The following is a 52,673-nucleotide window of genomic DNA, read 5'->3' as shown; positions in this document are numbered from 1 at the left end:
ACGCGCCCTGCGCGCACAATCTCTCAAAAGCGCCGAAGTTCCGGACGGGACGCTTTTGGGCCCGAAACACCGGGATCCGCGTTGAGCCGTCATGACCGACATCGAAACAGTCGACGATCATGTGCTGCTCCGGACGAGATGGGATGATCGCGATCGCCTTCTGTTCACGAGTCATCGCGTCCTGAACAAGATGGCGGGCAGAAAGATGGATCGCCTGACCGCCCGCCAGTTCGTCGATCAGCATCGCGAGGAAATCATCGCGATGGGGAAGCGGCGACTCGCCAGCGGCCCGGCCGACGCGAACCGGATCATTTTCGTGGAAGAACTTACCGAGTGACCGAGTTGCGGGGCTCGCCTCCTGCCAACGCCCTGCCACATCATGGCAGGCGGAAGGCCACGTTGCCCGAATAGGGATCCATCCCGGGTCGTGCTATCGCGCATGCCGAGCATCCCGCTCCCAGGCTACCGGCATCGCTCGCACCGCATCCATCGGCATTGACCAAGCCCATCGCACCCTGCGCAACGCGGCAGCATTCCTGGCCGCCGAGCCAATAGCCCCCTCCCATGCGCGCCGCACCCGCTACCCTTCGAAGGTGCTTGGGAACGGATTGCGCGAACTCGACCGCTTTCTCAACATATTGCTGGACGAGATAGCCGCTGCAGATGGCTGGACCGTGGAGGATCTCGTATCGCTTGGGCGGATCAGGAACACACCGAACAAGCTCGAAGCCATTTGCCACCACATGAACATCGAGGCAAAGCACGGCGCCCGGTTGCGGGCGCTGGGCCGGTGCCGGGACGCTCTGTTCCACTGCAGCGGAGTCGTCCGGCGGGGCGATCGAAGGCACACGACGACGCTCACGCTTGGCTGGCCGAGCGATACCGCCGAAGGAGTCCCCCCGGTGCTCGACCTTGGTGAGCGGCTTTCGGTCAGTCAGGCCGACCTCGCCTGGATCTGCGCCTTCTACCTCAGTATTGGTGAAAACCTTCTACGCCCGGTCTGAAATCCGGGCATTAAAAGAGCGAGATTGCAATTCCGCTCAATCCGGTCCATATGAGTAGACGCTAACGTCGCCTGCGACGGAATTTGGCGCTTCGGCGCCGCTTTCCCTTACATGCTTCCGGCTGCGCGAGTTACCGCTCGCAGCAAGACTTGTTCGTGGAAAGTATATCTTCCGATGAAATCAGCCGTATTGGGCCTTTTTCCTGGTTCGTGGCTTTGTCGTGCGGGTGCGCGGTGGAACTTCGCGACGCCCGTTTCGGATCGGACAGCCTGATCGATGGCCAAGGAGGAGCTTCTCTCCATCGAAGGCCTCATCGACGAAATCCTGCCCGATGGCCGTTTCCGGGTCCGCCTGGAAAATGGGTTCAGCATCATCGCCTATACGGCCGGCCGGATGCGGCGCGGTCGGATTCGCTCGGTGGTCGGGGATCAGGTGCGGGTCGAGATGACGCCCTACGACCTCGAAAAGGGACGGATCGTCTATCGCGAACGCGGCTCGGGTCCGACCCCGGCGTTCCAGCGCAAGAGACGATAGCATCGTACAATCACTATCGCGCGACGAGATCGCGCCGAAGGACATATGAACACCTTGAAATCCATTGCCGGCGCTCTGTCGGCGACCACTTTTAATCGCCGCGGGAGCAGGATTGCTCCGCGACGGTCCATGACTCTGTCTAAAACCGAGCTGCGGCAGATCGTCGCCGAAGCCTTGGGCTGATCTTCTCACCGGGAGCCTGCCATGTCCGTCACCAGCGAATTCTACCTGGCACGCGCAGCGGAATGCGCTCGCGAAGCCGAGGCCACCGTCTTGACGAACGTGCGCGAACGTTGCCTGCGATCGCAGGAAGCCTGGCTCGCCATGGCGAACCGGCTGCGCAAGGGAGAGCGGCTGCGCGACGAGGCGGCTGCCGAAAAGGCTCTCAAGGTCGAAGCGAACTGAATTTTTCCATCATGAAGACGCGCCATCCGGCGCACCCAAAAAGGAGTTACCCATGATCACCGGAACCGTGAAATTCTTCAATGCCGACAAGGGCTATGGCTTCATCGCTCCCGAGGACGGCAGCGGCGATGCCTTCGTCCACATCTCGGCCGTCGAACGCGCCGGAATGCGCACTCTCGATAAGGAACAGCGCATCTCCTACGAACTGGAAACCGATCGCCGGGGAAAGACCTCGGCGGTGAACCTCCAGCCGGCATGACGGAAAGGGCGCCTCAGGGCGCCCTTTTTTTGGATGGTGCGTTCGCGCCGCCTTTTCTCTGTTTTGGAAATAGCCATGTCACGCGCATTCTGCGTAACGCTCCACATCGACGACGTGATGGCCGCCTGCGCCAAGAACAAGGCGACGATCAGCACTGTCGAACCCCTTCACACCGGCGGCACGCGTGTCGTCCTGATCAACTCCCACGATGCCGCCATCATGAGCCGCGTCTTCGCCGGCAAGCTGATCACCGGAGACGTGATCCGCACGCCCTTGCGGGTGCGTTGACGGCGACAGCGCCAACCATTCGGGAGGAAGGTCATATGCAGATTCAGGAATGGTTCGATCGCAGGCGACGGATGCGCGCCGAAGCCCAGGATGAGGCGATCTACATGCTGCGCGATCACGGCGAAGCCGCCGAGCTGGCGATCGAGCATGAGCTGTCCAAGGTCCCGAAACCGTGCCGGCGCCGCACGATGCTCAAGATGGCTAAGGCCAGAGTCACCCGGCTGCGCCGCCAGCGCCAGCTGAAGACGCGCCGAGCCGTCTGACCGCTTCATGGCGGACGAATGCATCCCCTGGGATTTCGAAGCGAAGCTCTCGTGGCCGGGGCGCGTCGCCACGGAGGTCGGCACGCTCCGGGGCTGCGTTCGCGCATGGTCTGCCCTCAGCGAAATCGATCAATCTGCATGCGCCATCCATTGCATCGCCAAGATCTGGATCGCAGACTGGCACGAAGAGCGCACGGTGATATCGTCGATCGGTATCCAGCAGCTTGTCAGCCGGCTGGAAACCGGATGGCGCCAAAGAGGCCATTGAACGCCTCGGTCTAGAGCAATTCCAAGCGTTGCCGCGAAAGTCGGCACATACGGGATTTCTTTGTGAATGCCCGGAACGCTGCGGTGCACCCGCCGGTTGTCAAGCCTTGGTATCCGAGGCTGAGTTCGCAGCTCCCCTCGCAGGCGCAGGCCAATGAGGATGCACGCGATGCTGGTCTCGGACGAACACGTTGAGTAAGCCGACCATATTGGTCGTCGAGGACGAAAGCCTCATCCGCCTCGATACCGTGGACAGGCTGGAAGAGGAGGGCTTCGAGGTCATCGAGGCCGGCGACGCCGACGAGGCGATCCGCATCCTCGAAACCGGCACCCAGATCCGTATTCTGTTCACGGACGTCGAGATGCCGGGCAGCATGGACGGCTTCGCTCTGGCGCGGATCGCGCGTGACCGCTGGCCGCCGGTGGAGATCGTCGTCGCATCGGGCCGGCGACAGCCGGATGAGGCGTCGCTTCCGGATCGGGGGCAATTTTTCGGAAAGCCCTACGATTGGCCGGCGTTGATGAGTACCCTGCACAAGATTGCGAAATGATCGGGATTGAGAGACCACGCCGATGCGCCTGTCGATAGACGCCTTCCTCGATTACACGCTGGCCGGCCCGGCTGATCTGCTGTTCGCGCTGGAGGTCGCGCAGATGCATGATCAGATCCTGATCACGGACAGGCTGATCGTGGGCGGCGTCGAGCCGCTTCGCCCCATCATCGGCGACGAGAGCCTCGGTCGCCGGACCTGGGCCTATGGCGAGGGCCGCATTACCGCGCATTACACGGCGACGGTCGACATCGAGCGTGCGCCGACCGTCTTGCACGGTCTCCATGCCGACAAGCTCAAGGACCTGCCGCCGCTCGTCGTGCCTTATCTCTTCCCGAGCCGCTATTGCGAGGCCGATCGTTTCGAGACCGCCGTCCGCCGCGAGTTCGGCGATGAGGAAGGCGGCGACAAGGTCCAGGCCATGGCCGACTGGATCCGGGGGCATCTCGATTACGTCCCCGGCTCCAGCGACGTGAACACCACGGCGGCGGACACCTATGTGTCGCATAGCGGCGTGTGCCGCGACTTCGCGCACCTGCTAATCGCGATGGCACGCGCGGCCGGCATTCCGGCCAGGATGGTGGGCGCCTATGCCTGGCAGCTCGATCCGCCCGATTTCCATGCCGTCGTCGAGGTCTGGCTCGAGGGCGGATGGCATCTGGTCGATCCGACGGGGCTCGCCCCCACCGAGGGCATCGCGCGGATCGGCGTGGGGCGCGATGCCACCGACATCAGCTTCCTGACGGTGTTCGGCCAGGCCCAGTTCAACCATCAGCAGGTCAGGGTCGAGCTCGTCGACACGGATCGGTCGCTCGGAGTTCCGCGCTGACCATGCGCCTCCCATGGCGCGACGGGCAGAGGGTGCGCCCTGCCGATATCGCGCGGCTGACGATCGCCCCCGTGTTCGTCGCCGCAGGGCTGGTTCACCTGCTGCGCCCGGCCGCCTTCGAGCCTGTGATGCCGGCCGGCGTGCCCCATCCCCACCTCGTGATCATGCTGACGGGCGCGGCAGAGCTGGCAGGAGCCGCGGCTTTGTTCATACCGAAGCTCCGCTGGCTGGCGGGCACGATGCTCGCTCTCTATGCGGTCTGCGTCTATCCAGCGAACATCCTCCACGCTGTCCGCGATCTTTCGACCGGAACAGGGCTGGGCTGGGCCTATCACTATCCCCGCCTGTTCGCGCAGCCCTTCATTTGCTGGTGGGCCCTGGCCGCGGGCGGCGTAACCAGCGGACGCCGGCTCTAGCGACGTCCCGTTCCGCCCTTCTTGCGCGGATATCGATAGGTCATTCAAGCAAGGCGTGATATTCCGACGCCGTCGGCTCTGGGTTGCCTTACCGACGGGAGCCGATGATGAAAATCCCTGTCCCATGGAACGAGCAGGCCGTGCTCGTTCATCACGTCGCGGCCGCGAGCCGCCGCATTTCCGGCGAAGGAACACTGCGCCAGATGGTGGAGCGGGCCGCCGGCATTCCCATCACGGAATGGACGCAATATACGATCTTCCTCCCCGATCGCCGCGTGGCGCCGTTCGACTACGGCGCCGAGGAGTTTACCGGCCTCATAACCGCCCGGAGCGCATGAGCCCGATCCCATCCTTCCCTGCGGGCGCGGCCCCGATCTTGGCCGCAGGGATCCAAGAAACGATATACAGCGAAAGCGAGTGACCATTGGCGTCAGTGCCTGTTGAAGTGCGCGTCGAGCGAATTGCCGGCGAGAATCCCTATCCAGAGGCGGGCATGCCGGGAGATAGCGCGTCCGCCGGGTGCCGGGCCGATGCCGCCTCCCCAGCCACGGACGCGATCGGGCGGATGCTGTCCCGGCGCTTCAAGGCCTATGGCGCCGATTGGAAGCGCAGCGCGTTCCAGCTGGCGACGACCGCGATACCGTTCGTCGGCCTGCTCGTTGCCATCGCCGCGGTCTGGCGGTCGAGCTATGCGCTGGTGCTCTTGCTCGCGATCCCGGCCGCAGGGCTGCTCGTCCGGCTTTTCATCATCCAGCACGATTGCGGGCACGGCTCGTTCTTCCGATCGCGCGCCGCCAACGATGCCCTCGGTCGCATTCTCTCCGTACTGACGCTCACCCCCTACGGCCATTGGCGAAAGGGCCACGCCATCCACCACGCGTCCAGCGGCAACCTCGATCGCCGGGGACGCGGCGATGTCGAGATACTGACGGTGGCGGAATATGAGGCGCTCTCGCCACTGCGTCAGCTCGGTTACCGTCTTTACCGTAACCCGTTCGTCATGGTCCTGCTCGGCGCACCGATCAATTTCATCGTTCTCCAGAGGATACCGAGGGGAATGTCGTTCCGCGATCGCGATGCCCGCGCCAGCATGCTCTCGCTCGACCTCGCCCTGATCGCCGTGTTCGGCCTGGCTATGGCGACGGTCGGCGTCGCCACGGTCCTTGCCACCTATCTGCCCGTGATGATCATCGCGTCGTGGGTCGGAAACTGGCTGTTCTATGTGCAGCACCAGTTCGACGACACCTATTGGCAACGGGACGGCGATTGGGATTTCCACACCGCCGCGCTCCACGGCAGTTCCTATTTCGAGCTGCCGCCGGTCCTGCAATGGTTCAGCGGGAATATCGGCCTGCATCACGTGCATCACCTCTGCAGCCGCGTGCCGAACTATCGCCTGCAGGCGTGCGTCGACAGCGCCCCCGAATTGCGACGCATCGCCAAGCGCATCTCGCTCCGCGACAGCCTGGCCTGCTGGAAATTGTCGCTATGGGACGAGGAGCGGCGGACGATGGTGCGCTTCGGCGATCTGAGGCCCCGAGCAGCCTAGATCGGGCGGATCCGCACCGAAACCTCCATCGACAGGAAGGCATCGGGGCCGCCGAGATAGTCGCCGGTCACCGGCATGATCTGCCGGTTGAACCGGGCGAACGCGACGGGCACCAGATGCCCGCTGCCGACGCGCCGGTGGGTTGGATCGAAGGTGATCCAGCCTGCTCCCGGAAGATAGACCTGCGCCCACGCATGGGTGGAGCCGGCATCGTCGACAGGCAAATCGGGGTCGACCAGATATCCGGAAACCGCGCGCGCACCCATGCCGAGATGGCGCACCACCTCGATAAAGAGGGCAGCAATGTCCCGGCAGGAACCGCTGCCCAGCTTCAGCGTCTCCGCCGGCGACTGCGTCCCCTCCTCGTCACGCACCCGGTAAGCGACGCTATCCAGCATGCCGCCATTCATATCCTTGAGCAGCGACAGCGTATCGGTCCGCGGGCCGAGGACGAAGCCCCGAGCCCATGCGCCGACCGCATCCGCGCCGGATGTCAGCCAGTCTGGCTGCGCCAGCGCACCCAGATCGACGATGTCGTCGAGCGTATAGGCGAACGGATAGCCATGCGCGCCGGGGTCGATCGCGAAGACCGGCCACTCGGGCGCCCGGTGCTCGATCTCGACCTCGTTGACGATCGTCAGCGTATCGGTCTCATCGGCGAAGGTGGCGGTCGCGATCGGGTTACCGAAGACATCGGCGGTCCAGCGGATATCCGCGTCCGGCTCGCATCGCAGGGATCGGGACAGGGTGGCAAGCTCGGCATCGTCGCGCGGTGTGAGCACCAGGCGATGCGCCTGAAGCGTCACCGGGCTGGCATAGCGATAGGTCGTCCTGTGCTCGATCTTCAACCGCATGGGCGGCCGATGCGCCGGCCGTCGCGATGCACGGCCGAAATCGACAGCAGCCTGACGGAGATGCCTGCCGGATAGGGACGATGCGGGAAACCCGCTGCATTCAATCTTGCGCCATACCCCCGGGCCAGCCCTTCATGGGCACGGCGTGACGGCGCGCACGTGGCGCTGGCGGCATTCGCGAGCGAAATCTGCTCACGATGGAGCAGTTCATTGATATCCATGTCGGACCTCGTCGTTGAGCGCGGGCACCTTGTCCCGTTGTCACGAGGATGCTGGAGAGGGCTCCGTGATGGCCTCGGTATAGCACGGATCGCGTGAAACGCCTTCCTGAATCGCAATGTTCGATCGCGGCCGAAGAGCTGACTCGCTTGACGCCTATTTGATGGAAGAGGCACTTAAGGCCCCCGATTCATCTGGTTCGTATCCTTGCTGTTCGAAACGGATGTCCCGGCTACGGAACAAACCCTTGGGGGACGAGCCTGCATTCGCGACTGCCGAATGCCGTTGACGACAGCGCTTGGAGTAGAAGCTTTCCGAGCTGCTGGAAATGCGGATTTTCGTCAAAAATGCTGTAAATGGCTCGAAAAACGCTCAAGCGTCTTCAATGGGTTAGTTAAGGCACTGTAAACCAAATCGCGACTTATCGGGTGACCCGCGCAGCGAATGCGGTCATATCTGCCAGCACCGTAGCGCGGCCACGCAATGGCCTGGCGATCGCCGTGATCAGCCCGGCATGGCCAACGTCGGAATAGCGATGTCGCTCGACCTGCACACCAGCGGCGCGGAGCTTCGACGCCAGCGAATCGCTGTTCGCTGGCCGCACCGTTTGGTCCTTATCTCCGGTCGCCAGGAAAGCGGGCGGGTCGTTGGGATTGACATAGTGAACGGGCTGCGTCCCGATCGGGTCGCCGATGCCGCCGAAGGTTTGTTGGACGACCGGACCATCGAAGGGCAGGAAATCATAGGGCCCAGCGAGGCCGACAAGGCCACGCACCGCCTTTCGGTCCGGTCCGAGAAATTGGGGATCGAGCGCCAGCATCGCCGCATTGTAGGCGCCTGCCGAGTGGCCAGCGAGCACCAGCCGGTCGGCATCGCCTCCGAACTCCCGCGCATGACCGCGCACCCAGCGCACGGCGGCCGCATTGTCTTCAAGGAAGGTCGGGTAGCGGACCTGCGGGACGAGCCGGTAATCGGGAATGGCGACGACGAAGCCTCGCGAGGCCAGCGCGCGGCCGACGAAGGAATAGCCACTTTTCGTCCCCGAATTCCAGGATCCACCGTAAAAGAAGATGATGATCGGGCGCGGGCTGTCCGACGCGGCCTTCGGCGCATAGATGTCGAGGCGTTGGCGCGGATCGGAGCCAAAGGCGGCGTCGCGCACGGCCAGCCGCACGCCGCCATCCTTCGGCACGGCGGCGTTGAAGACCTTGAGCGGCGAACAGGCCGACGCCAGCAGCCCCAGCAACGCGCCGACGACGCGCCCCCTACCGAGCTTCACGAAACATCCTGTTGGGTTTGTTCGTCAAAGTCCTGCATTCCCTTGCCAGCCGCTGAGGCTGCTCTAGTCTGCCTCTTGTCGAGCTACGAAGCTCGTCTCGCTATGGATGCGCATGAGCTCGACAAGTTCCGACAGCGACGCCGCGAATCTTGCCGCAACGCTCCGCCGGGTCGCTGCCGGGGACCGGGCGGCTTTCGAGGATGTCTATCGCCGCACCTCGGTGAAGCTATTCGGCGTCTGCCTGCGTATCTTGCCCGTGAGACAGGAAGCGGAAGAGGCGTTGCAGGAAGCCTATCTCTCGGTGTGGCGACGGGCCGGCACGTTCGACGTGGCGAAGGGAAGCGCGATGACCTGGCTTATCACGCTGACGCGCAATCGTGCGGTCGATCGTCTGCGAAGCGGTGGCAAGGTAGCTACGGCACCGATCGAACTGGCCGATGATGTCCCAGATCCCACGCCGCCCGCCTCGACCCTGCTGGAGATCGGAGAGGACCAGCAGCGGCTCGCCTATTGCCTGGGCACGCTGGACGGTGGTGACGCGGGCCTGATCCGCACCGCCTTCTTCGAAGGCTCGACCTATGCCGAACTCGCCAGCCGCGCAGCGACGCCGCTCGGCACGATCAAGAGTCGGATCCGGCGCGCGTTGCTCAAGCTCAAGGACTGTCTGTCATGAGCGTAGCGCTACCCGAGGACGATGAACTGCTCGCCGCGGAGCTGGCTTTCGGATTGCTCGATCCGCCGGAGCGCCAAGCAGTCGAGGCTCGGCTGGGGTCGGATGACGCGTTCGCAGACGCCCATAAACGCTGGCAAGGCTATGCAGCGGCGCTATTCGATCATCCCGGCGAAGCGCCCAGTGCGTCGGTGTGGCGCGCGATCGAAGCGCGCCTGCCGGCGAATGATATCGCGCCAACCACTCCCGCGTCGCTGCGATGGTGGAAGGCCGGGACGCTGGTTGCCAGCGCCGCCGCCGTCGTGCTGGGTGTAGTAGCGGTCCAGAAGCCGCAGACGGTCATCGAGCGCGTTCCCGTCGCGCAGCAGGCCTCCGCGCCGATGGTAGCGGTGCTGACCGGCAAGAAGGGCTTCGTGACGGTCAGCTTTGATCCCGCCAGCAACCGCATGACATCTGCAGTCACCGGGCTCGATCTGGGCGCGCATTCGCCCGAGTTGTGGGTCATCCCGGCCGACGGCAAGCCGCGTTCGATGGGCGTGATGAACGCCTCCGCGCCAGGCTGGGCCAAGGTGCCGGCCCTGGCCTCCTCCGTGATGGCGGCAGGCGTCACGATCGCCGTCTCGGTCGAGCCCGTAGGCGGCTCGCCGACTGGCCAGCCGACCGGCCCCGTAATCCTGACCGGCAAGCTGACGACGGCCTGACCGGCGATGCATCCCGTTCGGGCGCCTGAGCGTATCTCGATGAAGAACGGCAGGAGATACGATATGATCAGGATCATCGCGGCGGCCATCGGCACCCTCGCATTATCGGCCTGCTCACCAGGAAAAGCGGCGCTTCCCGTCGGTGCCACCGCGCCGGACTTCACTACGCAGGCCAGCCTCGCCGGCAAGCCCTTCCCCTTTCACCTTGCCGATGCGCTGAGGAAGGGACCGGTCGTCCTCTATTTCTACCCGGCCGCCTTCACCAGCGGCTGCACCGTCGAGGCGCACGATTTCGCCGAGGCGACCGATGCTTTCAAGGCGCTGGGCGCGACCGTGATCGGCGTGTCAGGCGACGATATCGACAAGCTCAACCGTTTCTCGGTCAGCGAATGCCGCAACAAGTTCGCCGTCGCCTCCGCGGACGGCAAGCTCATATCGGAATACAAGGTGAAGCTGCCGGTGCTCGCCCGCTCCAACCGTACCAGCTATGTGATCGCGCCGGACGGCAAGGTAATCTTCGCCTATTCCGCGATGGACCCGGCCGGCCATGTCGAGAAGACGATGGCAGTGGTGAAGGCATGGCGAGCTGCGCACCCCGCGGGGTGATCAGGTCGGTTCGAGAACGTAGAGGCCGACATCGATCGTGCCGGTGCGGAAGCCCGCCTCGCAATAGCTGAGATAATAGTCCCAGAGACGCCGGAAATCGGCATCGAAGCCAAGGGCCGCGACCTTCGGCCAAGCCGCATCGAAGCGGCCGCGCCATTCGGCAAGTGTATCGGCATAACCTTCACCGAACGTCTCGGACGTCGCGACGGCGAAGCCGGCACGTTCTGCTTGATCCGCCAGGATAGCCTGCGTCGGCAGCATCCCGCCGGGGAAGATGTAGCGCTGGATGAAATCGGGGCTGCGTTTGTAGGAGTTGAAGCGATCCTCGCGAATGGTGATGGCCTGCAGCACAACCCTGCCGCCGGGCCTGAGACAATCGCGGAGTTTCCCGAAATAGGCCGGCCAATAGGACTCGCCGACAGCTTCCAGCATCTCGATCGAGACGATGCGATCGTAGCGTGCCTGCTCCTCGCGATAGTCCTGAAGCCGCAGATCGACGCGGTCGGAGAGACTTGTGGAGGCGAACTGCTCTCGCGCATAGGCAAGCTGCTCGACCGACAGCGTGAGTCCCGTGACGCTGCGGGATTGCTCCGCCAGCCTCGCCGCCAGTGCTCCCCATCCACAGCCGATCTCCAGAACGTCTTCATCGCCGCCAAGCGACAGCAATTCGGCGATGCGATCGAGCTTTTCGCCTTGCGCTGCTTCCAGTGACTGGCCGGGCGCGATCCGGCACGCCGAGGAATAGGTCATACTCTCGTCGAGCCAGAGCCGGTAGAAATCGTTGCCGAGATCATAGTGGAAGGCGATGTTGCGGCGGCTGCCGTTCGCGGAATTGCGCTTGAGCGCGTGACCGAGCTGGCGCCAAAGCCGGACCGGCCAGAAACCGTCCGTCGTCCGGTCGAGGCGTGAGACATTCTCCGCCGCCATCGCGATCAGCGCGGTCAGGTCAGGGCTGGACCAGTCGCCGGCGATAAACCCCTCCGCAAAACCGACATCGCCGCGCGTAAGGAGGCGCCGAAGGGCGCGAAGGTTGCGTAGCTCCATCACCCCGTGCGGTCCCGCCCAGCGGCCGACATGCGCGATTCGCTCGCCCGAGGGCAGGATTACCGTCAGTCGCCCGCATTCGAGATGACGCAGCAACCGCCGGACCAGCCAGGGGCCGGCCTCGGGCGTCGCTTGCGGAAAGGAGACGGCATCGGCCTGCGTCTCGTGACTCAGATGCATGCGGCCTCCTGCGGCGTTTTCACGATGGTGACGGGTTGAATGGGCAGCGCCGGCCGATCTTGCACCGGCACTCCCTTGATCCAGAGCCTGAGCGCTTCCCACAGGATGCCGCCGACAACCTTGAAGGTCAGCAGCGGGTGGGTGGCGAAGGCCCTGAGCAACTGGGCATTAGTCAACGGTCTGCGCGCGGCGCTGTGGACCGCCGTGATGATCGGCCCCTCCCCGTCGGAACCGGTGATGGCAAGGGACAGGCGCTGATCCGGCGGCGTCAGTCGGAAAGCGTAGCGCATGTCCATGCCCATGAAGGGCGAGACGTGGAAATCCTTGGCGCAGCCCTGCCGGACGGTGCCGGCTACCTGCTCGACCGGCAGGAGATAGCTGTGCCGCTGCCCGAAGGTGTTGTTCACCTCATAGAGCACGGCCCGAAGCGCCCCGCCGCTGTCATGGCAGAAATAGACGTTCAGCGGGTTGAACGCGAAGCCGAGGATACGGGGCATGGTGAGAAGCCGGATGGCCCCTCCGCCAAGATCCATGCCCGCGGAGGCGAGATGTCGCTCGACCTGCGCCCGCAGCGGCTCTCGCGTACCGGCAGCATAATCACGATCGTGGAATGAGAAGAGGTTGAACCGACTGCGCGAGAAGACCATCAGCCTCGCCGCCAGCATGTCGATCTCGTCGAGATCGAGCAGCAGCGAGAAGATGCGGTAGCGCAGCCGATGAGATCTTGGCCGCGTCCGGCGGTGCATGACGTGGCCGACGTAGAGGGCGGAGTTGCCCGTCATGCGGCGACCGCCAAGTCGGCCGGTCGCGTGATCTGGATGCGATCGGATTCTCCGTCGACGCTCCACGGCCGCCGCACGCCGCCAAGCTGCTCGGCCACCGCCAGCCCCGCCTGCAACCCGTCCTCGTGGAAGCCCGCACCGAAATAGGCGCCGCAGAACCATGTATTGCGAACGCCCTGTAGCGACCAGAGCTTGGCCTGTGCAGCGCCGGCCGCCGTATCGAAGACCGGATGATCGTAGATATCGCGGCGGTGGACAAGCGACGGATCGGGGGGACGGATCGGATTGAGCGTCACGAACAGGGGATGCGCGTCGGGCAGGCGTTGAAGACGGTTCATCCAGTAGGTGACCGAAAGCGCCGGTGCGCCCGCACCAGCTTCCGACGCATAGTTCCAGCTCGACCAGACACGGCGGCGCCTGGGCATCAGCGACGGGTCGGAGTGCAGCACCGCCTCGTTGCGGCGATAGCCGAAAGCGCCGAGAATGCGATGCTCGCGGGCATCGGCATCGCCCAGCATCGCCAGCGCCTGATCGGCATGGGTGGCGATCACGACATGATCGAAACGCTCCGCGCCACCGCCGACGTCGATCTCCACGCCACCCGGCAGACGCCGGATACGCCGAACGCGCTTCGCCATTGAAATCCGATCCGCGAAGGACCGGGTAAGCCGCGCAACATACTCCCGGCTGCCGCCATCGACCGTCCTCCAGACGGGACGGCGGCCGAGCTTGAGGAGCCCGTGATTTTCGCAGAAGCGGACGAAGGCGGCGGCCGGGTAATCCGGAATGTCGCCGACCGGCGTCGACCAGATCGCCGCCGCCATCGGATAGAGGTGATCGTCGCGGAACGCCGCGCCGCACCCCAGGCCATCCAGGTAATCGCCGAGCCCGACCGACCCCATGCTCGACAGATCGCGCGGTGCGCGCCGGTAGAAGCGCTCGAGATCGCGCAGCATCGACCAGAAGCGAGGGCTCGCGAGGTTGCGGCGCTGGGCGAACAGGCCACCGAGATCCGTGCCGGAGTATTCGAGGCGCCCACGATCGAGCGAAACCGCGAAGGTCATCTCGGTCGGCTTGGTCGGCACGTCGAGGTGGCGAAACAGCGCCGTCAGGTTCGGGTAGGTCTGCTCGTTATAGACGATGAAGCCGGTGTCGACAGGTGTGCCCCCCGCCATCACCGTATGGCTATGGCCGCCGATCCGATCGTCCGCCTCGAACAGCGTGACGCGATGGCGCTGCGACAGCAGCCACGCCGCCGACAGGCCGGCAATGCCGCTGCCGACCACCGCAATATCGAGCGTCCCGTCGGCCTGCATGATGTTCCGCACCCTCTCTCGATCGGTTCCTGAAAGAGCTACGGAGCGACGCCGGATTTGGATGAGCGTAAAATCGGCGGCATCCTAAATTCATGACCGCCCGTATCTCTGGCATGGGCCCCGTCATCCTGTCCGCGCTGATCGCCGTCGCGCTCTCGATCGCGATGGCCGGCGCATGGGCGATCGCCCGCAAACCCGGCCGATCGGGCTGGACCGACGTGATCTGGTCCTACGCGATAGGGGTGGCCGGCGTCGTCGTAGCTCTGGCGCCGATCGACGGGCCGCCGGGCAAGCGGCAATGGCTGGTGGCGGTGCTGGTAGGCGGTTGGTCGTTGCGGCTGGGTACGCACATCGCGCTCAGGACGAAGGGCGCCCACGACGACCCACGCTACGCCGAGTTGCGCCATGAATGGGGGGATCGGTTCGACCGGCGCCTCTTCGGCTTCCTCCAGATCCAGGCGATCGCGGCGTGGCTGCTTTCGGCATCGATCCTCGTTGCGGCCCGCAATCCGGCGCCCGCATTCGGTTTGAGCGACGGCGCTGGTGCCGCCATCCTGCTTGCGGCGGTCATCGGCGAGGCCGTAGCAGACGCGCAACTCAGCAGCTTCCGCACCAATCCCGCCAACCGGCGCCGTGTCTGCGATCAAGGGCTATGGGGTCTGTCGCGCCATCCCAACTATTTCTTCGAATGGCTCGGCTGGGTGGCCTACGCGGTGATCGCCGTCGGGCCCGACGGGCGCTTCGGCTGGGGCTGGCTCGCGCTGAGCGGCCCGGCCTTCATGTACTGGCTGCTCGTGCATGTATCCGGCATCCCGCCGCTCGAAGCGCACATGCTGCGCTCGCGGGGGGAAGCCTTCCGCGCGACGCAGCGGCGCATCCGCGCTTTCTGGCCCATCCCCAAATCCCGCACCGAAGAGGATCGCCCATGAACCCGATCGCAGCCGCCATCCGTGCCGTCGAGGCGACACCGTTGCCCGATGCCGTGACGCGCGCCGGTGTCGAATTCCTGGTCGGCACGCGCCGGCGCAGCCTCGCTTCGGCCCAAGACAACGACGCCGCCTTCGCGCGCGCCATGGCCGATCATCCGATCGCCGAGCACGCCGACACCGCCAACGAGCAGCATTACGAGCTGCCGCCGCGCTTCTTCGAGCTGACGCTTGGGCCACGTCGCAAATATAGCTGCTGCCTCTATCCGACCGGCCACGAGACGCTGGCCGAGGCCGAGATCCTCGCGCTCGAGGAGACGATCGCCCATGCCGGGCTCGCCGATGGCCAGACGATCCTCGAACTCGGCTGCGGCTGGGGCTCGCTGACCCTGTTCATGGCGGCGCGCTTCCCGCGCTCACGGATCGTCGCTGTGTCGAACTCCGCCCCACAGCGGCGCCATATCGAGGCGCTAGCGGAGGCGGCCGGCCTCACCAATCTCCTCGTCGTCACCGCCGACATGAACGACTTCCAGTCGACCGGCACCTTCGACCGGATCGTCTCGGTCGAGATGTTCGAGCATATGTCCAACTGGAAGGCGCTGCTCGACCGTGCGCGGGGCTGGCTCAATCCGGTGGGCCGGATGTTCCTCCATGTGTTCAGCCACCGGAGCCAGCCCTATCGCTTCGACAAGGCGGACCAGACCGACTGGATCGCGCAGCATTTCTTCACCGGCGGCATCATGCCCAGCCACGGCCTGATCGGGCATTTCCCGGAATGCTTCGAGATCGAGGAGCAATGGCGCTGGAACGGCGGGCACTACCAGCGCACCGCCGAGCAATGGCTCGCCCGCTTCGATGCCAATCGCACGGAGGTCGATGCCGTCCTGCGCGAGGTCTATGGTGATCAGGCGAAGCTGTGGCGCCGTCGCTGGCGCCTCTTCTATCTCGCGACCGCCGGCCTGTTCGGCCATGCGGGCGGCGAGGAATGGGGCGTGAGCCATTATCGCCTGCGACCGGTCGCCGATCCCGCGTGAACCCGCTCCGTTACCTCGGCGACTATGCCGCGCATCCCGATCCCCTGACGGCGGCGTGCAACCGAATCGCGCTGTTGGTGGCATCGAACCAGCCTTTCTACCCGCTCTATCTGTGGTGGATCGTCGGCGGAGACTGGCGGGTGGCCTGCTGGACCTTCCTCTCGACGCCCTTCTTCGCCGCCGTGCCCGCTATGGCCCGCCGAAACGCGCTCGCCGGCCGGGCGATGCTGCCGCTCACCGGCATCGCCAACGGTATCCTGAGCGCCAAGGCGTTCGGCGAGGCGTCGGATGTGGAGCTGTTTCTGATCCCGTGCGGCCTTATCGCGTGCCTTGCGTTTCGACGCCACGAATGGCGGATTGGCGCCGTGTTGTTGGCCGTGACCGTCCTTGTCGGCCTGCTGCACGGCCATTACGGCACACCGCTCGGGCGCTTCGACGCATCCGAATACGCTCACTTCCTGCGGCTGAACGCGACGAGCGTGGTCGCGTTGTCCGCGGTGATCCTCTGGACCCTCAGCCGCGCGCGAGCACCCAGCGCGCCACGGTGAAGCCGATCATCGCGGCCGTTGCGGTCACGAAACTCCCCCAGCAGAGATCCGCGATCGTAACGGTGGCCGACCAGCCGCGCAGCGTGGCCTGATTGGTGAGGTCGTAGGTCGAATAAGCTACCAACCCGAGCATCGCGCCACGCAGGAGCGCGGTCGTCCATCGTCCTGTCACAAGCGCCGGTGCGACTGCAAAGGTGAGGATACCCGCGAGGTAGATCAGGTAGAAGGCAGCCGCCGGCGCCACGTTGAACCGTTCGAGCAGCAGCGATCCGAGCCTCGGACGATAGAGCCGGCTCGCTGCGAAGCTCAGCCAGATCGAGTCCAGCGCGAGGAAGCTGATCGCGGTCGCAAGGGCCGCCGATATCCATGTCCCGATCATGGGCCGCTCAGGACTTGGCGCAGGCATCGGCGACATGCTTGCCGGTGCCCGTCGTCAGGATACGGACGGGCTTGCCGTTCCGCATGCCGGTGCTGGTCGTCGATATGGTGTAGGATGTCGGCGTGTAGGATCCGCGCGACGCGACGAGCAGCCCGTCAGGAAAGCGCTTGTTGGTGCAGAAGGTATCGAACACCAGCTTTCCGTTCGCCGCCGAGAACGTTCGTAGCTTGCACACGGCCTCATCGTCCGCCGTCAGCAGCGTTTCGGGATGGCTGTTGAGCTGCACGGCGCTGTTGCAGCTCTTTCGGCTGCCGTGGCCCGCGAACATCCGGATCACCCATTCGGGAATACCCGGGACATCCGCCTGGACGAGCCGGGTTTCATGGTTCCATTGCCCGGGCGCGAAGGTCGCTGCGGCAAGGGCCGGGGATGCCGCCAGAATGAGGAAAAAGGGCAGAAGATACCGTTTCCGGATGGGCATCGCTCTCGTCTCCTCGTAACCACGCGCCCTTCACGCGCAGGGAAGATACGGAGAGAGAATCGCGCCGGATGCACACGGACGGTGTCAGCCCGGGTTCGAAGTCCGACGACGCGGCAGGCCACCCGCTGCCAGTGCCCACCAACAGATCAGCGGCTGGACGAACAATCTGGGATAATGATACGCCCAGCCGAGACCCGTGCCGGTTGACAGATCATGGACCGCATGGAGGATGTTCACCGGATAGACGCAGAGCGCGTAGAGCGCGAGCATGACACCGGCCAGCGCGCGAACGCGCGGCACGAACAGGCCGATCACCCCGACGATCTCGGCGATCCCCGTCAGCATGATGACCGCATGAGGATAAGGCACCGGCGATGGCATCATCGGCGCGAAGAAGCCCGGCCGCGAGAGATGGATCAGTCCTGCCAACACGAAAAGCGGCGCGATCGTCAGCCGCGCGATATCGGCACCGGAATAGGCCATTCGCAACCGCTTCATTCCGGCATGCCCTGCTGCAACCGCATGGTAGCGTTGTTGCCTGAAACCTTGGCAGCCACGACCGTTAAGCCCAGCCTGCGCAGCGCACCGGCAACTGCGGCCGCACGGCGCTGCCCAAGATTTGGCCTCTCCGGATGCGGCTCGGTCAGGCCCGGCACCGCGAGCGCCGGCCAATTCCAGCGTTGTGCGGCCCAAGTATCGATCCTTAGCGCCGCTTGTGCTCCATCATCGAGGGCATCGACATTCTGGGCGAAGCCGATATCGGAGAGAGCAAGCCCCGACGGAGGGACGACGAATATCGTCCAACCCGGCGCCTGCGCGCCGACCCGCGCCTCCAGCGCCTGATAGGCTGCAAGAGAGGCTCCAGGCAGCGGATGCGCCGCCGCGATCGCCCGCCGGGCGTCCCGATCGATCGTGATCGTCCCCGGATCGACGCCGGCGGCGACGGCAAGCAGGTGCGAGATCTCGGTCCCTTCCTCGCGGATCCGTTGCTGCTCCTGCGCTTGCGCGAATGCGGCCTTCTCCTGATCGAGCGCGGCCGAGGCCGGATCGACGAGCACCTGGTCGGCGCGCAGCGTAACCGGTTGCTTCAGCTTCGCCTGCAATCTCTCGGCTAGCACCACCGTCCGCAGAGCCTTCGATTTGGGCACGATGATGACCGCCCGCACCGCGATCGGATCGGCCTCGTAATCGATATCGAGCTGCGTCACGCGCGCTTCGCGGGCGAAGCTGGAGGCGAGCACGCCGCGCACCTGCGTCGCGATCACCGCCTCGCGCGCGATGCGGTCGAGTGAGATGGCGAGCGGGATCGCCATCAGCACGAAGACGGTTAGCAGCAACGCAGTCTGGAGCCAGCTCTGCTGGCTGGAGAGCCGGTGTCCGAAGCCATAGAGCCGTGCCATGATCGTTGCCGAGAGCGCGATCGTCACGAAGTTAGTGCCGAACAAGGCGAAGGCGCCTCCCGCAATCGACAGGTTGGCCGTGGCGAGGCCATAGCCGACCGTCGCGAGCGGCGGCATCAGTGCGGTTGCGATGGCCACGCCGACGATCGTCTCGCCGCGCCCACGGATCAGCGCGAAAGCACCCGCAAGTGCGGAGAAGAGCGCGACCAGCAGGTCGAACAGGTTCGGCCGCGTGCGGGCCAGAATCTCGGCCGTCGCGGCCTTGAGCGGCGAGCAGAGCACAACGAGCCCAGTGAACATCACCGCCAACGCTGCTGAAACGACTAGCGCCGTCACCGATCGGCGCATCTCTTTGAAGTCGAACAAGGCGAGGCTGAAGCCCAGCCCCATGATCGGTCCCATCAGCGGCGAGATCAGCATCGCTCCGATCACCACCGCCGGGGAAGACAGCAGCAGGCCCAGCACGGCGATGCCGGCCGACATGATCGTCATGAAGGCGAAGCGCGGCGACCAGCCGCTCTCTTCGCAAACCCGTTCGATGACTGCCGCGTGATCGACCGAACCCGAGCCATTGATCCGCCACCAGCGCGCTGTGACGCGAAGCGGCGCCGGAAGGCGGTCGGTCAGTCGGAGGTCGCCATCCTGGGCGGGCGTAGCATCAGTCTCGCGCATGATCTTTTCGTGATGGTCCAGGATTTGGCTTGCAACCCGTTATCGTGCAACGATGAGGAAGACCGTGAGAAACCACCTTCAAGGTCTCTCGGACGCGGAAATCGCGGGCATGATGGGGTGGGGCCCCGAGTGCGTACGAACAATCCGACGAGTCTGCGTTGACGAGGCCAAGGTTGCTGTGGCACTCGGCGAGCGGATTGCGGGCGCGTTTGTAAAGCACGCTGTAAAACGTCTTGGCGATCCGAGCTGGAAATGTATATTTTTCAGTCTCTTGCGGGTGTAGCTCAATGGTAGAGCAGAAGCTTCCCAAGCTTACGACGAGGGTTCGATTCCCTTCACCCGCTCCAGCGGCAATTCACTGAACCTGATGCGTTTCATCGAAGATGGTCGGCCCGATCCGCGCTAGAAGGCGAGTATGACCCGCCCCGGAGAGCCCCCGATCGCGATACCTGCAACCGCCCGGCCCGATCCCGCCCGTGCCGCGCGATTCGTGGCGGCGACGATCTTCATCGATGCGATCGGCTTCGGCATCGTGCTGCCGGTAATGCCCGCACTGGTGATGAAGCTCGATCACGGCACGCTGTCCGATGCGACACGGATCGGCGGGTGGCTGTGGCAGGTGTATGCCGCGATGCAGTTTCTGTGCGGGCCGCTGGTGGGCGGACTGGGCGATCGCTTCGGGCGGCGACCGGTGCTGCTCGGCGCGCTCGGCGGACTGGCGATCGACTATGCCATCGTCGGCTTTTCGCCCACCATCGGCTGGCTGTTCCTCGGCCGCTTCCTGGCCGGCATCTTCGGCGCTTCTTACGGCCCGGCGATGGCGGCGCTCGCCGACATATCGGGCGAGGAAGACCGCGCGAAGGTGTTCGGGTGGATCGGCGCCGCCTTCGGCATCGGCTTCGTCGTCGGCCCGGCAATCGGCGGCCTGCTCGGCGCGCTGGGGCCGCGCGCGCCCTTCTACGCTGCGGCCGCGCTCGCCGCCTGCAATTTCGTCTATGGCCTCACCGTCTTCCCCGAGACGCTGTCGCCCGATCAGCGGCGCTCGCTCGACATCGGGCGGCTGAACCCGCTCGGCGCGCTGCGTGCGCTCGGCCGTGCCGGGGCCGTGCTGCCCTTGCTCGTCGCCTATTTCTTCTGGCAGCTGGCCGGGATGGTCTACCCGGTCACATGGTCCTATTACGCGATCGCCAGCTTCGGCTGGTCGAGCACGCTGGTCGGCGTGTCGCTGGCGATCGCCGGCATAGGGATGGCGATGGGCCAATTGCTGCTGGTCGGACGGATCGTGAAGCGGCTGGGCGAACGGCGAGCGGTGATGTTCGGCGTCACCTGCGCCACCCTGCTCTTCGCGGGCTATGCGGTGATCCGCAACGAATGGGTGGCGTTCTGCCTGCTGCTCTGCACCGCGCTGCAGAGCGTGGTTCAGCCGTCGCTGATGGCGATGATGTCTAAACGCGTCGCGGGGAACCAGCAGGGCGAGCTGCAGGGCATGAACGCCAGCGTAGCGGCGATGGCGGCGATCCTCGGGCCTTTCCTGCTGGCCCAGCCGTTGGCCTATTTTACCGGGCCGCACACGCCCTTCTATTTTCCCGGCGCGGCCTTCGCGGTGTCGACGGTGATGGGTTTCGTGACGATGGCGATCATCGCGATGACGCCGAAGGCGGAGCCGCAGCCAGCCTAGATCCCTCCCGGCACCGTCTCGAAGCCGACATCCGCAAGTTCGGCGGCGAGATCGGCCGCGCATCGTTCCAGCCCGTCCGCCTCGGTGGAGCGGATCACGAAGTTCGCGCCGACCTTGCCCTCGCGGAAGAAGGGGTAGCTGCCGATCTGACAGCCCTCGTGGGTCCTCTCGGCGTGGCGCAGGATGTCGGCCACCTCGCTCTCGGGAACCCAGCAGCCGAGCGTCGTGGAGAGCAATGGCTTGCCGCCCGGAAGCGTGCCGGTCAGCGCGTCGATCATCTGGCCGGCGATATGCGGTACACCGGCGAGGATGAAGATATTGTCGAGCCGGATGCCGGGCGCGCCTGAGATGCGGTTCTCGATCAGGCTGGCGCCCGCCGGCACGCGGGCCATGCGCAGCCGCGCCTCGGTGAGACCGCCGCGCGATCCGTAATAATTCTCCAGCACCTGCCGCGCGCGGGGATGCACCTCGACGCCGAGGCCGTAGGCGGCGGCGATCGCGTCCACCGTGATGTCGTCGTGAGTGGGACCGATGCCGCCGGTGGTGAAGCAGTAGTCGTTGCGACCCGCCAGCGTCGTCACGGCCTCGGCGATCGCGGCCATGTCGTCGGCGACGACGCGCACCTCCCTCAGGCGGATGCCCTGGAGGTTCAGCCACAGGCCGATCTGGGCGACGTTCCTGTCCTGCGTCCGGCCCGAGAGGATTTCGTCGCCGATCACCACGATGCCGGCGGTCCAGATGCGCGTGTCGTCCATCGCGGGCCGCCATAGCGCGGACGCCCGACAAGCGCTATATGGCGCGGATGACCCAGTATATCACCGTGACCGCCGACGACCCGATCGAGCGCGATGGCGCGATCAAGCTCTATGACGAGACCGCCTTCGAGGGCATGCACGCCGCCGGCCAGCTCGCCGCTTCGATCCTCGATGCGCTGGTGCCGCATGTCGTGCCCGGCGTCACCACCGAGGCGCTCGACGACATCGTGCGGCGCATGACGCTGGATGCGGGCGCGGTGCCCGGCACGCTCGGCTATCGTGGCTTCACCAAGAGCTGCTGCACCTCGATCAACCACGTCGTGTGCCACGGCATCCCCGGCGACAAGACGCTGAAGGACGGCGACATCGTCAATATCGACGTGACTCCGGTGCTGGACGGCTGGCACGGCGACACCAGTCGCATGTTCCTGGTCGGCAACGTGCCGATCAAGGCGAAGCGGCTGGTCGACGTGACCTACGAATGCCTGATGCTCGGCATCGAGCAGGCGAGGCCCGGCAATCGCCTCGGCGACATCAGCCACGCAATCCAGGCCCATGCCGAGAAGCATCGCTACGGCGTGGTACGCGATTTCTGCGGGCACGGCGTCGGTCGCGTGTTCCACGATGCGCCCGAGGTGGTGCATGTCGGCCGCCCCGGCAGCGGGCCGGAGCTGAAGCCCGGCATGATCTTCACGATCGAGCCGATGATCAACATCGGCCGACCCGACGTGAAGATGCTGGACGACGGCTGGACGGCGGTGACGCGCGACCGCTCGCTCTCGGCACAATTTGAACATTCGATCGGCATCACTGAAACCGGATGCCGCATCTTCACGAAGAGTCCTGCGGGGCTGGATCATCCGCCCTACGCCTGATCTCTCTCGGAGTGCCCAGAATGAAGTTCAGCCTGTACCCGGCCGCCGCCGCCCTCGCCTTCTGCGCCGCGCCGGCTTTCGCCGCGCTGTCGGTGGGCGCCGATGCGCCGGAATTCTCGACGCAGGCGAGTCTCGCCGGCAAGGCGATGCCGTTCGATCTCAAGGCCGCGCTCAAGAAGGGGCCGGTGGTGCTCTATTTCTACCCTGCCGCCTTCACGCCGGGCTGCACCGTGGAAGCGCACGACTTCGCTGCCGCCAGCGACGACTTCAAGAAGCTCGGCGCGACGGTGATCGGCATGTCGGCCGATTCGATCGACGTGCTGAACAAATTCTCGACCACCGAATGCCGCAACAAGTTCGCGGTCGGCGCGGCGAGCCCGCAGGTGATCTCCGATTACGACGTAAAGCTCGCCACCACGGCGCGCGCCAACCGCACCAGCTACGTGATCGCGCCCGACGGCAAGGTGATCTTCGCTTACTCGGCGATGGACCCAAGCGGCCACGTCACCGGCACGATGGACGCGGTGAAGCAGTGGAAGGCCGCGCATAAGGGCTAAATGCTGGCATACTCCCGTCGCGCCGCGTTCGCCGCATCGTGGGCGAGGCGCGTCGGGAGCGGCAGGCGGCGGCCTTCGCTCAAGGCCAGCACCCATTCCACCGCCGTCTCCAGCGAGACGCGATGGCCAATCCCGACATAGACAGGCAGCGCCCTCGCCCGCGTCCTGATCGCCATGGCCACCACCTCGCCACGGTCGACAAGCGGCGCGGCCGATCCCGGTTCCTCGCCCAGATCGCCCTCGACACGACCGCACAGGATCGACTTGGCGACCCCGATCGCGGGCACGTCGAGCAACACGCCGAGGTGCGTCGCGATCCCGCAACGGCGCGGGTGCGCGCGGCCATGGCCATCGACGAAGAGAAGGTCTGGTTTTTCCGGAAGAGATTCCCACGCCGCCAGCAAGGCAGGCGCCTCGCGAAAGCCGAGATAGCCCGGCACATAGGCGAAGGGCGGAATGCGGGTGGCGGTCGCGGCGGGCAGCGGCGCCCGTTCGGGCCAGCGCTGCAAAGCGACGGCAGCGTGGATCGGGCCCCTGGAATCGCGCCACTTCATCGAGGTATCGGCACCGGCGATCAGGCGGACGGGGCCGATCCGGTCTCGCGTTTCGCAGGCTTCGGCAATCTCGCGCTGCGCGACAGTGGCTTCGCGCAGCGTCGGCGGATTGAGCCAATCTTCCCTCATTTCAACGCCGCGATCACCGCTCTCGCCGCACGGTGCGCCGCTTCCGGGCTGGCATCCCCCAGCGCATCGGTGGCGAAGCCGCGTTGCTCGGCCTGGTAGCGCGGATGCTCGGCCCGTGCGCGCGCCAGCGCCTCGGGCAGCGCGTCGAGCCGGTCCACGACTTCTCCGCAGGCCCAGAAATCGTGATCATCGGTCGCCCGCCAATCGACGCGCTCCGGGTTCAGGAACACGCACGGGCGCGGGCGCATCAGGAATTCCACCACCTGGCTGGAGGTATCGCCCAGATAGAGGTCGGCCGCGCCCATATAGCTGCCGTCGACCATCGCGAAGCTGTCGAGATCGGTGTGGAGGTGCGGCAGGTGCGCCACCGCCGCCAGCACCTCGCGCACCTCGGGCGCCTTCTCGACGAGCCGCTGGTGCGGCGCAAGGATGACGTTGAGGCGGCCCTGCTGCGCCAGCATGTCTACAATCTGCCGCCCCCACGCCCACCAGGACGAGCGATGGCGCTGCCAGTGCGGAGCGTAAACGATCACCGGCCGATCGTCCGCGAACAGCCTAGGTGGGTGAGCGAGGCCGCGAAATCCGGCCTTCACATACCCGACGACGACGATCCGTTCCGACGGCACGCCGACATCGACCAGCCGCCCCTTTTCGCGCGCGGCTGGCACCAACAGATGATGTGCGGCGCGACGGCGGGGATCGCTGCGCGCCATCATCGAGCCGGCACCGTGCGCCGCCTTGATGAAACGCCGCCGCAGGAACGGCAGCAGGCGGGGCAGCCACAGGCTGGTCTGCTCCGCGCATATCACCGCATCGACGCGGAGCAGGTAGCCTGCGAGGCGAGCCAACATCGGCAGCTTGGCCGGCAGCGGCGGGTTCTCGCCGTGGGTCAGCGCCGGCAGATCCAGAAAGCCGGGCACCCGACGCAGCCGGACGCGGGCCGCGAGTCCCGCATCGCTCAGCCAGCCGGACAGCAGCCCTTCATGCACCGAGGTCGCCACCCAGCATTCGATGTCGAGATCGGGCGCCTCGGCGGCCAGCGCCTCGACGATCGGATAGAGATGCGGGATCAGCAACGTCTCGCCGAGGAACAGGAAGGCGACGCGAGGGGGCTTCATGCGATCCCCCCTACTCCGTTCGGGCTGAGCATGTCGAAGCCCTGCCCTTCCTTTTTCCGTCATCTAGAGAAAGGCAGCGCTTCGACAAGCTCAGTGCGAACGGCCCTAGAGAGCCGCGGCGCTCCCCTCTGGCGGATCGCGCTCGATGTCCCCCGCCCATTTCACGATATCCTCAGGCCGATCGATCTCTGTCCACAGGCCGCCTTCGAACGCGACCGCATGGACCTCGCCTTCGTGCGCCAGCCGATCGACGATCGCGTGATGGAAGCTCTGCGCGCCATCCACCTCGCGGATCACCTTGTCGAGCGCCGCCGCATAACCCTCCTGCCCGTCGCCTGTCACGAAGCCGAGCGAGCGGTGCTTGCCGAGGCTCGGCGGCAGCGCCTTGGAAACGGCCACCACCCTGTCGCCGTCCATCCGCACCAGCATGTCGTCCGGCTCGGGCGCATCGATCGATTCGACGAACAGGTTGAGGCCGGTCTTCACCCGCGCCAGCCCATCCGCCACCAGCGCGGGATCGTACACCGTATCCCCGTTGAGCAGGCAGAAGCGCGCCCCCAGCCGATGCCGCGCCGCCCACACCGATCCGATCGAGCTGGAGATGGCGTAGAAGGGATTGAGCACCAGCTCGGGCCGCTCGTCCTCGACCCAGCGCTCTTCGACGAACGCCTCCAGCCGGTCGAAGCGATAGCCGCCGACCACCGTCACACCGCTCACACCCGCCGCGCGCAGCGCCTCGACCTGATGCTCGAGGATCGTCCGGCCGCCGACCTCGATCAGGCATTTCGGGCGGTCGGCGGTCAGCGGCAACAGCCGCGAGCCGAGTCCCGCGCAGAGCAGAATCGCATGGGGAGCCTGGTCCGTCATGACCGTTGGATTGCACTGCGATTGCGGCCCCATTACGGCTGCGTGACGGCAGAGATTTGCCCAAAAAGCATGCAGGGGAGTCGATTTTTGCTCAGCCTTCGGGCAGACTCGCGAAATGCTGCACATGCGAGCCGCCGCCCGCTTGCGACTCCGCGCATGGCACGCTTATTGAAACCCGTGAGCCGCTCGCGGGGAGGGAGCGCATCCGAATGAAGAAGATCGAAGCGATCATCAAACCGTTCAAGCTGGACGAGGTGAAGGAAGCCCTGCACGAGGTGGGCGTGTCGGGCATCACCGTCACCGAGGCCAAGGGCTTCGGCCGCCAGAAGGGCCATACCGAGCTCTATCGCGGCGCCGAATATGTCGTGGATTTCCTCCCCAAGGTGAAGCTGGAGGTCGTCGTCGACGACGCGCTGGCCGACAAGGTCGTGGAGGCGATCCAGAACGCGGCGCAGACCGGCCGCATCGGCGACGGCAAGATCTTCGTTCTCCCTGTCGACACCGCGATCCGCATCCGCACCGGCGAGCGCGACGCGGACGCCGTCTGAGTTCAACCTTCAAACCAAAGCGGGAAAGGGCACCCCATCATGGCGAACAACGCCTCCGACGTTCTGAAGCTCATCAAGGACAAGGAGATCGAATGGGTCGATCTCCGCTTCACCGATCCCAAGGGCAAGTGGCAGCACCTGACCATGGTCGCCGGCGTGATCGGCGAGGACGAGCTGACCGATGGCCTGATGTTCGACGGCTCCTCGATCGAGGGCTGGAAGGCGATCAACGAGTCCGACATGATCCTGAAGCCGGATCTGGACGCGGTGTGGGTTGATCCCTTCTCGGCCACCCCGATGCTGATCCTGGTGTGCGATATCGTCGAGCCTTCGACCGGCGAGCTCTACGCCCGCGATCCGCGCTCGACCGCCAAGCGCGCCGAGGCGTTCCTGCAGTCGACCGGCATCGGCGACACGATCTATGTCGGCCCCGAGGCCGAGTTCTTCATGTTCGACGACGTGCAGTTCGCCAACACCTATTCGGCGAGCTACTACAAGATCGACGATATCGAGCTGCCGGGCAATTCCGGCCGCGAATATGAGGGCGGCAACCTCGGCCACCGTCCGCGCGCCAAGGGCGGCTATTTCCCGGTCGCGCCGGTCGACTCGGCGGTCGACATCCGCGGCGAGATGGTCTCGACCATGCTCGAAATGGGCTTGCCCTGCGACAAGCACCACCATGAGGTGGCCGCCGCGCAGCACGAGCTCGGCCTGACCTTCGGCACGCTGGTGACCACCGCCGATCGCATGCAGATCTACAAGTATGTCGTGCACCAGGTCGCCCACGCCTACGGCAAGACCGCGACCTTCATGCCGAAGCCGATCAAGGAGGATAACGGCTCGGGCATGCACACCCACATGTCGATCTGGGACGGCGGCAAGCCGCTGTTCGCGGGCGACGGCTATGCCGGCCTCAGCGACATGTGCCTCTACTTCATCGGCGGCGTGATCAAGCACGCCAAGGCGCTCAATGCCTTCACCAACCCGACCACCAACAGCTACAAGCGTCTGGTGCCGGGCTATGAGGCGCCGGTGCTGCTCGCCTATTCGTCGCGCAACCGCTCGGCCTCCTGCCGCATCCCCTACGGCGCGGGCGCCAAGGCAAAGCGCGTCGAGTTCCGCTTCCCGGACGCGCTGGCCAATCCGTATCTCTGCTATGCGGCGCTGCTGATGGCCGGCCTCGACGGGATCGAGAACAAGATCCATCCGGGCGAGTCGATGGACAAGAACCTGTACGACCTGCCGCCGGAAGAGCTGGCCCAGGTCCCGACCGTGTGCGGCTCGCTGCGCGAGGCGCTGAACTCGCTGGAAGCCGATCACGACTTCCTGCTCAAGGGCGGCGTGTTCACCAAGGACCAGATCGAGGCCTATGCCGAGCTGAAGTGGGCCGACGTCGCGCGCTGGGAGATGACCCCGTCGCCGGTCGAGTACGACATGTACTATTCGAGCTGATCTCTTAAGGATCGGAACGACGCTGGGCGCCCCGGGGGAAACCTCGGGGCGCCTTGCTTTTGGGGATCAGTGCTCGGGGCAGGCTTTCTTCGCGCAAACCGAATCGATCATGCGCGCGAACGAGGCCTGTCCCTGCGCCCGGCCCCACGCCATCTTCTCCTGAACGATGGCCGGCGTCTTCGCGACCAGCGCCCTGCCGCCCGGCGAGGCATAGAATGCCAGCATTTCGTTCAGCTCGGCCGCGGTGAAGTCGGTCGCGTAAATCTTCACGTTTTCGGAGAAGAGTTGGTCCGCCTGCGTCTTCAATTCGGCCTGCACGGCGTCGGCAATGGCCGGCTGCCATGATTCGTCGACATCGGGAAAATGGGCCTTGAGGGCCTGGGTCAGCACATTCTGCATCTCCAACCCGCGATCGATCGCGGCGACGCGCGCGTCGTTGCCGGAAGCGATCAGGACCTTGCGGGCAAGGTCGATCTGCTCCGCGCCGGGTTCCGCCGCGTAGCCGGCGCCCGGAACCATGATCGCCAGCGCGACCATCGCGCAGGATGTCCAGATCTTCATTGTGACGCCTCCATTGGCCGATGCCGACCGAGCCTAAGAATTCGGCCGTGCGAGAATGATCGTGCCGTTCGCCGAGCCCGCCTGCCGATAGCCGGCGAGCGCACGCGCCACCGCGGGGTGGGTCGCGATCCAGCCCATCCAGTCCCGCCCCTGCACCAGCACAGCGTCCGGGCGGCCGTGCGCGATGTCCTCGACGAGCATGCGCTCGTCCATCGCAACGGCGGCGGCAAGCGCCGCGCGATCCCGCGAATCCGGTCGGCCGGAACGCAGGATGCCGGGCGCGTTGGCGCTGATCCAGAGGTTGTGCTGGCGCTGCACCCACACGCCATGCACCCAGCGCGTCACCGGATGGCCGACGGACAGGTCCCCGCCGATCATCGCGAGGCGAGGATGCGCAGGCACCTTCGCCTCGATGAGCGCTGCGAGTGGCGTGACATCCGGCACCGGCCGGAAGGCCAGCCAGGACAGGCTGGCAAGACCGATCCCCAGCAACGCCGCAATCCGCACGCCGGGCTTCGGCGCCATCCCCGCAAGTGCGATTCCCAATGTGAACAGCCCAAGCGCAAGGCCGGGATAGAAGTGATTGGCATAGCCCTTGGCCTGCACCAAAGCGGCGAGGGTGAAGCCCGCCGACGCGAGCAGCGGCAGCGCGAGCGGCGTGGTGGTCGCACGGCGGGGGGCGACAGCAAGCGTCATCACCCAGCACGCCACGGTGAGCAGGAAGCAGGGGTGCAGGAGCAACGTGCCCCATCCGATGCGCGAGGGCAGATAGGCGACACGCAGGATCGGCACCATCTCGGTGAAGAAGCGCGGATAGGCGAGCGCGGCGGCGGCTCCGTAGGCAATCACCACGCCCGCCGCGATCCAGGCCTCGACCCCGAACAGCGCCCGGATCGAGCGCCGGCGCCATGCGGCGAAGATCAGGGGTGGCGCCACGGCGAGGACGAAATGCGGCTTGACCGCCATCGCGATCCCGGCGCCGATACCCGCGAGGGTCGGAGCCAGGCGCCCGGTGTCGCGGTCCTCCATCCGGGCGGCGAACATCGCCAGCCACGGGAGCAGCAGCAGCGCCGCGACATGCTCGCGCTGTGCGAAGCTATAGCCCGGGAGCAGCAGGAAGCAGAAGGCCGCGAGGGCCACCGCAAACGGCATCGTGCGCAAGTCAGAGGCCCTGCTCGCTTCTCGGCGCCGGAACATGGACGCTCCGAACGCGATCACCCCCGCCCCAAGCGCGAACACCCAGATCGCCGTCACCAACTCCGGCGTCGCGCCGATCGCGCGAGCAAGCGCGGCGCCCGGAAGGTACAACCACACCGATGCCGGCGGGTTGGTCTCGATGATATCCACGTAGAGGCGCTGGCCGTCGAGCAGGTGGTCGCAGACCGTCAGCAGCCACGAGACGTCGCAATCGAGGAAGGTCGTTGCCTGCCGCCACACGGCCGCGAACGCGATCAGCAGCGCCGGCGCCCAGCGCAACACGGCGCGGGCGGGAGTGGCATCGGAAGCTGCTGGGATGGCGGCTGCGATCATGCCTGCGGCATGGCATGCGGGGCGTTAATTTATCGCCTTGCCGCTGCTAAGGGCAACTCATGATCCCCTCCCCCTGCACCAAGGTCTGCACGCTCGACGAGAGCACCGGCTGGTGCGGAGGCTGCGGCCGCTCTGCTCAGGAGATCGGTGACTGGCTCTATGCTTCCGATGCCGAGAAACGTGCGATCCTCGCCCGCCTGCCAGCGCGGCTGCGCCGTCTCGCTCAATAATCTTTCGAGATGCGGATGCTGGCGCTCTGCCGGTTGATCGTCGATATCGTCGAAAGCAGCGACAGCCAGCGCGTCACCTGGAATTCCAGGCGCGTCGCCGAATAGCCCTGCCCGTCGGTGACGAGCTCCACGTAGGTGCGCTTGCCGATATATTTGCCCGCCGCGATCGAGGTCTTCTGGCCCGTCGTGATGTCGGCCGGCTCGATCCGCAGCCGGTCCAGCCCCGCCACCTTGCGGATCGCGTTGATCGGATCGAGGCTGCCCTTGCCGCCGGTCCGCAGCCCGTTCACTGCCGCTGCTAACTGCAATGCTTCCGGCGCCGAGAGATTGGCGATCGAGGTGCCGAACAGCAAGCGGGAGAGCAACTCGTCCTCGGGCAGCGCCGGCGTCGAGGTGAAGCTGATTTCCGGCTTCAGGCCGGTGCCCGAAACCTGGATCGTGGCGCTGACGCTCTGCACGTCGGCGTGCGCGACGATGTCGAGTGCCGGGTCGATCGGAAGCCCTCCGCCGAAGCGGATGATGCCACGATCGAGATCGAAGCGGCGCCCGGCGAATTCGTAATTGCCGCGCAACAGATCGACGCGGCCCGCGATCACCGGATTGTCGACGAAGCCGCTGATCGCGAGCTTGCCGCGCCATTCGCTGTCCAGCCCCAACCCGCGCACGAACAGCTGGTTACGGGCGTCCGCCTTGATGTCGAGCGCCCACGGCACCGGGGGCGCCATCTCGTCCTCGTCAAAATCCTCGCGGTTCAGCTCCTTCACCGCGAGGTGCGGCACGCCCTGCTGTTGCGCCTTGCCGAAGCGGTAGGAAGAGCGATCGAGCTTCACGTCGCCCGCGATCGTGCCCCCCTGGCCGTTCGACCTGATGGTGAGCGGGCCGGTGACGGTCGCGCCGATATCGTCGCGCGCCAGCAGCACGGCGTGGTTGGCGTTGAGCGCGATATCCATGCCGAGGCCCTTTGCGCCGGCGAAATCGAAGCTGGCGCGGCCGGTGAGCGTGCCGTTGTCGCGGGTGGCGCCGGCGAACTGGTCGATGATCAGCTTGGAGCCGTCGAAGCGGCCGGTGGCGCGGATCTTTTCGATCACGGTGCCGATCGTGGCGCTCTCCAGCCGCGCCCCCTGCGTCACCAGAGATCCGCGGATCGAGGGATTGTGGAGCGTGCCGCCGATATCCGCGCCGATCGCGACCGGGCCGGAAAGGTCGATCGTCTCGACGCCGGAGAGCCGCCAGAGCGTGTCGGCCGGGCCATTGTAGCGCAACTGGGCGAAGAGTGGCGCGTTGAGCAGCCGATCGCCCAGCGTTGCACCCGTGCCGATCGGGGCGATGCGCGCCTGCGCGCGGCCGATCACCTGGCCGCCGCTGGTCGCGACGGCGCGGGCGGCGACCTTGCCGCCGTCCATCACCGCCGCCAGCCCCATGTCGACCGGCTTGGAGGAGAGGACGAGGCCAGCGCGGCTGAGGCCCCGCACGCGGAGGTCGGCGCGGCCGGTGGGCATCGCGCCGGGCGCGGCGACGGCGTAGTTCACGTGGCCCGTCGCCTGCCCCGAGAGGCCGAGGCCGGGCTTCAGCATGTCGAGTACCGAGAGCGGCAGCGCGTTGAGGCTCGCTTCGAAGCTGGTGCTGCCGGCGCCGAAGCGCCCGGCGACGGTGGCGTTGCCACCCTCGAACGAGAGGCTGGTCGGCGCCAGCACCCAGGCATCGCCGGCATGGCGCAGCACCGCCGCCGTGGCGAGCGCGACCGGGCGGCCGTCCACCTGCCCCTGCCCGCGCACGGTGTAGCTGTCCGGCGCGATCGTCGTGTCGGTCTGGAAGGCGAAGGCGCGGCCGCGCGAGCCGGAGAAGGCCGCGCGCAGATCGCCGATCCCGCCGACGAGCTTGGCATGCGCTGCGACGCGGGCGAGGAAGATAGCGTCGTGCCGCAGCCCCTGCGCGTTCACCGTCGCATCGACATGCGTGCCCGCCGGATCGAGCAGCAGATCGAGATCGAGCGTGCCCTTGCGGACGCCGGTGTCGAAATCGCCGGCGAGTTGCGCGCGATCGGCAGAGAGGTGGCCGACGATCCGCTGCTGCGTGCCGACCGGCGAGAAATCGAGCGTGCCGCCCAGCCCGCCGCCGCCCAGTGCGAGCTGACCGGTGAAGGCGCCGGTGTCGGCGCGCAGCTGACCCTTGGCGGTCGTCCCGCTGACGTTCAATGCATCGACGTGGATCACCGTCGTCCCGCCCGGCGGCGCATCGATCGTGCCGGCCAGCGTGAACGGCCCAAGCGTCGATCCGCCCGCCGCCTTCATCGCGAAGCCCTGCGGCACCGGATCGAGATCGAGCTTCACCTGATCGAGCCCCAGCGCCTCGAGCGGCCGGTCGAGCAGCAGCGCCACCTTGGGATGGTCGATCTGCCCGCCGAGACCGAGGCGGAACGTGCCGTAGGTCGCCTGCCGCCCCTGTCCCGTGAACTGGATCGTGCCGTCCTTCTGGCGGGTGCCGCTGCCGGTGATGGTGATGGCGGGCGCGGTCAGCTTGAGGCCCGAGAAATGGAGGATGCCGTCGGGCGTCCGCGTCAACTGCGTGTCGAGCTGGGGCAGGCCGCCGGCCAGTGTCCGCAAAAAGGCATTGTCGAACCGTCGCACCCACGCCCGCCCGCGCCCCGACACGATCGACTGCTTGAGATCGGCGGTGGGGGTGACCTTGAGCTCGGTCAGCACGTCGACGATGCCGAGGCCGGGAATCAGATAGCGCTGCAGGCCGCCCGACAGGTCCACCCAGAACTTGCCGCCGACCAGATCGACGAACAGGGCGACCTTGCCGTTGAGCTTGTCCGACCGGAGCGTCAGGCCATCGCCGGTCAGCACCTTGGGCGTGACGTGCAGCACGCCCTCGATCGACATGTTGGCGAGGATACCGCCCGCCACGTCGCCCACGCCGGTGACGCGCCTGGCGGTCAGCCTGATCGGCAGCGCGAGATCCTTGCCACCGACATGCCCGGCGCCCTCGGCGCGAACCTGCTCGAACCCGGTCTGGTCGAAGGCGAAGCGCGGCGACGTCGCCTCGTAGCGGAATCGTGCCGTCTTGAATGGGCCGTCCAGCTCGGCATGGATGCGGATGTCGTGCCCCGTCATGTTGGGGAACAAGGCCTGCGGCTGGAGCAGCAGCGCGTCCACCTTGAGCGGATCGTAGGCGCCGTGGGCGAGATCGATCGCCCCGCGCGCGATCACCGCCACCTGCGGCGAGGCGAGTTTGAGCGATCCGTCGAGGCGGCGATCCTCATAGCGCGCCTCGCCGGAGACCCGCACGGACGGCGCCGTCAGCCGCTGCGCCTTGCCGCCGGTGATCGAGCCGAGCGTCAGCCGCCCCGCGAGCCGGTAGCGGCCCTTGTCCTGCCGGAGCGCCAGATCGGCGATGCGATGGCCTTCCGCGACCCACAAGCCCCGGCCCTGCCAGCCGCTCCAATTGCCGTCGCCGTCGATCACCACGGCCATCGGCTTCTTCGATCCGAACAGGCCGGGCACCACCCCGCCCGCAGGCGAGGTCAGCCGCGCATCGACGTCGAACAGGTTCCTGTCCGGCTCGGTATCGAGCGCGAAGGTGACGCGGTCGCCCGCCGAGGAGGCCGCGCGCAGGCCGATCACGGCGCGACCGTTGCCGGTGTCCGCCTTGCCGACGATGCGGACGAGGCGGCGATCCTTTCCGGCGATGCCGGGCTCCAGCCGCAGCCGGATGTCGAGCGCGCCGATATGGATGCGGTAGCCGGGAATGATCGGCGCGCCGGGCCGGTTCGGGCGCAGCTTGGGCAGGCGTTTGAGGATAACGAGATCGGAGGACAGGCTGTCGACGTGCAGCCTGTTGGCGAGCCAGCGCGTCGGCCGCCAGTCAAGATCGACGATCGGCGCTTCCAGGAAGATGCCTTGCGGATCGGACAGGCGCAGGTCACGGATCTTCGCGTGGCGCCAGATCGATCCGTCGACGCGGCCGATATGGATGCGCAGGCCGCTCGACGGCTTCATCTCGCCGATCCGGTCGACGATGAAGCGGTGGCCGGCATCGGTGTCCACCCCGAAGCCGATCGCGGCGATCACGAACAGCAGCAGCCCCACGAACGCGCCCAGCATGCGCAGCGACCAGTGCATCCGCCTGCGCTTCGGCGGCGGCGGGGCCTCGAAGGTCTCCGGCGGGGTAGCCTCCTCCGCCATCAGAAAGCCTGCCCCAGCGAGACGTAGACGGCGACGCGGCTGTCCCCCGGCTCGCGGTTGATCGGGGTGCCGACGTCGACGCGGATCGGCCCGAAGCTGGTGTAATAGCGCACGCCGAGCCCGGTACCGTAGTGGAAGCCAGTGAATTTCGGCAGCGAGCGCGAATAGAGATTGCCGCCATCGAAGAAGGGCACCACGCCGAAATTGCCGAAGCGGATGCGCGCCTCCAGGCCGAATTCGGCGACGCTGGCGCCGCCGACCGGCTCGTTGTTGGGATCGCGCGGGCCGATCTTCTGGTAACCGAAGCCGCGCACCGATCCGCCGCCGCCCGAATAGAAGCGCCGCGTCGGCGCGATCGCGTCGGCGCTGGCCCCCTGGATCGATCCGAGCCGGATGCGCTCGGCGAACACGACGCGGCCGAGCGGCTGATAGGCCGATCCGTTGAGTTCCAGCCGGACATATTCGAACGATCGGCCCCGGAAGGAGATTTCCGGCGAGACGCGGGCGCCGAGGCGGAAGCCCTTCGTCGGGTTCAGCAGGTCGTCGGAGCCGTCATAGGAGAGGCTGAGCGGGATCGCGCCGACATAATAGGTCGCGCGGCGCGGCTCGCCGGTCGCCAGGATATCGTCGCGCTCGTCGGAAGCGACCAGCTCGACGCCGTAGCTGTAGGTCCATTTCTTCTGCCAGATGATGTTGGTCTGGCGCTCGATATTGGCGGCGAGATCCACCGTCTTCGCGGCGAAGGCGGACGTGTTCAGGTGATCGAGCGTCAGCTGCGCGACCAGCGCCTGATCGCGCGTGCGGAAATTGTTGCGGCGGAAGATCGCCGAGGCGAGCTGCTCCTGGGTGCCGAGCACCCCGCGCAAGGTCAGGCTGCCTTCGGGCGGGAACAGGTTGCGGTGCGTCCAGTCGACCTCCGCCGTGACGCCCTGCCCCGTGCCGTAGCCGACCGAGCTCACCGTTTCGGTGTTGAGATAACCGAGCTGCCCGGCCGTGATCCGCGATCCGGTAACGTAGCCGAGCGTCGCGCCGATCGTGCGCGGCGGCGCGCGTTCCAGATGCACGTCGAGATCGACCACCTGCGGATCGGCCGTCTTCACCGGCGTGATCTGCGCGACAGAGACCAGCCCGGTCTGGATCAGCGCACGGCGCAGATCCTCGATCCGCTCCGCATCGTAGGTGTCGCCCGGATGCAGGCGGGAGAGAAGCTGCACATGCTTCGGCCCGAAGACATATTTGGTGCCCGAGATGTGGAAGGCGCCGAAGCGCATGCGCTGGCCGGGATCGACGGTAACGGTCATCCCCGCCTCGTGCGTGGCATGATCGACCGTGATGTCGGGATCGGCGACGGTGGCGAAGGGATAGCCCTTGTCGCCGAGCGCCGTCTTCAGCGCGGCGATGCCGGCATTCACCTTGTCGGCGCTGACGGCATCGCCCTTGCGCACCCCGAAGGCGCGGACCAGCGCGACGCTGTCCTCGCCCGTGCCGGCGAGGCCGTTCAGCGACAGGCTGGTGAAGCGATAGGGTGGCCCCGCATCCACCGCCAGCGTGACGGCGAGCTTGGTGTCGCCGCTGGTGGTGAGCTCCGGCCCGGCGAGGTTGCCGACGCGCGCATCGACCTCGGCATCGTAATAGCCGTAGGCGCGCAGCAGGTCGGCGAGCAGCCCGGCATCCTCGCGCGCCCGGCGATCGATCTGGGCGACGTTGGCGGGCTTGCTCGCCGCCTGCTGGAGCGAGGAGAGCGCGTCGAAGCGGGCGCGGATCTCGCCCGCATCGGACAGGCTCTGCAGCCCGTCGATGGTGAGCGCGTAGCGGCGCTCGCCGGTCGCCTCGGTGGTCTGGGCGACCTTGGCCTGCTTCTTGTCCTTCGACTGCGCGAGATCGGGCGGCGGCGGAGCGAGCAGCGGCAGCTCGCCCGGTGCGGTAGGGAGCTGGCCGAGCGGCGCGTCGGGCTGGGCGAGATCCGGCCAGTCGACGCCCAGATCGGGCATCGCCGCCATCGGCGAATTGGGATCGAGGGCCTGAGACGGGGCTGCGGCATCCTGCCCGCGGGCCGCGACGGGACAGGCGAGGAGGACGATCGCGGCACAGGCGCTGGAGGCGCGGGTCCGCGAGGCGGCAGGCAACATGGCCGGACCCTAGCGTGGGCGAGACTCGGACGCTAGCGCGGATGATCTTTTGGAAGTGCCGCACCGGCCCGCTCCCCCACCCGGCCTCCCATTCAGGATACGCTGTGGGAGGCCGGGTGGGCGCGGTCGAGCCACGCGCCTCGCCCGCGCGGGCCGGTCCCGCGAGAATGCGCTCTGCCGCGCATTCTCAAAAGATCAGTGCAACGTCCCTCTTGCCTCCGGGTCGCCGAGCAGCAGGATGACGCGGCCGACCCTGCACCAGCGGGTGTAGTGGATGTGATTGCCGAGATCGCGGCTGCGCTCGGCGCGCGCGGCGGCTTCGGCAAGGGCGGCCTCACCCCAGCCTTCGATCAGTTCCTCGGCGCCATCATAGGCATCGCGATCGATCACGAACTGCATTGTCTCGAGCACGCCACCTCCACGCCTGGACCGGCATTGCTCCTAGCCCCGCCACGTTAAGGGCGGCGGGAGGGAAAGGGTAAACATGGCGGGTACCATGACGGGCTGGCGCGGGCGCGCGGGGCGTGGCAGAGGCTGGCACCATGGCCAACCGTTCCGGACCGCAGGCAGGCGGCTTCATCATCGCCGTCGCCATCCTGGCCGGCACCATCATCGGCGGACTGAAGGGCCAGCCGAGCATCGGGCTGCTCGCCGGCCTGGGGCTGGGTGTCGTGGTGTCCGTGGCGATCTGGCTGCGGGATCGGGCGCGCTAGGGCGAACAGCTACAGCCGCCGTCCCGCCCACAGCACGCGGCCGATCACCGCCCAGCCGTTCGACAGATCGACCGGCCCGGCATCCGGATTGTCGCTCCTCACCGCGAAGCCGCCATCCTCGCGCACCAGTCGCTTGACCATCAGCACGCCATCGACCTGCAGCACGTAGATGCCCTCGCGCAACGGCTCGCGGTCCACCTCGTCGACAAGGATCTCGTCGCCGTCGGCAAGGGTCGGCACCATCGAATCGCCGCGTACGCCGATGACCGACAGGCCCTCGTGCCCGCCCCGCGCGCGCAAGCGTCTGAGCCATGCTTCCGAGAAGCCCAGCCCCGCCGCCGATCGCCGATCGTCGCCCACCGCGCCCGGCCCCGCCGACGCCGCCGTATCGAGCACCGGTACATTCATCAGTTTGGGCGCAGCCGACGCGCGCACCGCATCGGCGCCCAGCCAGGTTTCCGGCACGCCGAAATAACGCGCCAGCCGCTCGCGATCGCGCTCGGCGAGGCGACGCGGCGATCCGCGCCTGATGAACTGCTGCACATAGGCCGGATTGCGCCCGATGAGCCGCGAGAGCGAGGCGCAATCCTCCCCCCGCTCGCGGATCAACCGATCGAGCACCGCGCGCGGATCGCCGTGGGAGCCGCCTTCGACCATGATCCATCCATATCGATAGGAAATTTCCTAGACAAGTAGGATTTCAAGAACAAGATAAGAACAAATGAAGCGCAGCCGAGTCCCGGAGGAGGCCGGATTTTCCATGCAGCCCATGCACTTGCTCTCGCGAATCCAGCGCCATCTGCGGCGCACGGGCACCAGCCCGACGGCGTTCGGGCGCCGGGTGCTCGGCGATCCGCGCTTCGTCCACGATCTGCGCAATGGCCGCGAGCCGCGCATCGCCACCGAGCGGCGCATCCACGCCTGGCTCGACGCCTATGAGGAGACTGCCCGATGAGCCGCCTGCCCGCCAACCGCACCCGCGACGCGCTGATCGCCGCGCTGGAGCCCCATGCCGGCCCCTTTACGGTCGTCGCGGCGACGAGCCGGGACTGGGCGAGCGGCCTGTTCGATGGCGCGCGCCACCGCATCGCGCTCCGGCTGGAAGGGGACGATCGCACCGCACGTGCCTGGCACCTCGCGGAGCGGCTTTCCGATGCGGACCTGCCCGTCCCACACGGCTTCGTCGCCGACGTTCAGGTGACGGGGCGGCTCGACGGGGAGACGGTGATCGTCGGGCTGGAAGCGCTGACGATCGACGATGCGGACGAGCCGGTCAGTCGCGCCGCTCGGCGAGCCGGTTGAGCTCGGCCAGCGCATCGCGCAGCGCGGGCGTCGGATCGCGCGGCGGCATTGAGGCACGGCGCTCCAGCCCGGAAGACAGGCGTTCCATCATCGCGCTGATGCTGGCCTTGCCCGAGGGCTGCTCGGCCGGTGCCGCCTCGACGGGCCAGGCGAGCTTGGGTTCTTCGGCGTGAACCTCGACCGTTTCCGGCCCGGCGGCGACAGGCTCGGCCGCCTCTACCGCCTTCGCGGCGGCCTCCTCCGGCACCTCGACATAATCGGCATCGGGGATCGAGGTTTCGGGCCACCATTGATCGTCGGCCGGCACCTCCGCCTCGACCGCCGGCGTGCCGACTTCCATGAACGGCTCGCCGAGATCGCGGCTGGCGATGATCGGCGGGCGCGGCGGCGCATCGGGGTGCGCGTCGGCGCGGCGGAAGCGGGCGAAGCGCTCGGCCGGCATGCCGGAGGGGCGATCCTCCTCGGGAATGTCGGCGAGGGGATCGGTCGGCGCGGGCGCCGCCTTCACCGGCTTGCGCATCGCGACATAGCCCGCACCGCCCGCCACCGCCGCCAGCACCGCCGCGACGATCGCACGGCCGGCCGTGCCCATGTCGCCGGCCACCGGCACCTGGCTGAACAGCTGCGCCGGCGCGCTCAGAGCCACGAAACCCGCCGAGGCGCCCAGCGCCACGGAAAGCGGCGTCTCGAAGCGCCAACGGTCGATCGTGCGGAGGATCTGCGTCGTCATGGCAATGCGTCCACTCGTGTCCCTCGGGGTTCCGCCGGTGCTTTTATAGCGGAAACCACGCTTTTTCGTGCCACTCTTTGGTAAACAGGAAGATAACGCTTGGCGTTGGACGCCCAGTCGCGCTCCTCCTCGACGAAGCGGCGGCCGGCTTCGCGGCGCGCGTCCCAGCTATCGGAGGCGGCGAACAGCCCGGCCAGCGACGCGGCGATCGCGGCCGGATCGTCGGGCGCGAAGAGCGTGCCGGTCTCGCCGTCGCGGATCAGCTCGCGGTGGCCGCCGATGTCGGATGCGGCGACGAGGCGGCGTTGCGCCATCGCCTCCAAAGGCTTCAGCGGCGTGACGAGATCGGTCAGCCGCATCTTCTTGCGCGGATAGCAGAGGATATCGATCAGGCTGTAATAAAGCTCCACCTCGCTATGCGGCACGCGGCCGACGAAGTGGATGCGATCGGCCATCGGCGAGGCCTCGGCCTGCGCTTTCAGCGCGTCGGCGCGCGGGCCGCCGCCGACCAGAAGCAAATGGGCTTCCGGCCGCGCCGCGACCAGAGCCGGCATCGCCGCGATGAGATCGTCGATGCCCTCATAATCGTAGAAGGAGCCGATGAAGCCGACCACCTCGGCGCCATCCAGCCCCAGCTTGGCCCGCAGCGCCTCGTCGGGCGGCGGCGGATCGCCGAACAGGCCGAGATCGACGCCGTTGGGCGACACCATGATCTTGTCCGCCGGAACGCCGCGCACGATCAGGTCGCCGCGCAGCCCTTCGCAGATCACCGCCACCGCGTCGGCGCGGTTGACCGCCCAGGTCTCCAGCGCCTTGGTCGCGCGATACCGCAGCGATCCCTCGGTGCCGGTGCCGTTGCCGACCGCGGCATCCTCCCAGAAGGCACGGATCTCATAGACCAGCGGCAGGCCGAGCGTCTTCGCCGCCGATCGCGCGGCGAGCGCGGTCAGCACCGGCGAATGGGCATGAAGCACGTCGGGCCGGAATTCCTCCGCCGCCTGCAGGATCGCGCGGGTAAAGGCGCGCACCTCACGGATTTCGGAGAACACCGGCTTGCCGACCGGCGCGTCGCCGCCCCGGAAGAATCGCAACCCGTCATGCGTTTCCCACGCGCCCGCGCTCGCCTCGGCCTGCCGGACGTGCCGCGCGCCGGTGACGCCCGCCACTTCCAGCCCCAGCGCCGCCTGCGCCTTCAGGATCGCGCGCGTGCGGAAGGCATAGCCGCTGTGCAGAGGCAGCGAATGATCGAGGATGTGGAGAATCCGCATCGTGAGTCCCAGCTGTCCCGATGTGGGACTTCAGGATTTTCCATGCCACGGCAACGCTTAACGCCGCGTTATGCGCGACACCGCTCAGCGCCGGACGGGCACCTCGCCAACCTTCTGGCCGAGCCGGTTATACTGCATCTTCGTGCCCGCCGGCACCGTCCCCGTCAGCGGCGGCGGCTTCCAGCCGATGATCGGCACGTAGGTTTCGGTGATCGGGTCATAGGCCATGCCGGGGCGCTCCTTGCCCGGCATCGCGACGGGCGGCGCCTGCGGGATGAGTGAGGGCGCCTGGATGCTCAGCAGCAGGGCGATGATCGGTCCGGCCATGGGTCCATGATATCGCGATTGCGCGCAAAGGGCCATGCGCGTCAAAAGGTTTAACGTCACATCAACCGGAGCGCGCTAGTCCCGCTCCGGTACAGGTTGCGGGATCGGGCAGGGACGGCAGGGCGATGATCGACACATTCGCGCTCGCGCTCGCCCATGGCCTGCTGGCACTGACCGCCTGGCGGCTCTTCAAGCGCAAGGATCTCGATCAGGACGGCGGCGAGACGAAGGCCGCGTGGGGGCAGCGGCCCGATGCATGATCTCGCCCTCCTGGGATTCATCGGCGCGCTGATCATGCTCGGCCTGCGCAAGCCCTTCATCTTCGTGCTGGGCTACACCTACATCGACATCGTGTCGCCGCAGCGGCTGTCTTACTATCTGCTCAATTCCATCCCGGTCTCGCTGATCTTCTTCGCGCTGGCGCTCGGCGGCTTCCTGGCGGTGGACGACAAGAAGGGCACGCGCCTCGCCGGGCGGCAGGTGATCATGATCCTGCTGCTGCTGTGGTGCGCCTTCACCACCTTCACCGCCGACTTCCCACTTCCCGCCGCCGAAAAGTGGGCGTGGGTGTGGAAGGCGCTGGTCTTCGCGATCTTCCTGCCCTTCACGCTGCGCACCCGGCTGCGCATCGAGGGTCTGCTGCTGTTCATGGTGCTTTCGGCCTCGTCGATCATCGTGACGGGCGGCATGAAGACGATGATCGGCGGCGGCGGCTATGGCACGCTCAACCTCGGCCTGTCCGACAATAGCGGTCTCTACGAGGGATCGACCATCTCGACGGTGGCAATCGCGATCATCCCGACCATCCTGTTCCTGGCGAGATACGGCACCGTCTTCCCGCGCGACTGGAAGGTCCGGCTCTATTCGATCGCCCTGGTGTTCGCCTGCCTGCTGATCCCGATCGGCACGGTGACGCGCACCGGCCTGATCTGCATCGGCCTCGTCGCGCTGATGGGCCTGCGCGATTCGAAGCGGCGGCTGCTCTATATCGCGGGCATGGGCGTGGCGCTGATGGTGGCGATCCCCTTCCTGCCGGCGAGCTACACCCAGCGGATGCACACCATCCAGGGCTATCAGGCCGACGAATCCGCCTCGACCCGCGTCGCGGTGTGGGGCTGGACGTGGAACTACGTGCAGAGCCACCCGGCGGGTGGCGGCTTCAACGCCTATCTCGGCAACCACATCAAGATCGAACTGAAGGACGCGCGCGGCCAGCCGATCAACAACCAGGTCGAATATGACAAGGCGCGCGCCTTCCACTCCGCCTATTTCGAGATGCTGGGCGAGCAGGGCTTTCCGGGCTTCCTGCTGTGGGCGGCACTCCACCTGAGCAGCCTATTCCGGCTGGAGATGCTGCGGCGGCGCTTCCGCAGATCGACCGACCCAGACGAGGAGTGGATCGCCCCGCTGGCGACGGCGCTCCAGCACGGCCACATCATCTATCTGGTCGGATCGCTGTTCATCGGCATCGCCTTCCAGCCCTTCGTTTACATGATGATCGCGAGCGAGATCGGGCTGGACAGCTACGTGAAGCGCACCCGCCCGCTGAAGGCGAAGCCGCCGATGGGGCAGACCGTCGCGCAGATGCAGGCGGTCCCGGCGTGAACCGGCCGGAACTGCGACCGCTCACCTCGATCCGGGGTTTCTTCGCCTGGGCGGTGGTGCTGTACCATGTGCGGCTCGCCTGCCTCGGCTGGATGCCGCTGCCGGTCGTCCATGTCCTCGCCAAGGGCTATCTGGCGGTGGACGTGTTCTTCCTGCTCTCGGGCTTCGTGATCTGGCTGAACTATGGCGAGCGGCTGCGCGGACGGCGGGCGGCGGCGGACTTCCTCGTCCGCCGGATCGCGCGGATCTGGCCGCTGCACGCGGCAATGCTGCTGTTCGCGCTGGCGCTGGCCGGGCTACTGCTGGCGACGGGGCGGCTGGCGTGGAACTTCCCCTTCGCCGAGCTGCCGCTGCACGTGCTGATGATCCAGAACTGGGGCTTCACGCCACGGCTCAGCTGGAACAACCCGGCCTGGTCGATCAGCTGCGAATGGGCCGCCTATCTGCTGTTGCCGCTGGCGGTGTGGCTGGTGCCTGCCAAGCGTCTGCCGACATGGATGCTGACGATTGCCGCGCTGGTGCCGCTGCTGCTGCTGTTCGCGCTGCTCCGCACCACCGGCGATCCGAGCCTCGGGCAGGACATCGTCCGCTTCGGCCTCCCTCGCTGCCTCGCCGAATTCGCCTGCGGCGCGATGCTGTGCGCGCTGTGGAAGCGCTGGCGCGGCGACCCGCGCGCCGAGATCGGCTGCGCGATCGCCGGCGTGACCGCGCTTGCCGCATGGGCGATGGGCGCACCCGAGATACTGGTCTTCCCCTTGGCCTCCGCCACCCTGTTGCTCGCCCTGGCGTTGGGCGCCGAGCGCGCGCGGCATCCGCTGTCGGGCCGCGCGATCCACTGGCTGGGCGAGATCAGCTACGCGACCTACCTCTCGCACTTCCTGCTGTTCTTCGCGGTGAAGCTCGTGCTGGTGAAGGACGAGCATGATGCAGAGCCGTGGGTGATTGCGCTGTATCTGGCGCTGGTGCTGGCGGCCTCGGCTGCGCTCTATCACGGAATCGAGCGGCCCGCGCAACGCCGGATGCTGAGACGGTGGACGCAAAAACCCGTTCGGGCTGAGCCTGCCGAAGCCCTGCCCTTCTCCCCTCATCGAGGGAAGAAGGAAGGGCAGCCCTTCGACAAGCTCAGGGCGAACGGAGGGTAGATATCAGACGCCCTCGATCGATCGGATCAGCGCCTCGGTGAACGCCGGAATGTCGTCCGGCTTGCGGCTGGTGATGAGCCGGCCGTCGACCTGCACCTCCTTGTCCACCACCTCGGCGCCGGCATTGCGCAGATCGGTGCGGATCGAAGGCCAGCTCGTCACGGTGCGGCCGTCGATCACGTCCGCCTCGGCCAGCAGCCACGGCCCGTGGCAGATCGCCGCCACCGGCTTGTCGGCGGCGAAGAAGGCGCGGACGATCGCCAGCGCCTCCTCCTCCATCCGCATCGTGTCGGGATTGGCGACCCCACCCGGGATGAGCAGTGCGTCATAATCGTCGGCGTTGACCGCGCCGAGCGTCAGGTCGGGCGTGATCGTCTCGCCATCCTTGTCATGAACCTTGCCCTGGATCGGATCGGTGCCGATCGAGGCGAGCGTCACCTCGGCACCGGCATCGATCAGGCTGGCGCGCGGCTTGAACAATTCGCTATTCTCGAAGCCGTCGGTCGCGAGGATGAGCACCTTCGATTTGTCGATCATCGGCATAAGTCTCTCCGCTGGCTGGATTTCCCTGCCTCAACGGACGGGGCTCGTCTCCCGTTCCGGAACGGAAGCGCGCCCGATCGCGTTGGCCGGGCATCATGGCGAACCCGAAACTCACCTATGTCGACGACGATCTTCCCGGCATCACCCGCCGCAAGTCCGGCCACGGCTGGGCCTATTGCGACGCGCACGGCACGCGGATCACCGATCGCGACGAGATCGACCGCCTCAATGCGGTCGGCATGCCGCCGGCCTATCGCGACTGCTGGTTCTGCCCCTCGCCGGACGGCCACATCCAGGCGATCGGATATGACGACAAGGGGCGGAAGCAATATCGCTACCACCCCGATTTCCGCGCCCGGCAGGAGGCGGAAAAATATGCCGGATGCGCCGATTTCGGCCGGATGCTGCCGCTGATCCGGCGGCAGGTGGAAAGCGATCTCGCATTGCGCAAGCTCGACAAGCGCACCGCCGTCGCCGCCGTGGTGCGGCTGCTCGATCTCGGCCATGTCCGCGTCGGCAACGAGAATTACGCCAAGGAAAACGGCTCGTTCGGCGCGACGACGCTGCGCACCCGCCACGCCGCGATCCGGGGCGCCAAGCTGAAGCTCTGCTACAAGGGCAAGTCCGGCAAGATGCAGCAGCTGACGGTGGAGGACCGCCGCCTCTCGACCATCGTCAAGCGCTGTCAGGATCTGCCCGGCCAGCAGCTGTTCCAGTATCTTGACGACGAGGGCGGTCGCCACGCCGTCACGTCGTCCGACGTCAACGACTATATCCGCGAGGCGACCGGCGGCGAGTTCACCGCCAAGCATTTCCGCACCTGGGCGGCGAGCGTGATCGCCTACCGCGCGATCGTGGAGGCGGGTGCCGACGGCATCGGCATCAAGGCGATGCTGGAGCCGGTGGCGGCCGCGCTCGGCAACACGCCCGCGATCAGCCGAAAGAGCTACGTCCACCCGGCACTGTGCGATCTCGCCAAGGCCGGCGGCCTCAAGGGCGAGGCGCCGGTCAAGCTGCCGCGCGCGACCCGTTGGCTCGATCCGGCCGAGCGCGGGCTGATCGCCTTCCTCGACGCATTGAACGCGAAACCAAAGCGAAAGGCAGCGTAATGGCCAACGCCAAGGTCACCGTCCCCGATCACGTCTTCACGCCCCCGCAGGATCTGGCCGGGCAAGGCCACATGCTCGTCAGCGAGACGGTGTCGTGGCTGCAGGCCAATTCGCTGCGCATCGTCATCGCGCTGGCGGTCGGCGCGGTGGTCGTCGCGGCGCTGATGGCGCTCAAGCAGGTCGCGCAGCGGTTGTGTCGTGAGGATGACGCGCTGGTCAGTTGGCGGACCATCCTCGGCCGGATGGCCGCCAAGACGAGCTTCTGGTTCCTCGTCATCATCGCCGCGCGGCTTGTCGACGGCTATGCCGACACGCCGCCGTTGCTCGACAAGACGATCGGCTTCCTCTTCACCATCGGCCTCACCTTCCAGGCGGCGGTGTGGGTGCGCGAGCTGGCGCTGGGCTTCATCGAGCATCGCGCCGGCGTCACCGATCAGGATCATTCCACGCTCGGTTCGGCGATGGGAATCATCCGCTTCCTCGTCACCTTCACGCTCTTCGCGATCGCGCTGGTGCTGGTGCTGGGCAATCTCGGCGTCAACGTGACCGGCCTGGTGGCGGGCCTCGGCGTCGGCGGCATCGCCATCGGCCTGGCGGCGCAGGGCATCTTCAAGGATCTTTTCGCGGCGCTGGCGATCATCTTCGATCATCCCTTCCGCAAGGGCGACAGCATCAAGTGGAACAACATTTCCGGCACGGTCGAGCGGATCGGCCTGAAGACCACGCGAATCCGCGCCGTCACCGGCGAGCAGGTGATCGTCGGCAATGCCGATCTGCTGGAGAAGGAAGTCTACAACCTCCAGCGGCTCAACCGCCGCCGCATGATCCTCGTCGTCGGCGTGACCTATTACACCAGCGAAGATGTGTGCGACCACATCCCGGATATCCTGCGCAAGATCGTGGCGAGCGTCGACAAATGCACCACGGTGCGCGTCGGGATGACCGGCTTTGGCGATTCGAGCCTCGATTTCGAGCTGCAGTTCGACGTCGCCTCGCAGGTCTATAACGAGGTGTTCGACGCGCGATCGAAGGTCTGCCTCGGCATCCTGCGGACGTTCAACAAAATGGGCATCGAGTTCGCCTTCCCGACACAGGTGAACATCACCGCGGATCAGGCCGGGCGCGGCATCATGCCCTTCCCCGAGCTCGACCATGCCGACGCACCGCCGAGCGACGACCAGCGCGCCGCCGACGAGATGGCGCCCTGAGCGACGCGGCGGAGGCCTGCGCGCTGTGCGGCCGTCCGCTCGGCCGGCGGGCGGAACGTCACCACGTCGTCCCGAAGAGCCAGGGCGGGCGCGAAACCGTGCCGCTCCACCCGATCTGCCATCGCGCCATCCACGCGGCGGCCGGCAACAAGGAGTTGGCGCGGATATACCCGACGCTCGACGCGTTGCGCGCGCATCCCGAGATCGCCGCCTTCCTGCGCTGGATCGCGGGAAAGCCGCCGGATTTCCACGCGCCGACTCGTCGCCCGCGGCGCTGACGAGCGATCAGCTGCTCATCGACAGCAAGGCCGCGAGCGCGCAAGCCCCGAACACGGCGCCGACGAGCACGAAGGACAGGATCGTGATACGCCGCTCGCGGACCTTCGAGCGGTAAGCCTGCGGATAATGGTTCCGCGATGTACTGGCCATGGACATCCCCCCGGATGTGCCGCCCTAACGGCGTCGGAGCTGGTCGTACCGGAAATTCGTTACGGGTAAAGGTCCGTCGAAAACTTATCCCCAGAGCGTCGCCGGGGCATTGATCATCCGTCCGCGCTCGTAGCGGAAACCATCCGGCCGATCGCGCGCCAGCAGCAGCGGACCATCGAGATCGACCCATTCCGCCCCCTGCGCGGCAAGGAAGGCGGGCGCCACGCCCAGCGAGGTGGAAAGCATGCAGCCGACCATCTGCTTCATTCCCGCCGCCCGCGCGTCCCGGCACAGCGCGAGCGCCTCGGTCAGCCCACCCGCCTTGTCGAGCTTCACGTTGACCGCCTGGTAACGTCCGATGCAGCGTTCCAGATCGGCGCGGTCCTGGCAGCTTTCGTCGGCGCAGAGCGGGATCGGCGAGACCAGCCCGTCGAGCAGGTGATCCTCGCCCGCCTTGACCGGCTGCTCGATCAGCTCGACTCCGTAGGGCATCAGCGCCTCCGCCTCGGCGACGATGTCGCGGCCGGTCCACGCCTCGTTGGCGTCGACCACCAGCCGCGCCTCGGGCGCGCCGCGCCGCACCGCGGCCACGCGATCGACGTCGCCCTCGCCCGCCAGCTTGAGCTTGAGCAGAGAGTATTTGCCCGCTGTGGCCTTCGCGTCCGCCTCCATCCTGTCCGGATCGCCGAGCGAGATGGTGAAAGCGGTGACGACCGGCTTGGGCTCCTCCAGCTGCGCCAGCCGCCAGACGGGAATACCGCAACGCTTGGCGTCGAGCTCCCACAAGGCGCAGTCGATCGCGTTGCGCGCAGCGCCGCGCGGCATCAGCGTCAGCAGGTCGGTGCGGCTGACCCCGTCGGCGATCGCGCCGGTCATGTCTAGGATCTGGTCGCGCACGCTCTCGGCGGTCTCACCGTGATAATAGATGGCGGTCGCCTCGCCGCGCCCCCGCCATTCCCCTTCCGCTACGGTGGCAACGACGACGTCGACCTCGGTCTTGGCGCCGCGCGAGATGACGAAGGCGCCCGCGGTCGGCCAGCGCTCGATTCGCGCGGCGAGGCGCACGGGTACGGACATCAGGAGTCTCTCAGGTCGTGGTCAGCCCGTCGCCCGTGCCATCGGACGGCGGCGCGGGCAATGGCCGGGGCGTGGTCTGCGGCCAATAGGTCTTGGGCAGGATACGCGCGGTGCGATCGAACGCGGCCTTCACGTCGGGCCGCGCGAGCAGCCGCGCCCACAGGGCGCGCAGCCGCGAGGCCGGGTGCGGCAGCAGCGCGCCGTCGGGCTGGAACTGGTCGGCGAGCGCATCGGCACCTTCGGAGGTGGCGAGCGCGGCGATGGCGATCGCCGCCGCCTCGTCGTCGCGTCCGGCGCAGAGCAGCCCCTCGATCGCGGCGGCGCGATTGTCCTTGGCCGAGGCCTTGAGCGCGTCGCCCGCCGCCTTCGCCTCGGCGGCGCGGCCGAGTCCGGACAGCGCGCAGACCTTGTTGCGCTGGAGCCAGGCGAGACCGAAGGGCGAGAGGTAGTCGGACTGGGCGGCACCCGCCGTGGCCACCGCCAGCTCCTCATCGTAGCGACCCGCCTGATCGAGCATCTCGGCCAGCGGGATCAGCGCGCCGGCCGCCGAAGGGCTGGCCTTGAAATCGGCATGCGCGAAGGGACGCAGCCGATCGAGCGCCTTGCCCGTTTCACCGGCCGCCGCGAGCGCATCGGCATCGACCAGCACAAGATCGATCTGATGCTCGCCCATACGTGGCGCGATAGCGGCCGACCCCGCGATGCTCGTCACATCGTCGAATCGGCCGAGCGCGAGGAAGGCCTGCGCCGCATCCACCTGCTTCTGCGGGTCCTGCGGGGCGGCGGCATAGTCGTCGAGCGCGGCGCGCGCATAACGATCGATCGCGATGCCGCCGGACGGGCCGAGCCGAGCCTCGATCTCGGGCCATAGCGCGGCATAGCGATGCTCGATCGCCATTTCCCAGAGCAGGGCCGGACGGTGGATGCGATCGAGAAGCTGGCGAGCATCGTCGTCCGCCTTTCTGTCGAGCAGCGCGCCGACCCCGTCCGAGGCGATCGATTCGGAAAGCTGGGGCTGGTCCGCCGGATCCCAGTCGGCGAGCGCAAGGCTGAGCGCCACCCGATCGCGCCGCGCGAAATCGCCCGAGATGGTCAGCCGCTGCGCCAGCGCCTGCCAGAGATTGCCGGGCATCAGCGCGAGCGCCCGGGAACGGCTGTCGGCGATCTCGCCGAGGCTGTCGGCCGCCTGCGCGTACTGCCCGGCATCGACGTCGGCGAAGACTTCGTAGCCCTGTACCACAGGGTTGGTGGGCGAAACCTGCTTCAATTCGGCAAGCACCGCTGGCACCTCACGCCCCCGGCCAGCAGCGGCGAGGCAGGGCAGGCGCAACAGCTGGGCGGAGAAGCGGGTGGGCGTACCGGCACCCGCGTTGCCCGCCACCGTCGGGTCGAGCAGGCCCAGCACCGCCTTGCAGTCGCCCGCCTGCGCCAGCGTCGCGGCACGGGCGATCGTCGCGTCCTCGGATATCCGGCTCCGCGCCGGCGCGATCGGTGTGCGAAGCTGCGCCGCGCCCGCCGGAACGGCAAGGATCGCGGCCAGCGCCGCCCCGATCAGCAGCCGGAGCCGGGGCTCAGGCCCCATGCTCCACGATCCACTGCTCCATCACCGGCGCGATCACCTCGCGCCAGCGCCGGCCGTTGAAAATGCCGTAATGGCCAACCTTCTCGGCCAGCAGATACTTCTTCTTCGCGTCCGGCAGGTTCTTGGCGATGGTCAGCGCCGCCTTGGTCTGGCCGACGCCGGAAATGTCGTCCCGTTCGCCTTCCACCGCCAGGATCGCGGTGTCGGTGATCGCGCCCGGATCGACCTTGCGGCCTCGGTGAAGCAATTGCCCTTTGGGCAGCTTGTGCTGCTGGAACACGTCGACGATGGTCTGCAGGTAGAATTCCTCGGTCATGTCGCAGACCGAGCGATATTCCTCGTAGAACGCCTTGGTCGAATCGGCCGATTCCTCGTCGCCCTGCACCAGATGGTTGAACATCTTGTAGTGGCTCATCAGGTGGTTGCCGAGATTCATCGCCATGAAGCCGGTGAGCTGCAGGAAACCCGGATACACCTTCCGGCCCGCGCCCGGATAGAAGAAGGGCACGGTGGCGATCACGTTCTGCTCGAACCAGGCGAGCGGCCGCTGGGTCGCGACGGTGTTGACCGCCGTCGGCGCCTTGCGGGTGTCGATCGGGCCGCCCATCATGGTGAGCGTCGCCGGACGGCACGGATTCTTGTCCGCGTTCATCACGCAGGTCGCGGCATAGACCGGCACCGACGGCTGGCAGACCGCCAGCACATGCGTATCGGGGCCGATGAATTCGAGGAACTCGATGACATAGTCGATATAATCGTCGAGATCGAAGCGGCCTTCCTCCAGCGGCACCATGCGCGCATCGCGCCAATCGGTGATATAGACCTCGTGGCCTGGCAGCATCCGCTCGACCGTGCCGCGCAGCAGCGTGGCATAGTGGCCGGACATCGGCGCGACGATCAGCAACCTGGGCTGGCCGGTGACGCCTTCCTTGGTGAAGCGCTTGAGCTGGCCGAACGGCTTGCGCAGCACGATCTCCTCGAAGACCGTGACCTCCTTGCCCTCGACGATCGCCTTCTCGAACCCGAAAGCGGGCTTGCCGCGCGGCTGCGAGGCGTGGGCGAAGACGTCGAGGCCCGACGCGATCATCGGCCCGAAGCCGGTCTGGCCGAGAGGGTTGGCCGGGTTCTGCAGCCATTCCGCCCCCATGTTGGCCATCAGGCTGGCGCCCGACAACCAGGAACGCTGCATCTCATAGGCGTCGTACAGCAACTCGATCTCCTATCGCGCCAGCCCCCGCTAGCAGCCAAACATGGTGATCCCTTTAACGCATGAACACACCTTCGCGGTTGCAAAATAGGTATTCGAACCGTCACAATCCACAGTTCTTTCGGATAGTGCGATCATTCACGCAATTTTCGGTCCTCGATTGAGCGCGGTGCAGCGGGATGCTAACCGCCGCGCATGGCCCAAGCTCCCGTCAAAGCCGCCCTCCCCACCGATCCGAAACAGCGCCGGATCGGCAATCTCTGGATCGTCTGGCAGCGGGCGTTGCGCTATCCGGGCCATATCGCCGCCGCTTTCGCCGCGCTGTGCGTGTCTTCGGTCGCCACTCTCGGCATCCCGTGGGGCATCCGCCGCATCATCGAGCGTGGGTTCTCGGCCGGGGTGGACCCGCACGCGGTCAGTTCGTCCTTCCGGCTGATGCTGGTCGTCGTCGCAGTGCTCGCGGTGGCGACGGCGATCCGCTTCTGGTTCGTCTCCTGGCTGGGTGAGCGCGTCGTCGCCGACCTGCGCATGGAGGTGCTGGACAATCTGCTGACCCTCTCCCCGCGCTTCTTCGAGGAGAACCGCCCGTCAGAGATCGCTTCGCGCCTGACCTCCGACACCAGTCTGATCGAGCAGGTCGTCGGCACCACCGTGTCGGTGGCGCTGCGCTCCACCTTCACGATGATCGGCGGTATCGCCTTCCTTTTCACCTTGTCGGTGAAGCTCGCGGCAATGATGGTGGTGGGCTTGCCGGTCGTGCTGTTGCCGATCATCTTCATGGGGCGCCAGGTGCGCGGCCTGTCGCGCGGATCGCAGGATCGCATCGCCGAGGTCGGCGCATTGGCCACCGAGACCCTGGGCGCGATGAAGATCGTCCAGGCCTTCAATCAGGAGAGCCGCGAGGCGGGCCGCTTCCGCACCGCCGCAGAATCGGTATTCGCCGCCGCCAAGCGGCGTATCGGCGTTCGCGCGATCATGACCGCGATGGTGATCGGCCTGTTCTTCGGTGCGATCGTACTGATCCTGTGGGAGGGCGCGCTGGATGTCGTGGCCGGACAGATGAGTGGCGGCGCAATCGCCGCCTTCGTCGTCACGTGCGGCGTGGTGGCCGGCGCGTTCGGGTCGCTCGCCGAAGTCTATGGCGATCTCCTGCGCGGCGCCGGCGCGGCGAGCCGGCTGGGTGAGCTGCTCGACGAGCGCGCCGAGATCCGGCCTCCCGCCCACCCCCGCGCCTTGCCCGAGCCGGCGCGCGGCCATCTCCGCTTCGACGGCGTGACCTTCCAGTACCCGACCCGGCCCGAAGTCTCGGCACTCGAAAGCTTCTCGCTCGACGTGCCGCCGGGGCAGACGGTGGCGGTGGTCGGCCCGTCCGGCGCCGGCAAGTCGACGCTGCTCCAGCTCGCCCAGCGCTTCTACGATCCGCAAGGGGGCGCCGTGCTGCTCGACGGCGTGCCGCTCGTCGACGCCGACCCGGCCGACATCCGCCGCCGTATCGCTATGGTGCCGCAGGACACGGTGATCTTCGGCGCGTCGGCGCGTGACAACCTGCGCTACGGCCGCTGGGACGCGGACGATGAGGAATTGTGGACAGCCGCAGAGGCCGCAAACGCCGCGAGCTTCCTCAAGGCGCTGCCGCAGGGGCTCGACACCTTCCTCGGCGAAGGCGGCGCCCGGCTCTCCGGTGGCCAGCGCCAGCGTGTCGCCATCGCCCGCGCGCTGCTGCGCGATGCGCCCCTGCTGCTGCTCGACGAGGCGACTTCCGCGCTCGATGCCGAAAGCGAGCGGCTGGTGCAGGATGCGCTCGA

At 66.9% G+C, this 52,673-nt stretch carries 63 protein-coding genes and 1 tRNA gene (1 of these 64 cut by a window edge); 36 read left to right on the top strand and 28 right to left on the bottom strand.

Annotation, left to right across the window (positions count from 1 at the left end; all coding sequences use genetic code 11):
• Nucleotides 1–91 precede the first annotated feature (91 nt).
• The 13 genes from HZF05_RS02225 to HZF05_RS02165 all read left to right on the top strand — a co-directional run bounded on the left by HZF05_RS02225 (nt 92) and on the right by HZF05_RS02165 (nt 6,365).
• Nucleotides 92–337 carry a hypothetical protein gene (locus HZF05_RS02225; protein WP_181638772.1) on the top strand — a complete coding sequence of 82 codons (246 nt, stop codon included), beginning with the start codon at nt 92–94 and terminating at the stop codon, nt 335–337.
• A gap of 271 nt (nt 338–608) precedes the next feature.
• Nucleotides 609–1,004: a hypothetical protein gene (locus tag HZF05_RS02220; protein ID WP_160364977.1), complete on the top strand. Its 396-nt coding sequence runs from the start codon at nt 609–611 to the stop codon at nt 1,002–1,004.
• Nucleotides 1,005–1,280: 276 nt separating this feature from the next.
• The gene (gene infA / locus HZF05_RS02215; protein ID WP_022690262.1) at nt 1,281–1,538 is read left to right on the top strand and encodes a translation initiation factor IF-1; all 258 of its coding nucleotides are present in this window, start codon (nt 1,281–1,283) and stop codon (nt 1,536–1,538) included.
• 204 nt (nt 1,539–1,742) lie between these two features.
• Complete coding sequence (locus HZF05_RS02210; protein WP_160364976.1) at nt 1,743–1,943, top strand: hypothetical protein; 201 nt, start codon at nt 1,743–1,745, stop codon at nt 1,941–1,943.
• 52 nt (nt 1,944–1,995) lie between these two features.
• Nucleotides 1,996–2,202, top strand: coding sequence for a cold-shock protein (locus HZF05_RS02205; RefSeq protein WP_160364975.1), 207 nt, complete (start codon nt 1,996–1,998; stop codon nt 2,200–2,202).
• Nucleotides 2,203–2,277: 75 nt separating this feature from the next.
• Nucleotides 2,278–2,490 (top strand): hypothetical protein, encoded by a 213-nt coding sequence (locus HZF05_RS02200; protein ID WP_160364974.1) that lies wholly within the window; start codon nt 2,278–2,280, stop codon nt 2,488–2,490.
• Between the two features lie 71 nt (nt 2,491–2,561).
• Nucleotides 2,562–2,753, top strand: a complete 192-nt coding sequence (locus HZF05_RS02195) for a hypothetical protein (protein WP_160364973.1) — start codon at nt 2,562–2,564, stop codon at nt 2,751–2,753.
• A 7-nt stretch (nt 2,754–2,760) separates the two neighbouring features.
• Nucleotides 2,761–3,021, top strand: a complete 261-nt coding sequence (locus HZF05_RS02190) for a hypothetical protein (RefSeq protein ID WP_181638771.1) — start codon at nt 2,761–2,763, stop codon at nt 3,019–3,021.
• Between the two features lie 190 nt (nt 3,022–3,211).
• A complete protein-coding gene (locus HZF05_RS02185; RefSeq protein WP_220129653.1) occupies nt 3,212–3,571 on the top strand; it encodes a response regulator in 360 nt (119 codons plus the stop codon).
• A 22-nt stretch (nt 3,572–3,593) separates the two neighbouring features.
• Nucleotides 3,594–4,400, top strand: a complete 807-nt coding sequence (locus HZF05_RS02180; protein ID WP_160364972.1) for a transglutaminase-like domain-containing protein — start codon at nt 3,594–3,596, stop codon at nt 4,398–4,400.
• A 32-nt stretch (nt 4,401–4,432) separates the two neighbouring features.
• Nucleotides 4,433–4,816, top strand: a complete 384-nt coding sequence (locus tag HZF05_RS02175; protein ID WP_343046812.1) for a DoxX family protein — start codon at nt 4,433–4,435, stop codon at nt 4,814–4,816.
• A 107-nt stretch (nt 4,817–4,923) separates the two neighbouring features.
• Complete coding sequence (locus HZF05_RS02170; protein ID WP_160364970.1) at nt 4,924–5,154, top strand: hypothetical protein; 231 nt, start codon at nt 4,924–4,926, stop codon at nt 5,152–5,154.
• Between the two features lie 155 nt (nt 5,155–5,309).
• Nucleotides 5,310–6,365, top strand: coding sequence for a fatty acid desaturase (locus tag HZF05_RS02165; RefSeq protein ID WP_160364969.1), 1,056 nt, complete (start codon nt 5,310–5,312; stop codon nt 6,363–6,365).
• On the opposite strand, the gene HZF05_RS02160 is transcribed toward HZF05_RS02165, so the two are convergent.
• The 3 genes from HZF05_RS02160 to HZF05_RS02150 all read right to left on the bottom strand — a co-directional run bounded on the left by HZF05_RS02160 (nt 6,362) and on the right by HZF05_RS02150 (nt 8,717).
• A complete protein-coding gene (locus HZF05_RS02160) occupies nt 6,362–7,219 on the bottom strand; it encodes a transglutaminase family protein (RefSeq protein ID WP_160364968.1) in 858 nt (285 codons plus the stop codon). The genes HZF05_RS02165 and HZF05_RS02160 overlap by 4 nt on opposite strands.
• A complete protein-coding gene (locus HZF05_RS02155; protein WP_181638770.1) occupies nt 7,210–7,440 on the bottom strand; it encodes a hypothetical protein in 231 nt (76 codons plus the stop codon). Before HZF05_RS02155 ends, HZF05_RS02160 begins: the two co-directional genes overlap by 10 nt.
• A gap of 419 nt (nt 7,441–7,859) precedes the next feature.
• The gene (locus tag HZF05_RS02150) at nt 7,860–8,717 is read right to left on the bottom strand and encodes an alpha/beta hydrolase fold domain-containing protein (protein WP_160364967.1); all 858 of its coding nucleotides are present in this window, start codon (nt 8,715–8,717) and stop codon (nt 7,860–7,862) included.
• A 112-nt stretch (nt 8,718–8,829) separates the two neighbouring features.
• Between HZF05_RS02150 and HZF05_RS02145 the strand changes: the two genes are divergently transcribed.
• The 3 genes from HZF05_RS02145 (at nt 8,830) to HZF05_RS02135 (ending at nt 10,694) form a co-directional block, all read left to right on the top strand.
• Complete coding sequence (locus HZF05_RS02145; protein ID WP_220129652.1) at nt 8,830–9,390, top strand: sigma-70 family RNA polymerase sigma factor; 561 nt, start codon at nt 8,830–8,832, stop codon at nt 9,388–9,390.
• Nucleotides 9,387–10,088 (top strand): anti-sigma factor, encoded by a 702-nt coding sequence (locus HZF05_RS02140; RefSeq protein WP_160364965.1) that lies wholly within the window; start codon nt 9,387–9,389, stop codon nt 10,086–10,088. The genes HZF05_RS02145 and HZF05_RS02140 overlap by 4 nt, the downstream gene beginning before the upstream one ends.
• A 63-nt stretch (nt 10,089–10,151) precedes the next feature.
• Complete coding sequence (locus HZF05_RS02135) at nt 10,152–10,694, top strand: peroxiredoxin (RefSeq protein WP_160364964.1); 543 nt, start codon at nt 10,152–10,154, stop codon at nt 10,692–10,694.
• Here HZF05_RS02135 and HZF05_RS02130 read toward each other — a convergent pair whose 3' ends face one another.
• Genes HZF05_RS02130 through HZF05_RS02120 form a run of 3 tightly spaced genes read right to left on the bottom strand, consistent with a single transcriptional unit; the run spans nt 10,695 to nt 14,028 of the window.
• Nucleotides 10,695–11,918, bottom strand: coding sequence for an SAM-dependent methyltransferase (locus tag HZF05_RS02130; RefSeq protein ID WP_160364963.1), 1,224 nt, complete (start codon nt 11,916–11,918; stop codon nt 10,695–10,697).
• On the bottom strand, nt 11,909–12,700 hold the full coding sequence (locus HZF05_RS02125) for a DUF1365 domain-containing protein (RefSeq protein WP_160364962.1): 792 nt from the start codon (nt 12,698–12,700) through the stop codon (nt 11,909–11,911). Before HZF05_RS02125 ends, HZF05_RS02130 begins: the two co-directional genes overlap by 10 nt.
• Nucleotides 12,697–14,028, bottom strand: a complete 1,332-nt coding sequence (locus HZF05_RS02120; RefSeq protein ID WP_343046811.1) for an NAD(P)/FAD-dependent oxidoreductase — start codon at nt 14,026–14,028, stop codon at nt 12,697–12,699. Before HZF05_RS02120 ends, HZF05_RS02125 begins: the two co-directional genes overlap by 4 nt.
• An 80-nt stretch (nt 14,029–14,108) precedes the next feature.
• On the opposite strand from HZF05_RS02120, the gene HZF05_RS02115 reads away from it, so the two are divergent.
• From HZF05_RS02115 to HZF05_RS02105, 3 genes are read left to right on the top strand one after another with little or no spacing between them, the layout of a single operon-like run.
• Nucleotides 14,109–14,945 (top strand): DUF1295 domain-containing protein, encoded by an 837-nt coding sequence (locus HZF05_RS02115; protein ID WP_220129651.1) that lies wholly within the window; start codon nt 14,109–14,111, stop codon nt 14,943–14,945.
• Nucleotides 14,942–15,976 carry an SAM-dependent methyltransferase gene (locus tag HZF05_RS02110; RefSeq protein WP_160364961.1) on the top strand — a complete coding sequence of 345 codons (1,035 nt, stop codon included), beginning with the start codon at nt 14,942–14,944 and terminating at the stop codon, nt 15,974–15,976. The genes HZF05_RS02115 and HZF05_RS02110 overlap by 4 nt, the downstream gene beginning before the upstream one ends.
• Nucleotides 15,973–16,524 (top strand): hypothetical protein, encoded by a 552-nt coding sequence (locus HZF05_RS02105; RefSeq protein WP_160364960.1) that lies wholly within the window; start codon nt 15,973–15,975, stop codon nt 16,522–16,524. The genes HZF05_RS02110 and HZF05_RS02105 overlap by 4 nt, the downstream gene beginning before the upstream one ends.
• Here HZF05_RS02105 and HZF05_RS02100 read toward each other — a convergent pair.
• The 4 genes from HZF05_RS02100 to HZF05_RS02085 all read right to left on the bottom strand — a co-directional run bounded on the left by HZF05_RS02100 (nt 16,490) and on the right by HZF05_RS02085 (nt 19,456).
• Entirely contained in the window at nt 16,490–16,903 is a 414-nt protein-coding gene (locus HZF05_RS02100; protein WP_220129650.1) for a DUF2177 family protein, read from the bottom strand. The two genes, HZF05_RS02105 and HZF05_RS02100, sit on opposite strands and share 35 nt — an antisense overlap.
• A gap of 7 nt (nt 16,904–16,910) precedes the next feature.
• Nucleotides 16,911–17,384 (bottom strand): DUF3617 family protein, encoded by a 474-nt coding sequence (locus tag HZF05_RS02095; protein WP_160364959.1) that lies wholly within the window; start codon nt 17,382–17,384, stop codon nt 16,911–16,913.
• Between the two features lie 84 nt (nt 17,385–17,468).
• On the bottom strand, nt 17,469–17,882 hold the full coding sequence (locus tag HZF05_RS02090) for a DoxX family protein (protein ID WP_246331457.1): 414 nt from the start codon (nt 17,880–17,882) through the stop codon (nt 17,469–17,471).
• The gene (locus HZF05_RS02085; RefSeq protein ID WP_160364957.1) at nt 17,879–19,456 is read right to left on the bottom strand and encodes a TIGR00341 family protein; all 1,578 of its coding nucleotides are present in this window, start codon (nt 19,454–19,456) and stop codon (nt 17,879–17,881) included. The genes HZF05_RS02090 and HZF05_RS02085 overlap by 4 nt, the downstream gene beginning before the upstream one ends.
• A gap of 273 nt (nt 19,457–19,729) precedes the next feature.
• On the opposite strand from HZF05_RS02085, the gene HZF05_RS02080 reads away from it, so the two are divergent.
• Together HZF05_RS02080 and HZF05_RS02075 are read left to right on the top strand one after the other, a co-directional pair.
• A tRNA-Gly gene (locus tag HZF05_RS02080) sits at nt 19,730–19,803 on the top strand.
• Between the two features lie 68 nt (nt 19,804–19,871).
• Nucleotides 19,872–21,134: a TCR/Tet family MFS transporter gene (locus tag HZF05_RS02075; RefSeq protein WP_160364956.1), complete on the top strand. Its 1,263-nt coding sequence runs from the start codon at nt 19,872–19,874 to the stop codon at nt 21,132–21,134.
• Here the strand turns inward: HZF05_RS02075 and HZF05_RS02070 are convergent.
• Nucleotides 21,131–21,889, bottom strand: a complete 759-nt coding sequence (locus HZF05_RS02070; protein ID WP_160364955.1) for a competence/damage-inducible protein A — start codon at nt 21,887–21,889, stop codon at nt 21,131–21,133. The genes HZF05_RS02075 and HZF05_RS02070 overlap by 4 nt on opposite strands.
• Before the next feature lie 47 nt (nt 21,890–21,936).
• Between HZF05_RS02070 and map the strand changes: the two genes are divergently transcribed.
• Entirely contained in the window at nt 21,937–22,764 is an 828-nt protein-coding gene (gene map, locus HZF05_RS02065) for a type I methionyl aminopeptidase (RefSeq protein ID WP_160365238.1), read from the top strand.
• 20 nt (nt 22,765–22,784) lie between these two features.
• Nucleotides 22,785–23,321, top strand: a complete 537-nt coding sequence (locus HZF05_RS02060) for a peroxiredoxin (RefSeq protein ID WP_160364954.1) — start codon at nt 22,785–22,787, stop codon at nt 23,319–23,321.
• On the opposite strand, the gene HZF05_RS02055 is transcribed toward HZF05_RS02060, so the two are convergent.
• The 3 genes from HZF05_RS02055 to HZF05_RS02045 all read right to left on the bottom strand — a co-directional run bounded on the left by HZF05_RS02055 (nt 23,318) and on the right by HZF05_RS02045 (nt 25,989).
• Nucleotides 23,318–24,004 carry an endonuclease V gene (locus HZF05_RS02055; protein ID WP_160364953.1) on the bottom strand — a complete coding sequence of 229 codons (687 nt, stop codon included), beginning with the start codon at nt 24,002–24,004 and terminating at the stop codon, nt 23,318–23,320. The two genes, HZF05_RS02060 and HZF05_RS02055, sit on opposite strands and share 4 nt — an antisense overlap.
• Nucleotides 24,001–25,122, bottom strand: a complete 1,122-nt coding sequence (locus HZF05_RS02050; protein WP_160364952.1) for a hypothetical protein — start codon at nt 25,120–25,122, stop codon at nt 24,001–24,003. The genes HZF05_RS02055 and HZF05_RS02050 overlap by 4 nt, the downstream gene beginning before the upstream one ends.
• 105 nt (nt 25,123–25,227) lie before the next feature.
• Complete coding sequence (locus HZF05_RS02045) at nt 25,228–25,989, bottom strand: phosphocholine cytidylyltransferase family protein (RefSeq protein ID WP_160364951.1); 762 nt, start codon at nt 25,987–25,989, stop codon at nt 25,228–25,230.
• A 209-nt stretch (nt 25,990–26,198) separates the two neighbouring features.
• On the opposite strand from HZF05_RS02045, the gene HZF05_RS02040 reads away from it, so the two are divergent.
• Together HZF05_RS02040 and glnA are read left to right on the top strand one after the other, a co-directional pair.
• The gene (locus HZF05_RS02040; protein WP_022688254.1) at nt 26,199–26,537 is read left to right on the top strand and encodes a P-II family nitrogen regulator; all 339 of its coding nucleotides are present in this window, start codon (nt 26,199–26,201) and stop codon (nt 26,535–26,537) included.
• 39 nt (nt 26,538–26,576) lie between these two features.
• A complete protein-coding gene (glnA, locus tag HZF05_RS02035) occupies nt 26,577–27,989 on the top strand; it encodes a type I glutamate--ammonia ligase (RefSeq protein ID WP_160364950.1) in 1,413 nt (470 codons plus the stop codon).
• 66 nt (nt 27,990–28,055) lie between these two features.
• Here the strand turns inward: glnA and HZF05_RS02030 are convergent, their stop codons facing one another.
• Together HZF05_RS02030 and HZF05_RS02025 are read right to left on the bottom strand one after the other, a co-directional pair.
• Nucleotides 28,056–28,526 carry a DUF2059 domain-containing protein gene (locus tag HZF05_RS02030; protein WP_160364949.1) on the bottom strand — a complete coding sequence of 157 codons (471 nt, stop codon included), beginning with the start codon at nt 28,524–28,526 and terminating at the stop codon, nt 28,056–28,058.
• A gap of 57 nt (nt 28,527–28,583) precedes the next feature.
• Nucleotides 28,584–30,080 carry a hypothetical protein gene (locus HZF05_RS02025; protein ID WP_160364948.1) on the bottom strand — a complete coding sequence of 499 codons (1,497 nt, stop codon included), beginning with the start codon at nt 30,078–30,080 and terminating at the stop codon, nt 28,584–28,586.
• 59 nt (nt 30,081–30,139) lie between these two features.
• On the opposite strand from HZF05_RS02025, the gene HZF05_RS02020 reads away from it, so the two are divergent.
• Nucleotides 30,140–30,310 carry a DUF1289 domain-containing protein gene (locus tag HZF05_RS02020; protein ID WP_160364947.1) on the top strand — a complete coding sequence of 57 codons (171 nt, stop codon included), beginning with the start codon at nt 30,140–30,142 and terminating at the stop codon, nt 30,308–30,310.
• Here the strand turns inward: HZF05_RS02020 and HZF05_RS02015 are convergent.
• From HZF05_RS02015 to HZF05_RS02005, 3 genes are all read right to left on the bottom strand, one after another.
• Nucleotides 30,304–34,497 carry a translocation/assembly module TamB domain-containing protein gene (locus HZF05_RS02015; RefSeq protein WP_160364946.1) on the bottom strand — a complete coding sequence of 1,398 codons (4,194 nt, stop codon included), beginning with the start codon at nt 34,495–34,497 and terminating at the stop codon, nt 30,304–30,306. The genes HZF05_RS02020 and HZF05_RS02015 overlap by 7 nt on opposite strands.
• Entirely contained in the window at nt 34,497–36,626 is a 2,130-nt protein-coding gene (locus HZF05_RS02010) for an autotransporter assembly complex protein TamA (protein ID WP_160364945.1), read from the bottom strand. The genes HZF05_RS02015 and HZF05_RS02010 overlap by 1 nt, the downstream gene beginning before the upstream one ends.
• Nucleotides 36,627–36,821: 195 nt before the next feature.
• Nucleotides 36,822–37,037 (bottom strand): hypothetical protein, encoded by a 216-nt coding sequence (locus tag HZF05_RS02005; protein WP_343046810.1) that lies wholly within the window; start codon nt 37,035–37,037, stop codon nt 36,822–36,824.
• A 131-nt stretch (nt 37,038–37,168) separates the two neighbouring features.
• Here HZF05_RS02005 and HZF05_RS02000 point away from each other — a divergent pair, with 131 nt between their 5' ends.
• The gene (locus HZF05_RS02000; RefSeq protein ID WP_181638769.1) at nt 37,169–37,339 is read left to right on the top strand and encodes a hypothetical protein; all 171 of its coding nucleotides are present in this window, start codon (nt 37,169–37,171) and stop codon (nt 37,337–37,339) included.
• A gap of 9 nt (nt 37,340–37,348) precedes the next feature.
• Here the strand turns inward: HZF05_RS02000 and HZF05_RS01995 are convergent, their stop codons facing one another.
• Nucleotides 37,349–37,996 (bottom strand): S24 family peptidase, encoded by a 648-nt coding sequence (locus tag HZF05_RS01995; RefSeq protein ID WP_160364944.1) that lies wholly within the window; start codon nt 37,994–37,996, stop codon nt 37,349–37,351.
• Nucleotides 37,997–38,099: 103 nt separating this feature from the next.
• Between HZF05_RS01995 and HZF05_RS01990 the strand changes: the two genes are divergently transcribed.
• Nucleotides 38,100–38,294 carry a hypothetical protein gene (locus tag HZF05_RS01990; RefSeq protein WP_343046809.1) on the top strand — a complete coding sequence of 65 codons (195 nt, stop codon included), beginning with the start codon at nt 38,100–38,102 and terminating at the stop codon, nt 38,292–38,294.
• A complete protein-coding gene (locus HZF05_RS01985; RefSeq protein WP_160364943.1) occupies nt 38,291–38,641 on the top strand; it encodes a hypothetical protein in 351 nt (116 codons plus the stop codon). Before HZF05_RS01990 ends, HZF05_RS01985 begins: the two co-directional genes overlap by 4 nt.
• Here HZF05_RS01985 and HZF05_RS01980 read toward each other — a convergent pair.
• From HZF05_RS01980 to HZF05_RS01970, 3 genes are all read right to left on the bottom strand, one after another.
• Nucleotides 38,613–39,371, bottom strand: coding sequence for a hypothetical protein (locus HZF05_RS01980; RefSeq protein ID WP_160364942.1), 759 nt, complete (start codon nt 39,369–39,371; stop codon nt 38,613–38,615). The genes HZF05_RS01985 and HZF05_RS01980 overlap by 29 nt on opposite strands.
• Nucleotides 39,368–40,639 (bottom strand): TIGR04063 family PEP-CTERM/XrtA system glycosyltransferase, encoded by a 1,272-nt coding sequence (locus HZF05_RS01975; protein WP_160364941.1) that lies wholly within the window; start codon nt 40,637–40,639, stop codon nt 39,368–39,370. The genes HZF05_RS01980 and HZF05_RS01975 overlap by 4 nt, the downstream gene beginning before the upstream one ends.
• 84 nt (nt 40,640–40,723) lie before the next feature.
• Nucleotides 40,724–40,966, bottom strand: a complete 243-nt coding sequence (locus HZF05_RS01970) for a hypothetical protein (protein WP_160364940.1) — start codon at nt 40,964–40,966, stop codon at nt 40,724–40,726.
• A 125-nt stretch (nt 40,967–41,091) separates the two neighbouring features.
• On the opposite strand from HZF05_RS01970, the gene HZF05_RS22075 reads away from it, so the two are divergent.
• The 3 genes from HZF05_RS22075 to HZF05_RS01960 are packed head-to-tail and all read left to right on the top strand — an operon-like array spanning nt 41,092 to nt 43,713.
• Nucleotides 41,092–41,226 (top strand): hypothetical protein, encoded by a 135-nt coding sequence (locus HZF05_RS22075; protein ID WP_281367361.1) that lies wholly within the window; start codon nt 41,092–41,094, stop codon nt 41,224–41,226.
• A complete protein-coding gene (locus HZF05_RS01965) occupies nt 41,219–42,571 on the top strand; it encodes a putative O-glycosylation ligase, exosortase A system-associated (RefSeq protein ID WP_160364939.1) in 1,353 nt (450 codons plus the stop codon). Before HZF05_RS22075 ends, HZF05_RS01965 begins: the two co-directional genes overlap by 8 nt.
• On the top strand, nt 42,568–43,713 hold the full coding sequence (locus HZF05_RS01960; RefSeq protein WP_160364938.1) for an acyltransferase family protein: 1,146 nt from the start codon (nt 42,568–42,570) through the stop codon (nt 43,711–43,713). The genes HZF05_RS01965 and HZF05_RS01960 overlap by 4 nt, the downstream gene beginning before the upstream one ends.
• A 3-nt stretch (nt 43,714–43,716) precedes the next feature.
• On the opposite strand, the gene HZF05_RS01955 is transcribed toward HZF05_RS01960, so the two are convergent.
• Entirely contained in the window at nt 43,717–44,256 is a 540-nt protein-coding gene (locus tag HZF05_RS01955) for a type 1 glutamine amidotransferase domain-containing protein (protein WP_160364937.1), read from the bottom strand.
• A 95-nt stretch (nt 44,257–44,351) separates the two neighbouring features.
• Here HZF05_RS01955 and HZF05_RS01950 point away from each other — a divergent pair, with 95 nt between their 5' ends.
• The 3 genes from HZF05_RS01950 to HZF05_RS01940 are packed head-to-tail and all read left to right on the top strand — an operon-like array spanning nt 44,352 to nt 46,851.
• Nucleotides 44,352–45,365, top strand: a complete 1,014-nt coding sequence (locus HZF05_RS01950; protein WP_160364936.1) for a DNA topoisomerase IB — start codon at nt 44,352–44,354, stop codon at nt 45,363–45,365.
• Nucleotides 45,365–46,573: a mechanosensitive ion channel family protein gene (locus HZF05_RS01945; RefSeq protein WP_160364935.1), complete on the top strand. Its 1,209-nt coding sequence runs from the start codon at nt 45,365–45,367 to the stop codon at nt 46,571–46,573. The genes HZF05_RS01950 and HZF05_RS01945 overlap by 1 nt, the downstream gene beginning before the upstream one ends.
• Nucleotides 46,570–46,851, top strand: a complete 282-nt coding sequence (locus tag HZF05_RS01940; RefSeq protein ID WP_160365235.1) for an HNH endonuclease — start codon at nt 46,570–46,572, stop codon at nt 46,849–46,851. The genes HZF05_RS01945 and HZF05_RS01940 overlap by 4 nt, the downstream gene beginning before the upstream one ends.
• Nucleotides 46,852–46,858: 7 nt before the next feature.
• Here the strand turns inward: HZF05_RS01940 and HZF05_RS01935 are convergent, their stop codons facing one another.
• The 4 genes from HZF05_RS01935 to HZF05_RS01920 form a co-directional block, all read right to left on the bottom strand.
• Nucleotides 46,859–47,002 carry a hypothetical protein gene (locus tag HZF05_RS01935; protein ID WP_160364934.1) on the bottom strand — a complete coding sequence of 48 codons (144 nt, stop codon included), beginning with the start codon at nt 47,000–47,002 and terminating at the stop codon, nt 46,859–46,861.
• 84 nt (nt 47,003–47,086) lie between these two features.
• Complete coding sequence (gene dgcA / locus HZF05_RS01930) at nt 47,087–48,079, bottom strand: N-acetyl-D-Glu racemase DgcA (protein WP_160364933.1); 993 nt, start codon at nt 48,077–48,079, stop codon at nt 47,087–47,089.
• A 10-nt stretch (nt 48,080–48,089) separates the two neighbouring features.
• The gene (locus HZF05_RS01925) at nt 48,090–49,661 is read right to left on the bottom strand and encodes a hypothetical protein (RefSeq protein ID WP_160364932.1); all 1,572 of its coding nucleotides are present in this window, start codon (nt 49,659–49,661) and stop codon (nt 48,090–48,092) included.
• Nucleotides 49,651–50,871, bottom strand: coding sequence for a polyhydroxyalkanoate depolymerase (locus HZF05_RS01920; protein ID WP_160364931.1), 1,221 nt, complete (start codon nt 50,869–50,871; stop codon nt 49,651–49,653). Before HZF05_RS01920 ends, HZF05_RS01925 begins: the two co-directional genes overlap by 11 nt.
• A 192-nt stretch (nt 50,872–51,063) precedes the next feature.
• Here HZF05_RS01920 and HZF05_RS01915 point away from each other — a divergent pair, with 192 nt between their 5' ends.
• Nucleotides 51,064–52,673: the 5' portion of an ABC transporter transmembrane domain-containing protein gene (locus HZF05_RS01915; protein ID WP_160364930.1), read on the top strand. The gene runs 184 nt beyond the window's last position; the window shows 1,610 of its 1,794 coding nt (coding positions 1–1,610); the start codon lies at nt 51,064–51,066; its stop codon lies beyond the right edge, outside the window.

It is taken from the genome of Sphingomonas chungangi (assembly GCF_013778325.1).
Taxonomy (GTDB): Bacteria; Pseudomonadota; Alphaproteobacteria; order Sphingomonadales; family Sphingomonadaceae; genus Solisphingomonas; species Solisphingomonas chungangi.
This window is presented reverse-complemented; position numbering and strand designations above follow the sequence as displayed.

Excerpts from the sequence above, each read along its gene's own strand:
- HZF05_RS02225 (WP_181638772.1), top strand. The coding sequence starts at position 92 with ATGACCGACATCGAAACAGTCGACGATCATGTGCTGCTCCGGACGAGA.
- infA (WP_022690262.1), top strand. The coding sequence starts at position 1,281 with ATGGCCAAGGAGGAGCTTCTCTCCATCGAAGGCCTCATCGACGAAATC.
- HZF05_RS02210 (WP_160364976.1), top strand. The coding sequence starts at position 1,743 with ATGTCCGTCACCAGCGAATTCTACCTGGCACGCGCAGCGGAATGCGCT.
- HZF05_RS02205 (WP_160364975.1), top strand. The coding sequence starts at position 1,996 with ATGATCACCGGAACCGTGAAATTCTTCAATGCCGACAAGGGCTATGGC.
- HZF05_RS02200 (WP_160364974.1), top strand. The coding sequence starts at position 2,278 with ATGTCACGCGCATTCTGCGTAACGCTCCACATCGACGACGTGATGGCC.
- HZF05_RS02195 (WP_160364973.1), top strand. The coding sequence starts at position 2,562 with ATGCGCGCCGAAGCCCAGGATGAGGCGATCTACATGCTGCGCGATCAC.
- HZF05_RS02190 (WP_181638771.1), top strand. The coding sequence starts at position 2,761 with ATGGCGGACGAATGCATCCCCTGGGATTTCGAAGCGAAGCTCTCGTGG.
- HZF05_RS02180 (WP_160364972.1), top strand. The coding sequence starts at position 3,594 with ATGCGCCTGTCGATAGACGCCTTCCTCGATTACACGCTGGCCGGCCCG.
- HZF05_RS02170 (WP_160364970.1), top strand. The coding sequence starts at position 4,924 with ATGAAAATCCCTGTCCCATGGAACGAGCAGGCCGTGCTCGTTCATCAC.
- HZF05_RS02165 (WP_160364969.1), top strand. The coding sequence starts at position 5,310 with ATGCCGGGAGATAGCGCGTCCGCCGGGTGCCGGGCCGATGCCGCCTCC.
- HZF05_RS02160 (WP_160364968.1), bottom strand. The coding sequence starts at position 7,219 with ATGCGGTTGAAGATCGAGCACAGGACGACCTATCGCTATGCCAGCCCG.
- HZF05_RS02155 (WP_181638770.1), bottom strand. The coding sequence starts at position 7,440 with ATGGATATCAATGAACTGCTCCATCGTGAGCAGATTTCGCTCGCGAAT.
- HZF05_RS02145 (WP_220129652.1), top strand. The coding sequence starts at position 8,830 with ATGAGCTCGACAAGTTCCGACAGCGACGCCGCGAATCTTGCCGCAACG.
- HZF05_RS02140 (WP_160364965.1), top strand. The coding sequence starts at position 9,387 with ATGAGCGTAGCGCTACCCGAGGACGATGAACTGCTCGCCGCGGAGCTG.
- HZF05_RS02135 (WP_160364964.1), top strand. The coding sequence starts at position 10,152 with ATGATCAGGATCATCGCGGCGGCCATCGGCACCCTCGCATTATCGGCC.
- HZF05_RS02130 (WP_160364963.1), bottom strand. The coding sequence starts at position 11,918 with ATGCATCTGAGTCACGAGACGCAGGCCGATGCCGTCTCCTTTCCGCAA.
- HZF05_RS02125 (WP_160364962.1), bottom strand. The coding sequence starts at position 12,700 with ATGACGGGCAACTCCGCCCTCTACGTCGGCCACGTCATGCACCGCCGG.
- HZF05_RS02115 (WP_220129651.1), top strand. The coding sequence starts at position 14,109 with ATGACCGCCCGTATCTCTGGCATGGGCCCCGTCATCCTGTCCGCGCTG.
- HZF05_RS02110 (WP_160364961.1), top strand. The coding sequence starts at position 14,942 with ATGAACCCGATCGCAGCCGCCATCCGTGCCGTCGAGGCGACACCGTTG.
- HZF05_RS02100 (WP_220129650.1), bottom strand. The coding sequence starts at position 16,903 with ATGATCGGGACATGGATATCGGCGGCCCTTGCGACCGCGATCAGCTTC.
- HZF05_RS02095 (WP_160364959.1), bottom strand. The coding sequence starts at position 17,384 with ATGCCCATCCGGAAACGGTATCTTCTGCCCTTTTTCCTCATTCTGGCG.
- HZF05_RS02090 (WP_246331457.1), bottom strand. The coding sequence starts at position 17,882 with ATGAAGCGGTTGCGAATGGCCTATTCCGGTGCCGATATCGCGCGGCTG.
- HZF05_RS02085 (WP_160364957.1), bottom strand. The coding sequence starts at position 19,456 with ATGCGCGAGACTGATGCTACGCCCGCCCAGGATGGCGACCTCCGACTG.
- HZF05_RS02075 (WP_160364956.1), top strand. The coding sequence starts at position 19,872 with ATGACCCGCCCCGGAGAGCCCCCGATCGCGATACCTGCAACCGCCCGG.
- HZF05_RS02070 (WP_160364955.1), bottom strand. The coding sequence starts at position 21,889 with ATGGACGACACGCGCATCTGGACCGCCGGCATCGTGGTGATCGGCGAC.
- map (WP_160365238.1), top strand. The coding sequence starts at position 21,937 with ATGACCCAGTATATCACCGTGACCGCCGACGACCCGATCGAGCGCGAT.
- HZF05_RS02060 (WP_160364954.1), top strand. The coding sequence starts at position 22,785 with ATGAAGTTCAGCCTGTACCCGGCCGCCGCCGCCCTCGCCTTCTGCGCC.
- HZF05_RS02055 (WP_160364953.1), bottom strand. The coding sequence starts at position 24,004 with ATGAGGGAAGATTGGCTCAATCCGCCGACGCTGCGCGAAGCCACTGTC.
- HZF05_RS02050 (WP_160364952.1), bottom strand. The coding sequence starts at position 25,122 with ATGAAGCCCCCTCGCGTCGCCTTCCTGTTCCTCGGCGAGACGTTGCTG.
- HZF05_RS02045 (WP_160364951.1), bottom strand. The coding sequence starts at position 25,989 with ATGACGGACCAGGCTCCCCATGCGATTCTGCTCTGCGCGGGACTCGGC.
- HZF05_RS02040 (WP_022688254.1), top strand. The coding sequence starts at position 26,199 with ATGAAGAAGATCGAAGCGATCATCAAACCGTTCAAGCTGGACGAGGTG.
- glnA (WP_160364950.1), top strand. The coding sequence starts at position 26,577 with ATGGCGAACAACGCCTCCGACGTTCTGAAGCTCATCAAGGACAAGGAG.
- HZF05_RS02030 (WP_160364949.1), bottom strand. The coding sequence starts at position 28,526 with ATGGTCGCGCTGGCGATCATGGTTCCGGGCGCCGGCTACGCGGCGGAA.
- HZF05_RS02025 (WP_160364948.1), bottom strand. The coding sequence starts at position 30,080 with ATGATCGCAGCCGCCATCCCAGCAGCTTCCGATGCCACTCCCGCCCGC.
- HZF05_RS02020 (WP_160364947.1), top strand. The coding sequence starts at position 30,140 with ATGATCCCCTCCCCCTGCACCAAGGTCTGCACGCTCGACGAGAGCACC.
- HZF05_RS02015 (WP_160364946.1), bottom strand. The coding sequence starts at position 34,497 with ATGGCGGAGGAGGCTACCCCGCCGGAGACCTTCGAGGCCCCGCCGCCG.
- HZF05_RS02010 (WP_160364945.1), bottom strand. The coding sequence starts at position 36,626 with ATGTTGCCTGCCGCCTCGCGGACCCGCGCCTCCAGCGCCTGTGCCGCG.
- HZF05_RS02000 (WP_181638769.1), top strand. The coding sequence starts at position 37,169 with ATGGCCAACCGTTCCGGACCGCAGGCAGGCGGCTTCATCATCGCCGTC.
- HZF05_RS01995 (WP_160364944.1), bottom strand. The coding sequence starts at position 37,996 with ATGGTCGAAGGCGGCTCCCACGGCGATCCGCGCGCGGTGCTCGATCGG.
- HZF05_RS01990 (WP_343046809.1), top strand. The coding sequence starts at position 38,100 with ATGCAGCCCATGCACTTGCTCTCGCGAATCCAGCGCCATCTGCGGCGC.
- HZF05_RS01985 (WP_160364943.1), top strand. The coding sequence starts at position 38,291 with ATGAGCCGCCTGCCCGCCAACCGCACCCGCGACGCGCTGATCGCCGCG.
- HZF05_RS01980 (WP_160364942.1), bottom strand. The coding sequence starts at position 39,371 with ATGACGACGCAGATCCTCCGCACGATCGACCGTTGGCGCTTCGAGACG.
- HZF05_RS01975 (WP_160364941.1), bottom strand. The coding sequence starts at position 40,639 with ATGCGGATTCTCCACATCCTCGATCATTCGCTGCCTCTGCACAGCGGC.
- HZF05_RS01970 (WP_160364940.1), bottom strand. The coding sequence starts at position 40,966 with ATGGCCGGACCGATCATCGCCCTGCTGCTGAGCATCCAGGCGCCCTCA.
- HZF05_RS22075 (WP_281367361.1), top strand. The coding sequence starts at position 41,092 with ATGATCGACACATTCGCGCTCGCGCTCGCCCATGGCCTGCTGGCACTG.
- HZF05_RS01965 (WP_160364939.1), top strand. The coding sequence starts at position 41,219 with ATGCATGATCTCGCCCTCCTGGGATTCATCGGCGCGCTGATCATGCTC.
- HZF05_RS01955 (WP_160364937.1), bottom strand. The coding sequence starts at position 44,256 with ATGCCGATGATCGACAAATCGAAGGTGCTCATCCTCGCGACCGACGGC.
- HZF05_RS01950 (WP_160364936.1), top strand. The coding sequence starts at position 44,352 with ATGGCGAACCCGAAACTCACCTATGTCGACGACGATCTTCCCGGCATC.
- HZF05_RS01945 (WP_160364935.1), top strand. The coding sequence starts at position 45,365 with ATGGCCAACGCCAAGGTCACCGTCCCCGATCACGTCTTCACGCCCCCG.
- HZF05_RS01935 (WP_160364934.1), bottom strand. The coding sequence starts at position 47,002 with ATGGCCAGTACATCGCGGAACCATTATCCGCAGGCTTACCGCTCGAAG.
- dgcA (WP_160364933.1), bottom strand. The coding sequence starts at position 48,079 with ATGTCCGTACCCGTGCGCCTCGCCGCGCGAATCGAGCGCTGGCCGACC.
- HZF05_RS01925 (WP_160364932.1), bottom strand. The coding sequence starts at position 49,661 with ATGGGGCCTGAGCCCCGGCTCCGGCTGCTGATCGGGGCGGCGCTGGCC.